Source organism: Agrococcus sp. TSP3-2-1 (genome assembly GCF_049897585.1).
In the GTDB taxonomy this organism is placed as follows: Bacteria; Actinomycetota; Actinomycetes; order Actinomycetales; family Microbacteriaceae; genus Agrococcus.
Map to the genome: position 1 here is coordinate 221,641 of NZ_JAFCWN010000004.1, position 55,916 is coordinate 277,556.

Here is a 55,916-nt window from a genome sequence, read left to right on the forward strand (position 1 = left end):
GCACGGGCGTGACGGATGCGTCGGCGGGCGTCGAGGCCGCGCAGCGCGCGCTCGACCGCTTCCTCGCCGAGCCGCGGCCGATCCTCGACGCGTCGGCGCGCGACGGCGTGCTCGCGGAGCTCGAGGCAGCGCGCCAGGCGGAGACCGACCTGCGGATCGAGCTCGAGACCGCGCGCGAGCGCGTGCGGGCCGAGCTCGCTCGCGCCGAGTCGCTCGCGCGCGACGTCGAGGCGCAGCGGGCGCGCGCCGAGGAGGCCGCTCGCCGCGCGGTGCTGCGCGAGCGGCAGCGCGAGCAGGCCTCGCGCGTGCTCGACGCGATCCCGCCCGTGCTCGGCGTCGCCGAGCGCTCGGTCGCCGAGGCGCGCGGCGTGCTCGCCGAGCGCGAGGCCGCGCGTCGCGAGCGCAACGAGGAGCTCGGGAAGCTGCGCCGCGGCGAAGGGGCGCTCCGCGAGCGGCTGCAGGAGCTCACCGAGCACGTGCACGTCGCCGAGATGGAGGCGTACGAGCAGAAGCTGCACCTCTCGAACCTGCTCGAGCGCGCCGGGAGCGAGCTCGGCCTCGAGGAGGCGGTGCTCGTCGCCGAGTACGCGCCGGGGGAGGGCTGGGACCGCAAGGCCGAGCAGGCGCGGCTCAAGCAGGCGGAGGGCAAGCTCGCGCGGCTCGGCCGCGTCAACCCGCTCGCGCTCGAGGAGTTCGCGGCGCTCGAGCAGCGCCACACCTTCCTCACCGAGCAGCTCGCCGACCTCGCGAAGACCCGCAAGGACCTCGAGCAGATCATCGCCGACCTCGACGTCACGATGGAGACGATCTTCGCCGCGGCGTTCGAGGACACGAAGGCCGCCTTCACCGAGGTCTTCCCCATCCTCTTCCCGGGCGGCTCCGGCGCGCTGACGCTCACCGATCCCGAGAACATGCTCGAGACGGGCGTCGAGGTGACGGTGCGGCCGGCGGGCAAGAAGATCGACCGCATCTCGCTGCTCTCGGGCGGCGAGCGATCGCTCGCGGCGGTCGCGCTCATGGTCGCGATCTTCAAGGCGCGCCCGAGCCCGTTCTACATCATGGACGAGGTGGAGGCGGCGCTCGACGACGCGAACCTCGGCCGGCTGCTGACCGTGTTCGAGCAGCTGCGCGAGAGCTCGCAGCTCATCATCATCACGCACCAGAAGCGCACGATGGAGATCGCGGATGCGCTCTATGGCGTCTCGATGCGGCAGGACGGGGTCTCGGCGGTCGTCGGGCAGCGGACGACGCGCGAGCGGGAGCCCGTCGACGCCTGAGCGGCGCGCAATCGGTCACTCAAGGAGTCGAATCAGGCTTCCGCGTGCGGCAGGGCGTCGAATCTCGACTCCCTGCGTGACATCGACTCCCGCTGTGACGCGGACCTGGCCGCGAGCGGCGGTGGAATGGCGATTCGGTCGCGAGGAGCGGCGGATCTGACCGAGCGGACGTGGATAACCACCCCTCGCGACCGCACGGCGGTGGATGAGCCGCCTCAGCGCAGCGCCGACTCGACGAACACGACGCCGTCGCCGTAGATCTCGTCGAGCGCCGCCTGCATCGAGCCGTCGTCGAAGGTGACCGAGAGCACGACGACGCCGTCCATGCCGACGTGCCCCAGCACATCCGCCCGCTCGAGCGAGTCGAGATCCGCCTGCACCGCCGCGATCGTCGCCTCGTCGAGGTCGCCCGTCGGGTACTCGATCGCCGGCATCGTGATCGCCGCGAGGTCGAGCAGCTCCCCGGCCTGCGTGACGGTGTGCGACGCGGCGTCGTAGGTGACCTGCATCGCGACCTGCGCCCAGCGCACGCCCTCCATCTCGACGGGCTCGAGCTGCGCCCAGTCGAAGCCCGCGAGCGCGGGGCCGGAGCACTGCGGGGGTGCCGACTCCATGACCGGCCCGAGGCACAGGATCGGCTCGCCGTCGTCGAGCGCGAGCCCGATCGCCATCACGGGCTCCGTGGCGCTCGGCATCGGCAGGCCGGCCAGCTGGGCCTGCGCATCGGCGCCCGTCGCGACCGGCTGAGCCGGCGCGGCGGGGGCGGACGTCGCAGACGGGGCCGGCCCGCCGGAGGTGCCTGGACCAGCCGTCGCGCAGCCCGCGACGGCGAGGAGGACGACGGTGGCGGCGAGGCCGCCCAACAGGATCGGGCGGCGGGCGATGCTGCTCATGGCCTCACGGTAGGTCGGCGCCGTGCGAAGCACAGCCCAACGTTCGCGACGATTCGATCGTCACGCCCCGATCGAGGCGGCGTCAGCGCGGCAGCCGCCCCTCGTGCAGCACGCCGTCGGGGTCGGCCGCATCGCGGATCGCGCGCAGCCGCGCGATGTCGTCGGCCGGCGCGCACTTCTCGAGCGTCTCGCCCGGGCCGAGGAACGTCGGCGCCATGCGCTCGGCGACGTGCGGGCGCAGCAGCGCGTCGAGGCCGGCGAGCGACTCGAGGCCGGGCTCGACCGGTGTGCCGGGGAACTGCGGCACGAGCGAGTGCGAGATCCACGCCGCCCCGGCGAGCGTCGCGAACGCCGGCCTTGACGGCTCGTCGAGCGCGCCGCCGAGCATGCGGAGCGTGAAGCCGACGAGCGGCCACTGCTCCTCGCCCGATCGCCACGCGAAGAAGTCGTCGATGGCCGCGTCGGGGAGCTCGGCGAGCGCGTGGGAGCTGCCGCCGCCGGGCGAGGGCTCCTCCGGTTCCATCGACAGCGCGGCCATGCCGGCCTGGGTGATCGGCCCGAGCCGCTCCTCGGTCGGCGTCGCGGCGGCTCGCAGCCCCTCGAGCAGCCCGAGGTCGCTCTCCGAGCGCGCGAGCACCTCGACGGTGACGAAGCTCTGCCCGCGGATGTGCTCGGGGAGCATCGGCGCGTCGGGCATGCGCATCGACGAGACGAACGCGCCCAGGCCCTCGGGCGCATCCGCCGCCGCATCGCGCACCGCGCGGAAGACCGCGGGCCCGGCGGCCGCCTCGAACGACAGCACGCCGCCGACCATGCTCGGCGCCTCGAGCAGGTCGACCTCGAGCTGCGTGACGATGCCGACGAGGCCGCCCGCGCCGCGGAGCGCCCACATCGTGTCGGGGTCGGATGCGTCGTCGACGCGCTCGTGCGTGCCGTCCGGTCGGAGGATCCACGCGGCACGCAGCGACTGGGCGCCGAGCCCGGCCCAGCGGCTGAGCCACGAGTGACCGCCGCCCGTGAGGTAGCCGGCTGGCGTCACGACGCGGCTCGTGCCGGAGGGGATGACGAGGCACGTGCCGTCGAGCGCGTCGATCACGGGGCCCCACGTGACGCCCGCGCCGATCGACGCGACGCGCGCATCGGCGTCGATGTCGAAGCGGTCGAAGGCGGCGGTGCGGACGAGGATCGATCCCTCGAGCGCGCTCGATGCGCCGTGGCCGCTCGGCTGGACGGCGACCGTGACGCGCGCATCTCGCGCGGCCGCGAGGATCGCGCGCAGGTCGTCGAGGCGGTCGGGATGGGCGACCGCGAGCGGCCGCTGGTCGATCGAGAGGTTCCAGGGGGAGCGCTCGGCTTCGAACGCGGGGTCGTCCGGCAAGGTGAGGCGGCCGGAGAGGGAGGAGGCGAGCGAGGAGAGATCGGGCGCGGCCATCTCAGATGCGGAGCCCTGCCGCTGTGCAGTCACGCGCGGGACGCTACTCGCGGCCGCCGACACGCGCCAGGGGGCTCCTGCGCGGCGGTCGGGCGCCTGGTGCACGCGCACCGATGTGGCTACACTGGACCCATGGCAAGCGCCACAAGCGAGCGTCGCGTCGGCATCCGGGCGCTCCGCGACGGACTCAGCGCCGAGCTGCAGCGAGTCAAGCGAGGCGACACGATCCAGGTGACCGAGCATGGGCGCGTGATCGCCCTGATCGTCCCGGCGCGGCATGAGAGCAGCATCGAGCGGCTCGTCGCCGAGGGCGTGATCGAGCTGCCGACCGACCCGAGTCGCGACCTGCCCGAACGCATCCCGGCGCGCGGGACAGTGAGCGATCTGGTCACCGACCAGCGGCGATGATCGCGTGCTTCGACACCTCGGCGATCGTCCCGCTGCTCGTCGAGGAGCCGACGTCGGCGCGCTGCGAGCTGGCGTGGCGAAGCGCGGCACGCGTGCACGTCGCTGCGGTCACGATCACCGAGACCGCAGCGGCGCTCGCCCATGCCATGCGCATGGGCCGCATCGATGCCCGCGGGCTCGACGACGCCGTGCGCGGCGCCGAGCAGCTGTGGGCGCGCTGCTCCGTCAGTCCGGTCTCCGCTGCACTCGCGCGCCGCGCCGCCGTGCTCACCGTGGAGCACGGCCTGCGCGGCTTCGACGCGGTGCACTGCGCCTCGGGGCTGGTCATGCGTGACGTCGGCGGCGTCGGCGTGGCCGGCGATCGCGCACTGCTCGACGCCTGGCGGGCGGCCGGCATGCCCGTGATCGACGTCACCCGCTGACGCTCAGATGGGAGGATCGAGCGGTGATCGACCGCGACGCCCTCTTCGCCGGCCTCCGCCGCTGGCCCGACGTCGAGGACCCGACGCTGCAGGCCCACGACGCCTCGGACGAGCTCATCCTCGACGAGGCCGCGAAGCTCGGCCCGCTCGGCGAGGTCGTCGTCATCGGCGACCGGCACGGCGCCCTCACGCTCGGCGCGCTCGCGGCCGGCGCGACCCGGGTGCGCGTGCACCAGGACTCGATCGTCGGCGAGCGAGCGCTCGACGCGAACGCCGAGCGCACGGGGCTCACCGACTTCGCGCACCACGGCCTCGACGCATCCCTCGTCGACGGCGCGCGCCTCGTGCTGCTGCAGCTCCCGCGCGCGCTCGACGCCCTCGACGAGATCGCCGAGCTCGTCGCGACGCACGCGGCCGACGAGGTCGTGCTCATCGCGGGTGGCCGGGTCAAGCACATGTCGATGAGCATGAACGCGCTGCTCGGCCGCAGCTTCAAGCACGTGCGCGCGAGCCTCGGCCGCCGCAAGTCGCGCGTGCTGCACGCCGAGCGGCCGCTGCGGCCGGGCATCAGCTGGCCGCGCAGCCGCACGCACCGCCTCGATCGCGGTCCGCTCACGGTCGTCGCGCACGGCGCCGCGTTCGCGGGCACGTCGATCGACATCGGCGCGCAGACGCTGCTCGCGCACCTGGGGGAGATGCCGGATGCGTCGCACGCGATCGACCTCGCGTGCGGCACGGGGGTGCTCGGCGTCGCGCTCGCGCTCGGCCGCCCCGACGTGCGGGTGCTCGCGACCGACGCCTCCGCAGCCGCGATCGCCTCGACCCGCGCGACCGCGGCGGCCAACGGCGTCGCCGACCGCATCGAGGCGCGCCAGGCCGACGGGCTCGAGGGCGTGCCCGACGGCAGCGCCGGCCTCATCCTGCTCAACCCGCCGTTCCACATCGGCGCCGCCGTGCACACGGGCATCGCGGAGCGGCTCATCGCCGACGCGGGCCGCGCGCTCGCGCCGGGCGGCGAGCTCTGGTGCGTGTGGAACAGCCACCTCGGCTACCGCGCGGCGCTCGACGCGGTCGGCCCCACGCGGCAGGTGAGCCGCAACCCGAAGTTCACGGTCACCGCGACGCGGCGCTGACGCGCTGCGCGGTCGGGGGAGCAGCCGGCGCCGACGCCGCCCAGCACCGCAGCATGAGGGCCGAGCGATGCTCCGCGCAGTCCGCGGCGAAGCCGGCGAGGTCGTCGATGCCGAGCAGCCGCGCGCCCTTCCGCACCGCGACGTCGCCGAGCAGCAGCACGTCGGGGTCGCCGAGCCGCAGCGAGAGGTAGCCGACCGTCCACGGGCCGATGCCCTTGAGCTCGAGGAGCTGCGCGCGCATGACCTCGAGGTCGGCTGCGGGGGAGACGTCGATCGCGCCGGTCGCGACCGCCTCGGCGGCCCGGCGCACGGCGGCGGTCTTCGCGGCGGGGCCGCGCAGCACGTCGGCGCCGTCCGCGACCTGCGCCATCGTCGGGAAGCACCGCTCGACCCCGTCGGCAACGAGTGCGGCGGGCAGGGCATCGCCGAGCGCGGCCAGGAGCGCGAGCTGCTGCGTCGCCGCCACCACGGAGATCTGCTGCCCGACGATCGCGCGCACGAGCATCTCGTGCGCGTCCGCGCAGCCCGGTTGGGCGAGCGCGGGCGATGCGGCGACCGCCTCGGCGAGCGCGGGCACGCCGTGCCGAGCAGCCGCCCACGTGAGCCGCGCGTCTGCCTCGCGCCGCGCATCCGCCCCGTGGATGTCGAAGACGCGCGCCAGGTCAGGGTCGGCGGTCGTGGCGACCTCGCCCTCGACCGTCGCGGTCGCGACGCGCGGACCGGGGAGCGCCCGCCGGTAGCCGTCGGGCTCGACGACCTCGACGCCGGGCACCGCGCGCGGCCGCAGCCACGCGAGGATGCCCGGCGCCCCGGTCATGCGTCAGACCTGGCGGTCGTCGCGCTCGTCGAACTCGCGGCCCTCGCGGATGCGACGGCGCAGCTCCTCGAGATCCTCCTCCGGCATGTCCTCGCGAGCGGCCTCGCGCACGACGTCGGCGGAGAAGTCGGCGACCGGCGCCCCCTTGCCGTGCGCGTCGATGACCGTGAGCGTGCCCGTCTCGCTGTGCTCGACGCGCAGCGGCCGGTGGAAGGTCGTGCCCATCGCGTCGACGATGTGGTAGTGGCCGTCGGCGCCGAGCTCGGCCTCCGAGGGGCCGATGTGGAGCGACGTGTCGCCCGTCTCCTTGCCCTTGACGCGGATGCGGATGAGCGAGGCGACGGTCGCGATGACCATCGACGCGAGGATGACGATGAGCGAGTGCCACGTCTCGATGTGGGGCACCCACGTGATGGGCTCGCCGCCGTTGACGAACGGCAGGTCGTTCTTCTCCATCGCGTGGAAGACGAGCTTGACGCCGATGAAGCCGAGGATCGCCGCGATGCCGTAGTGCAGGTAGACGAGCCGGTCGAGCAGGCCGCCGAGCAGGAAGTAGAGCTGGCGGAGGCCCATGAGCGCGAAGATGTTGCACGCGAAGACGAGGAACGGATCCGTCGTCACCGAGAAGATGGCGGGGATCGAGTCGATCGCGAACAGCAGGTCGGTCGTGCCGAGCGCGATGATCACCATCAGGAACGGCGTGAAGTAGGTCACGCCCTCCGACTTCAAGCGGATCTTGCCGCCGTTCCAGGTGTCGGTGAAGTTGAAGCGCTTCTTGAGCAGGCGGACGGCGAAGTTGTCCTTCTCGCCCGCGTCGTCGTCGTGACCGAACGCCTGCTGCCACGCGACGTAGACGAGGTAGGCGCCGAAGATGTAGAAGAGCCACGAGAACGACTCGATGAGCTGCACGCCGACGAGGATGAAGATGCCGCGCAGCACGATCGCGATGAGGATGCCGATCATCAGCACCCGCTGCTGCATCTCCTTCGGCACCGCGAACCGGCTGAGGATGATGATGAAGACGAAGAGGTTGTCGATCGAGAGCGAGTACTCGAGCAGCCAGCCGGTGACGAACTCGCCCGCCTTCTGCTGCTCACCGGAGACGAACAGCACGCCGGCGAACACGAGCGCGAGCGAGACGTACAGCGCGACCCAGGCGGTCGCCTCCTTCATCGACGGCACGTGCGGTCGCTTCACGACGATCAGCAGGTCGAAGATGAGGATCGCGACGAGCACCGCCATGGAGGCGATCTCGAAGATCTGATACGGGGTCAAGGGCTGCGCCTCTCAATGGGTACGGGAATCGCGCGAACGTCTCTCCCGCGCGGAACGCGCCTCCGCGACCGGGAGCCCCGGGGCTCCGTGATGACGATCGCGGTGTGACGGGATACTCCCCTTCGCCAGGGGACGAGTGTAGCGGGCGGCCGCCTAGCATGGACCCATGGCAGCGAAGTGGTCTCTCACCGGCGCCCTCAAGGGCATGTTCCAGCGCGAGACGATCACCGAGGAGACGTGGGACGACCTCGAGACGGCACTCATCACCGCCGACTTCGGCCCCGACATCACCGAGCAGCTGATCGAGGCGCTGCGCGCCGACGTCGAGCGGCTCATGGTCGACGACCCGAAGGACCTGCGGCGCATGCTGCGGGAGCGGCTCGAGGAGCGCTTCGCCGAGTTCGACCCGACGCTCTCGCTCAAGGAGCGGCCCGCCGTCATCCTCGTCGTCGGCGTCAACGGCGTCGGCAAGACCACCACGATCGGCAAGCTCGCCCGCTTCCTCGTCCGCAACGGCCAGTCGGTCGTCGTCGGCGCGGCCGACACCTTCCGCGCCGCGGCGGTCGAGCAGCTCGGCACGTGGGCGCAGCGCGCGGGGAGCGCGATCGTGCGGCCCGAGCGCGAGGGCCAGGATCCCGCATCCGTCGCCTTCCAGACCGTCGAGGCCGCGAAGGCGCACGGGCACGCGATGTGCATCATCGACACCGCAGGCCGCCTGCACACGAAGGGCGGGCTCATGGATGAGCTCGGCAAGATCAAGCGGGTGATCGAGAAGCAGTCGCCGATCGCGGAGGTGCTGCTCGTGCTCGACGCGACGACGGGGCAGAACGGCGTGAACCAGGCGATGGCGTTCATCGAGTCAGCCGGCATCACGGGGCTCGTCGTCACGAAGCTCGACGGCAGCGCGAAGGGCGGGTTCATCCTCGCGGTGCAGGAGCGCACGGGCATCCCGATCAAGCTCATCGGGCAGGGCGAGGGCATCGACGACCTGACGGGGTTCACGCCGCACGTCTTCGTCGAGCAGCTCGTCGGGTAGGACCAGCCGCCGCCACCGGTCAGCGCGGAGGTCCACTGGACCTCCGCGTCGAGCAGCTCGTCGGGTAGGAGCAGCCGCCGCCACCGGTCAGCGCGGAGGTCCACTGGACCTCCGCGTCGAGCAGCTCGTCGGGTGACCCACTCCGCTCGTCGAGTAGGCCCGCAGGGCCGTATCGAGGCGGGAGCGCCCCCGTCTCGATACGCCGGCTTCGCCAGCTACTCGACCAACGGGGCGGGAAGGCTCCTCGACGAACCGGGTCGGGAAGGCTGCTCGACCAACGGGGGCGGGAAGGCACTCGACCAGCGGGACGGTCACTCCGCCGTGTCGGGATGCTGCAGCGGCCCGGTGATCGTGAGCCTGCCGCCCTCGATGCGCGCCTGGTCCTCCGTGATGACCGTCGCGTGCGCGCCGCGCACCCAGAGCAAGCCGCTCGCATCCCCTCGCCCCTTGTGCCCGACGATGCCGAACTCGCTGCCCGGCAGCGGCATCCCGACGGTCCCCGGGTGCTTCGAGAGCAGCTCGGGCGTCGCCATCGCGACCGTGCCGGTCTGCACCGTGCCGTAGGCGGCCAGCACGATCGGCCCCCACGTCGCGTGCACGCGGCGCACGAGGTCGGCGTCGAGGTCCTGCCCCGCGAGCAGGATGCGCCGCAGCCGCGGCGGCGCATGGCCGGTGCGGTCGAGCTCGTCGAGGATGCCGTCGAGCTGGCCGGGGGAGGCGGAGAGCACCGAGACGAAGCGCTCCTCGATGATGCGGATGCGGTCGGCCGCCGGCGTGTGCGCGGCACTCACGAGCGTCGCGCCCGTGAGCAGCGACATGCCGAGCAGCTGCAGCCCCTTGCCGCGATGCAGCGGCGCGCACGCGAGGATGACGTCGGTGCCCTCGACGCCGAGCCGGTCGTGCAGCCCCGCGAGCTGGCGGAGGCCCTGGATGCCGAGCGCGCCCTGCACGTGCGTCGTCACGGTGCCCGCGGACGAGAGGGCGGGGAGCGCGATGCGCACCCGGCGCCGGGTCGACGCGAGCCCGGAGCCGTCGGTCCTCGACCACTCGAGGATGCTCGCGGCACCCACGGACGGCCCGGCGTGCCAGGCCGGCGCCTCGCCGTCGTGGATGAGGAGGGCGTCGGCGGGCACCGCGTCGCGCAGCTCGTCGAGCAGCGTCGGACGGATGGGCATGACGTCGAGGCCGAGCCGCGAGCCCGCGAGGAGCGCGATCACCATCGCCGGCCCGTCGCACGCGATCACGACCGGCCGGGGCTTCCGCTCGAGCGGCTCGCGGAAGAGCACCGCGGCGGCGCCCTCAGCCGCTTCCCACAGCTCGCCGAAGGTCGCGCTCCAGCCGTCGATCACGAGCGCGAGGTGGTCGCGGCGCACGCGCGCGGAGTGGCGCGCGAGCGCGGTGATCGTGAAGCCGTGCTCGCGCACGCTGCGCCCGAGCGAGCGCGCGTGGCTCGGCGACATCCCTCGAAGGCGCATCCGATCCCCTCCCGTGTCGACGCGAGCGCAGCACCAGCATGGCAGGCCCGCCCGCACAGCACCCCGCCGACGCCGGATGCGCCCGGGCCGGTAGACTCTGCGGAACCATGGCGACCTTCGGCTCTCTCTCCACTCGGCTCACCGAGACCCTCGCGAAGCTCCGCACCAAGGGCAAGCTCTCGGCGGCCGATGTCGACGGCACCGTCCGCGAGATCCGCCGCGCGCTCCTCGACGCGGACGTCGCGCTCGACGTCGTCAAGTCGTTCACCGCCGCGGTGCGCGAGCGGGCGCTCGGCGCCGAGGTCTCGGAGGCGCTCAACCCCGCCCAGCAGGTCGTGAAGATCGTCAACGACGAGCTCATCGCGATCCTCGGCGGCGACAGCCGCAGGCTCGAGCTCGCGAAGACCCCGCCGACCGTCATCATGCTCGCCGGCCTCCAGGGCGCCGGCAAGACGACGCTCGCGGGCAAGCTCGCGAAGCACCTGCGCGGTCAGGGGCACCAGCCCCTGCTCGTGGCGAGCGACCTCCAGCGCCCCAACGCCGTCACGCAGCTCCAGGTGGTCGGCAGCCAGGCGGGCGTGCAGGTCTTCGCGCCCGAGCCCGGCAACGGCATCGGCGACCCGGTCAAGGTCGCGCGCGACGGCGTGGCCGAGGCGAAGCGCCGCCAGTACGACATCGTCATCGTCGACACCGCTGGCCGCCTCGGCGTCGACGCCGAGATGATGAAGCAGGCCGCGAACATCCGGAAGGCCGTGCAGCCCGACGAGGTGCTGTTCGTCATCGACGCGATGATCGGCCAGGACGCCGTCGCGACCGCGAAGGCCTTCCAGGAGGGCGTCGACTTCACGGGCGTCGTGCTGACGAAGCTCGACGGCGATGCCCGCGGCGGTGCCGCGCTCTCGATCCGCGGCCTCACGGGCAAGCCCATCCTCTTCGCCTCGACGGGTGAGACGCTCGACGACTTCGAGCCGTTCCACCCCGACCGCATGGCGAGCCGCATCCTCGACCTCGGCGACATCCTCACGCTCATCGAGCAGGCGCAGAAGGCGTTCGACGAGGACGAGGCGCACCGCCTCGCCGAGGCGATCACGACCGACGGCTTCACGCTCGAGGACTTCCTGAAGCAGATGCAGCAGCTGCGGAAGGCCGGCAACTTCAAGCAGATGCTCGGCATGCTGCCGGGCGCGAAGGGCATGCGCGAGGCGATCGACTCCTTCGACGAGAAGGAGCTCGTGCGCACCGAGGCGATCATCCAGTCGATGACGCCCCAGGAGCGCAAGCAGTCGAAGATCCTGAACGGCTCCCGCCGCCTCCGCATCGCGAAGGGCGCGGGCGTCACCGTCACCGACGTCAACCAGCTCATCGCCCGCTTCGACCAGGCGGCGAAGATGATGAAGACCGTCGCGAAGGGCGGGATGCCGAACATGCCGGGCATGGGGCCGATGCCTCCCGGCATGCGCGCGCCGAAGAAGGGCGGCAAGCCCCAGGGCAAGCAGCTCAAGCGCTCGGGCAACCCCGCGAAGCGCACCGAGGAGCCGGCGGCCGCGCCCCAGGGGAGCGCGTTCGGCAAGCCGAAGCCCGAGGGCGCGTTCGGCGAGCTCTCGGGCGCGTAGCAGGAGACGCTCCAGCGCATGCTCGGCAACCGGTAGCGCGCGCCGGGGGTCGTCGCGTTGCAGGTGCGCGTGCGGCAAGGTTAGGCTTGCCTTACTCACGCATCGACGCGGCGAGATCCCCACCTCTTCCGAAACGGAGTACCTCCATGTCCCGTGCCATCCGCACGACGATCGCGGCCGCCGCCGCGATCGCGCTCCTGGCCGGCTGCAGCGCGAACGCCGCGCCCGCCGAGACCGACGCCGCCGCCGAGACGGTCACCGTCCCGTCGAACCTCGGCGAGGTGCAGGTCGAGGTGCTGCCCGAGCGCGTCGCGGTGCTCGACAACACGGCCATGGAGACGCTGCTGGAGTGGGGCATCACGCCGGTCGCGCTGCCCGTGCAGCTCGTCGCGCCCGAGCGCTTCGCCGAGTGGGTCGAGGACGAGTCGATCGCCGACGTCGGCACGCACCGCGAGCCCGACTTCGAGGCGCTCGCCGAGGCCGAGCCCGACCTCATCATCGGCGGCTACCGCTTCCGCGAGTACACGGAGGACCTCGCGGCGATCGCCCCGACGATCGACATCGCCGCGAACGACGAGCACGAGGGCGGCTACGTCGAGGCGCTGCGCCAGCAGACGACCTCGCTCGGCGCGATCTTCGAGCGCGAGGACGAGGCGGCCGCGCTCATCGAGGAGCTCGACACGTCTGTCGCGGCGGCCACCGAGGCGGCAGCCGGGCAGAGCGTCTTCCTCGGCATCGTCAACGGCGGCAAGCTCGACAACGGCGCGGAGCGCATCTCGCGCCTCTCCGACGCGATCGACATGACCGACGTCTTCGCGGGCGACGCGGGCGACATCCACCAGGACTCGGGCCTCGCGCCCGAGACGATCGCGCAGGCCGACCCCGACTGGGCGATCGTGCTCGACCGCGACGCCGGCACCGGCACCGAGGACGCGCAGCCCGCGAAGCAGGTCATCGAGGGCAACCCCGCCCTCGCGGGCACGCGCTTCGTGCGGGAGGGCCACGTCGTCTACCTCGAGGACGACTTCTACCGCACCGAGGGCGTGCAGGCCTACACGCGCGCGTTCGACCAGGTCGCCCAGGCGATGGCCGACTGACCTCCTTGTGACCGTCAGGACCGCTCGCGAGCGCCGGCTGCTGCCGGCGCTCGCTGGCGTGACTGCGCTGCTCGTCGTCGCGTCGCTGCTCGTCGGCGGCTACGGCATCTCGCTCACCGGGCTCTTCACCGATCCCGCCCAGCTCGAGATGTTCCTCATCTCGCGCGTGCCCCGCACGCTCGCGCTCATCTTCGCGGGCGTCGCGATGAGCGTGTCGGGCGTCGTCATGCAGCTCATCACGCAGAACCGCTTCGTCGAGCCGACGACGGCCGGCACGTCGCAGTGGGCGGGGCTCGGCATGCTGCTCATCCTCATCCTGTGGCCGGACGCCCCGATCATGGTGCGGATGGTCTTCGCGACCGCCGCGGCCTTCGTCGGCACGCTCGTCTTCCTCGCGATCCTGCGCCGCGTCCGGACACGCGGCCCGCTCATCGTGCCGCTCGTCGGCATCATGCTCGGCGCGATCATCGGCGGCGTCACGCAGTTCCTCGCCGCTCGCGCCGACCTGCTGCAGTCGATGGCCGCGTGGAGCTCGGGCGGCTTCAGCGGCATCGTGCAGGGCTTCTACGAGCCGCTCTGGGCGGCGGCGCTCGTCGCGCTCGTCGTGTGGATCATGGCCGATCGCTTCACGATCGCGGGCCTCGGCGAGGGCATCGCGACGAACCTCGGCATCGACTACCGCGTGATCACGCTCATCGGCGTCGCGGGCGTCGCGCTGTGCTCGGGCGTCACGAGCGTCGTCGTCGGCTTCATCCCGTTCCTCGGGCTCGTCGTGCCCAACGTCATGCGCCTGCTGCTCGGCGACGACCTGCGCCGCAGCCTCCCGTGGATCGCGATCGCGGGCGTCGCGCTGCTGCTCGCGTGCGACCTCATCGGCCGCACGGTCGTCGCGCCCATGGAGATCCCCGCATCCGTCATCATGGGCGCCGTCGGCGCGGTCGCGTTCCTCGCCTTCCTGCTGCGGGGGAGGCAGCGTGCCTGACGCCCCGCTCGCGCTGACGGGTCGCGCGCCGAGCGCTCCGACCGGCACCCGCCCGGCGCTGCGGCTCGCGATCGTCTGGTCGCTCGCGCTCGCCGCGCTCGTCGCGGTGCTGCTCGTCGATGTCCGCGGTCCGCTCGAGCTCGCGATGCCGCGCCGCGCCACGCTCGTCGGCGGCATCCTCGTCGCCTCGTTCGCACACGCGATCGCGACCGTCATCTTCCACACCGTCACGTCGAACCGCATCCTCACGCCGTCGATCATCGGGTTCGACTCGATGTACACGCTCATGCAGACGCTCACCGTCTTCGTCTTCGGCGGCTCGGCGATCGCGGCGACCGACGGACTGCCGAAGCTGCTCGCGCAGACGGCGCTCATGGTGATCGCCGCGACCGCGCTCTACACGTGGCTGCTCGACCGCTCCGGCGGCGGAGTGCTGACGCTGCTGCTCGTCGGCGTCGTCTTCGGGCTCGCGTTCGACTCCGTCTCGTCGTTCCTGCAGCGCATCCTCTCGCCGACCGACTACGACCTGCTGAGCCTCGAGCTGTTCGGGAGGCTCTCATCGGTGCAGCCGGACCACCTGCCGCTCGCGCTCGCGGTCTGCGGCGCGGTCGGGGCAGTGGTGTGGATGCGTCGGCGCCGTCTCGACGTCGTCCTCCTCGGGCGCGACGGGGCCACGGCCCTCGGCGTCGACCACCGCCGCGAGCTCGTCGTCGCGCTCATCTGCGTGTCGGTGCTCGTCGCGTTCGCGACCGCGCTCGCGGGCCCGATGACCTTCTTCGGGTTCCTGGTCGCGACGCTCGCCTACCGCCTCGCCGGCTCGCACAAGCACGCCCATGTGCTGCCGATGGCCGTCGGGCTCGGCGTGCTCGCACTCGCGGGTGCGCAGCTCGTCATGCGCCACGTGTTCGACGCCGCGGGGCTCGTCACCGTCATCATCGAAGTCGTCGGCGGCATCGTGTTCCTCGCGCTGCTGCTGGGCCGGAGGAGGCCGAAGTGATCGCCATCGAGCAGGTCTCGAAGCGCTACGCCGAGCACGTCGTGCTCGGCCCCGTCTCGAGCGAGGTGCCCGCGGGCGGCATCACGGCGCTCGTGGGCCCGAACGGCGCGGGCAAGTCGACGCTCCTGTCGATCATCGGCCGGTTGCTCGACCCCTCGGAGGGCTCGGTGCGCGTCATGGGCCACGACGTGCAGTCGACGAAGTCAGCCGACCTCGCCCGCATCGTCTCGATCCTGCGGCAGGAGAACCGCCTCGAGGCGCGGCTGACGGTGCGCGAGCTCGTCGCCTTCGGCCGCTTCCCGTGGTCGGGCGGCCGCCTCACCTTCGGCGACCAGCAGCACATCGACCGCGCCATCCGCTTCCTCCACCTCGAGGACCTCGCCGACCGCCAGCTCGACGCGCTCTCGGGCGGCCAGCGGCAGCGCGCGTTCGTCGCGATGGTGCTCGCGCAGGACACCGAGGTCGTGCTGCTCGACGAGCCGCTCGCGAGCCTCGACCCCAAGCACGCGGTCGCGATGATGCGCGAGCTGCGCGCCGCCGCTGACGACCTCGGGCGCACGATCGTCATCGTGCTCCACGACCTCAACATGGCCGCGGCGTTCGCCGACCGGATCGTCGCCCTCAAGGACGGCGAGATCTGCGTCGAGGGCACCGTCGACGAGGTCATGCAGGATGCCGTGCTCGAGCGCGTCTTCGACACACCCGTGCGCGTGCACCGCATCGACGACCGCCCCTTCGCGGTGTTCACGCCCTGACTCCGTCCAGGACGCGCGCGTAGCGTGTCGGCATGGCAGACATCCTCATCCTCGGCGGTCACGGCAAGGTCGCGCTCCTCGCGGAGCCGATGCTCATCGAGGCCGGACACAACGTCCACGCCGTCATCCGCAACCCCGATCACGTCGCCGACGTCGAGCAGACGGGCGCGCAGGCGATCGTCGCCGACCTCGAGTCGCTCGACCGAGCGGGCGTCGATGCGCTGCTCGAGGGCTTCGACGTCGTCGTCTGGTCGGCGGGCGCGGGCGGCGGCAGCCCCGAGCGCACGTGGGCGGTCGACCGCGACGCGGCGATGAAGGTCGTGGATGCGGTGGCCCGCTCGGGCGCGCGGCTCGTGATGGTCTCGTACTTCGGCGCGAGCCTCGACCACGGCGTCTCGCCGGACGAGCCGTTCTACGCGTACGCCGAGGCGAAGGCGCTCGTCGACGAGGCGATCCGCGAGCGCGTCGCCGACTTCGTCATCCTGCAGCCGTCGAGCCTCACGCTCGACGACGAGACGGGCATCGAGCTCGACGAGCCGGCCGGCTCGATCGAGTCGGGCGAGATCCCGCGCGCGACGGTCGCGCGGCTCATCGCCGAGACCGTCGCCCACCCGGCCGTCTCGCGCGTGTCGATCCGCTGCAACAGCGGCGACACCCCGGTGCGCGACGCCCTCGCCTCGCTCGCGGGCTGACCCCCGCCCGCCCACCGAGCGGTCACTTCCGCCTGTGAGCGGTCAGTTGCGCCCGTGAGCGGTCACTTCCGCCGGTGAGCGGTCAGTTCCGCCCGTGAGTGGTCAGTTCCGCCTGTGAGCGGTCACTTCCGCCTGTGAGCGGTCAGTTGCGCCCGTGAGCGGTCAAATCCGCTTGCGAGCGGTCGGCGCGACCGGACATGACCGCTCGGGCGCGGAAGTGACCGCTCGGGCGCGGAGGTGACCGCTCGGGCGCGGAAGTGACCGCTCGGGGTTACAGCTCGATGCTGTACATGCGGGAGCTGTGCTCCTTGACGTAGCCGAGGCTCGCGTAGAGGCCGTGCGCGCCGCTCGGGTTCTCGGTGTCGACGTCGAGCACCGCCGCCTCCATGCCGGCGTCCTCGAACGAGCGCATGCTCGCGGCGAGCGCCGCGATCGCGGCCTTCCTGCCGCGGTACGCGCGGCGCGTGCCGAGCAGGCCCGTGTAGCCGAACGAGTACCCCCGCACCTCGAAGTCGGCCTCGAACCTGCTGTTGTACGCGTACGCGACCACGAGCGGCGCGCCGGCGCGCAGCGCGTCGGCCGTCGACGCATCCGTCCGCTCGTCCGCGAGCAGGGCCTCCACGTCCGGCGCGTCGTCGACGACGACGTGCGACCACTCGGGCGCGAACTCGCTGCGACCGCTCTGCCACTGCTCCGGCGTCTGCGGCTCGCTGCCCCAGTGGTCGCGGAACGCGTCGTTGTGCGCGAGCCGGGTCGCGTCGTCGAGCTCGGGGGAGAAGTCCGCGAGCCGCAGGGACCCGGCGAGCTCGACCTCGGGGATGGGCGGCGCGCCCTCGCCGAGCGGGCGCTTGAGATCGGCGAAGAAGCGGCGCGCGACGAATCCCGCGTGCTCGAAGATGCGGTGGCGCGCGGTGTCGGTGTCCTCCGCGTACGCGGCGATGCGGCCGGGCAGCTCCTTGCCGGAGGCCGCGAGCAGCTGCCGGGCGCGCGCGACCTGCCACGCGAGCAGCTCGCGGCCGATGCCCTCGCCCCGCCGCTCGGGATGCACGCCGCCGGAGACGAAGGCGCGCACCGTGCGGACGTCGCCGGGCGTCGTCATGACGAAGCCGGCCGCGCGCAGCCGCGCCTCGGCGTCGAAGCCGAGCATCGATTGCGTCGAGAGGTCGACCCACGGCGCCTCGAGCTCCTCGCGCACCTCGTCGACCGTCTCGCGGAACGGCAGCTCGTCGGCCTCGCCCATCGCGTTGTTGAAGTCGGCGACGAGCTGCGCGTCGGCGACCGTCGCGGCGCGCCACGACAGGTCGCCGGCGGTGATCTCGGGCAGGGTCTCGGGCGCGGCGGCGCGCTCGGCGATGGGGGAGAGGTCAGGCACCCGCCAAGGGTAGGGTGCGACGACCCGTAGGGTCGAGTCCATGATGGATCGGCCCACGAGGATCGGCGTGCAGCTCTCGCCGCAGCACGTCACGATGCAGCAGACGATCGACGCGGCTCGCCGGCTCGAGGAGATGGGCGTCGACGCCGTCTTCGGCTGGGACCACTTCTTCCCGCTCACGGGCGACCCCGACGGCCCGCACTTCGAGGCGACGGCGCAGCTCGCGGCGTGGGCGGCGACCACTGAGCGCGTGCAGCTCGGCCCGCTCGTGTTCTGCAACTCCTACCGCAACCCCGACCTGCTCGCCGACGTCGCCCGCACGATCGACCACATCTCGAACGGCCGCTTCATCTTCGGCATCGGCAGCGGATGGTTCGAGCGCGACTACCTGGAGTACGGCTACGACTTCGGCACGGTGGGCTCGCGGCTGAACGACCTCGCGGCGTCGCTCCCGCGCATCCGTGCGCGCTGGGAGAAGCTCAACCCGCCGCCCGTCGGCCCGATGCCGATCCTCATCGGGGGCAAGGGCGAGCAGAAGACGCTCCCGATGGTCGCCGAGCACGCCGACATCTGGCACTCCTTCGTCGGCCCCGACGAGCTGCCGCACAAGCTCGACGTGCTCCGTCGCGCGTGCGAGGAGCGCGGCCGCGACATCGCCGAGATCGAGATCTCGAACGGCGCGAGCGTGCGGGGCGGGGTCGGCGGCGTCGCCCTCGAGCGCCTCGAGGCGCTGCACGGCGCGGGTACTCGGCTGTTCACGATCCCGCTCTCGGGCGACGACACGCCTGACGGCTACGACCTCGATCGCGTCGAGTCGTTCCTGCGCTGGCGCGACGGCAAGAGCAGCTAGCGGGGCTACGAGCGCATCGCCCCCGCGAGCTCTGCCATGACGGCCGCGTGGCCGCCGCGCTCGAACGCGGCGCGCTGCCGTGCGGGCCAGCCGCCGCTCGCGAGCACGCGCTCGACGGCGCCGAGGGAGCGCGTGGCGCCGAGGTCGGCAGCGATCGGCGCGAGCCGGTCGGCCGCTTCGGCGATCGCGTCGGAGGCGCGCTGCAGCGTGCCCTGCTCGTCGACGATCACCGTCGCCTCGAGGCCGTCGCGCGCCGCGCGCCACTTGTTCTCCTTCACGAGCCAGTAGGGCAGGTGCAGCTGCGCCTTGCCCTCGTCGAGGTCGCGCGACGCCTCCTCGATGAGGCAGTGGGTGAGCGCGGTGACGGCGGCGAGGTCGTCGATCGACGGGGCGCCGTCGGCGACCCGCACCTCGATCGTGCCGATCTCGGGGGAGGGCCGCACGTCCCAGCGCAGCTCGCCGAGCTCGTCGATCACGCCCGCGCGCAGCATGTCCTCGAGGGTGCGCTCGTACTCGGGCCAGTCGACGAGCATCGGGGGCAGGCCGCCGGTCGGGAGCTGCTGGAAGAGCATCGTGCGGTGCGACGCGAAGCCCGTGTCGACGCCCTGCCAGAACGGGCTCGAGGCGGAGAGCGCGAGGATGAGGGGCAGCTTGTCGAGCATCGTGCGCAGCAGCGGCACGGCCTTCGCGCGATCCTCGATGCCGACGTGGTTGTGGACGCCGAAGATGATGAGCCGGCGCCCCCAGTCGCCCGCCTTCTCGACGACGCGCCGGTAGCGAGGGTCATCCGCTTGCTCCTGCTGCCGCCACCGGCTCGTGGGGTGCGTGCCCGTGCCGACGAGCGCGAGCCCCATGCGGTCCGCCTCGTCGACCGCGCGGTCGCGCATGCCGCGCAGCTCGTCGACCGCCGCATCCGTCGTCTCGTGCACGCCCGTGATGAGCTCGATCATGCCCCGCAGGAACTCCTTGTCGAAGCGCGGGTCGTCGATCGCCGCGAGCAGCTCCTTGGCGTGCGGCGCGATGTCGCCCGTCGAGGGGTCGATGAGCGCGAGCTCCCACTCGACGCCGAGCGTCGAGCGCTTGGAGGAGGCGAAGTCCATGCCGGAAGCGTAGGACCGCGAACCTGAGTGGCGCGCGGAGCGAGCGGGGATGTGACAGAATGGGGGGTCGAGCGCGCGCCCCGACCCTCTACTCCGGCGTGCGTCGCTCACCCTGGCTCTACGGGTCGCGCATCTCCCACGTGCGCAGGCCGCGGTGCAATCACGAGAACACAAAGCAGGAGAACTGTGGCAGTCAAGATCCGTCTGAAGCGCTTCGGCAAGATCCGCGCGCCCTACTACCGCGTCGTCGTGGCCGATTCGCGCACCAAGCGCGACGGTCGCGTCATCGAGGAGATCGGCAAGTACCACCCGACCGAGAACCCCTCGTTCATCGAGATCGACAGCGAGCGCGCGCAGTACTGGCTCGGCGTCGGCGCGCAGCCGACCGAGCAGGTCGCCGCGCTCCTGAAGCTCACGGGCGACTGGGGCAAGCACACGGGCGAGGGCTCGACCGAGAACCAGGTCAAGCAGCCGGAGGGCAAGAAGGTCTTCTCGGTCGACGAGGCCAAGAAGCCGGTCCTCAAGCCCAAGGCCGACAAGCCCGCCGCGGCCCCCGCGGCCGAGGCCTCCGCGGCTGACGCCTCGGCCGAGTCGACCGAGTCCTGAGATGCTGCGCGACGCTCTCGAGCACCTGGTCAAGGGGATCGTCGATCGCCCTGACGACGTGCGCGTCGGCGCGCGCGAATCGCAGCGCGGCGAGGTCCTCGAGGTGCGCGTGCACCCCGAGGACCTCGGCCGCGTCATCGGGCGCGGCGGTCGCACCGCCGGCGCCCTGCGCACCGTGATCGGTGCGCTCCCCGGAGGGCGCCGCGTCCGCGTTGACGTGGTGGACACCGATCGCTAGGCCCGCCGTCCCGGCCCGCACCCAGCTGCGCGTCGGACGGATCGCGAGGGCCCACGGGCTCAAGGGCGCGCTGAAGATCGAGCTCTACACCGACGACCCCGGTCGCCGCTTCGTGCCCGGCGCGCGCTTCGCGCTGCAGGTGCCGACGTCGTCGAAGTGGCACGGCAAGTCGATCGAGCTCCTCGAGCTGCGCGTCTACAACGGCAGCCCCGTCGGCTTCTTCAAGGGCATCGTCGACCGCACCGAGGCCGAGAGCCTCGTGAAGGCGGTGCTGTGGGTCGAGCAGGACGCGACCGAGCTGCCGACCGAGCCCGACGCCTGGTACGTGCACCAGCTCGCTGGCCTCGAGGTGCACCGCGACGGCGAGCGCGTCGGCCGCGTCGTGCGCGTCGACGCGATGCCCGCGCAGGACATGCTGATCGTCGAGATCGCCGGCGACGAGGTGATGATCCCCTTCGTCAAGGCGATCGTGCCCGAGGTCGACCTGCGCGCCGGCCGCATCGTCATCACGCCGCCGCCTGGCCTGCTCGAGGAGCTCGAGGAACCGGCGCCCGCCGAGGCCGAGGCGCCCGCCGCCGACGCCTCGCCCGACGCGACCGACGCAGAGCCGCCCGCGCCCGCGGAGCCCGCCGACGCATCCGACCCCGAGACCTCGGAGACCGCCGACGACGAGCGGGCGTAGCCCGTGCGCGTCGACATCGTCACGATCTTCCCCGAGTTCTTCGGCGTGCTCGACGTCTCGCTGCTCGGCCGCGCGCGCCGCGAGCAGCTGCTCGAGCTGCACGTGCACGATCTGCGCGACCACACGCACGACCGGCACCGCACCGTCGACGACACGCCCTACGGCGGCGGCGCCGGCATGGTCATGCGGCCCGAGCCGTGGGGCGAGGCGTTCGACGAGCTGCTCGGGGAGGGCGAGACGGATGCCGTGGTCGTCTTCCCGACGCCCGCGGGCGTGCCGTTCACGCAGTCGCTCGCGCGCGAGCTCGCCGACGAGCCGCGGCTGATCTTCGCGTGCGGGCGCTACGAGGGCATCGACGCGCGCGTCGCGGAGCACGTCGCGACCCGAGCGCGCGTCATCGAGGTGAGCCTCGGCGACTACGTGCTCAACGGCGGCGAGGTCGCCGCGATGGCGATGATCGAGGCGATCGGCCGGCTCGTGCCGGGCGTCGTCGGCAATCCCGCCTCGCTCGTCGAGGAGAGCCACGAGGACGGCCTGCTCGAGCACCCCTCGTACACGAAGCCCGCCACCTGGCGCGGCCTCGACGTGCCAGAGGTGCTGCGCGGCGGCAACCACGGTGCGATCGCCGCTTGGCGGCGCGAGCAGGCGCTCGAGCGCACGCGGCGGGTGCGGCCGGACCTGCTGCCCGACGCGCTGCCGACCGACGGCGCGGGCGCGTAGCCCTCAGCGAACACGCGAGCGACGCCCGGGCGCGGTCGGTAGATTCGACCCATGGCCACCACCGCCCCCTCGACGCAGCGTCACGGTCCGCAGCGCCACTGGGCGCTGCGCGCGTTCTTCTGGATGATGATCGGCTCGATCGTCGTGCTGCCGGTGTGGATCATGTTCGGCCGCGCGCTCGCGGGCGCGCCGCTCGGCGACGCGCTGCTGCTGCAGGCGTTCCTCGGCCCGGGCCTCGCGATCCTCATCGGCGCGGTCGTCGGCATCACGATCGCGCGCAAGCAGGTGCGGAAGCCCCGCGCGGCGCAGTGGCGCGACGTGCGGCTGCTCGGCCCGTGGCTGCTCGTCATCGCGCTGCTCGGCGTCACGGTCGTCGACACCGCGGGCGACCGCACTGGGAGCGCGCTCACCGCGTGGTTCGGGGGCGGCTGGCTCACCGCCTCGCAGTCGTTCACCGCGATCGGCATCATGGCGACGATCATCGGCGCCGCCGTGCTGGTCTGGCTGCAGGCGCTCGAGCTCGGCCGCGAGACGCGGGCACGGGTCGAGCGCGCCGTCAACGACCTGCAGGCGCCGCTGCTCGAGCAGCAGGCGCGGCAGGCGGATGCGTCGTTCGAGCGCATCGAGGGACCGCAGTCCGGGCGCGTCATCAGCCCCGAGGGCGACGAGCTGCGCTGAGCGCGACGTTCGCGTTGGCGCGCGGGCGTCGGGTGTGGCAGGATTGATCGTTGGTGCCTCGCACCGCTTCCGCCCGAGCGCGGCCTCTGCCACAGGGGAGAGAGCGGGCACCAGAACCCCGAACCAATGACGCGGCCGACCTGTGGCGGCTGCAGAGAGCGATACCGCCATGCACATCCTCGACAAGGTCGACGCAGCCAGCCTCCGCACCGACGTCCCTGACTTCCGCCCCGGCGACAACGTCAAGGTGCACGTCAACATCATCGAAGGCTCGCGCTCGCGCGTGCAGGTCTTCCAGGGCGTCGTCATCGGCCGCCAGGGCCACGGCGTGCGCGAGACGTTCACCGTCCGCAAGGTCTCGTTCCAGGTCGGCGTCGAGCGCACCTTCCCGGTGCACTCGCCGGTCATCGACAAGATCGAGATCGTCAGCCGCGGCGACGTCCGTCGCGCCAAGCTCTACTACCTCCGCGGCCTGCGTGGCAAGGCCGCGAAGATCCGCGAGAAGCGCGACTTCTCCTGATCGAAGCGTGAAGCGGGGCCGGCTCGTCGGCCCCGCTTCCGCGTTCGCGGGCTCCGGTTCGTCACGGAATCGTGACCTCGCGCGACGCGTCCAACGGCTGGCGGCACCCCCCGCTCGCCTAGACTTGCCGAGGCGAAAGGGCGCGCGATGACGGACACGGTCGACACGGGCGAGACCCGTGCCGCGGGCCCGTCCCGACGGCGCGGCGTGCTGCTGTTCCTGCGCGACATCGTCGTCATCTTCCTCGTCGCGCTGCTCGTCTCGTTCCTCGTCAAGACGTTCCTCATCCGGCCCTTCTGGATCCCGTCCGAGTCGATGAACGACACGCTCCAGGTCGACGACCGCATCATCGTGAGCCTCCTCACGCCGACGCTCGTGCCCGTCGACCGCGGCGAGATCGTCGTCTTCGAGGACCCGGGCGGCTGGCTCCCCGAGCCCGCGCCGCAGCACGAGGAAGGCGGCATCGTCGGCGCGATCGACTGGTTCCTCACCTTCGTCGGGCTCGCCCCCGAGGACGACCACGGCTACCTCATCAAGCGCGTCATCGGCCTCCCGGGCGACCGGGTGCAGTGCTGCAACGACTTCGGCCAGCTCACCGTCGACGGCGTGCCGCTCGACGAGCCCTACCTGCACCTGGACCTCGCGGGTCAGCCGGCGAGCGCGCAGGGCTTCGACGTCACGGTGCCCGAGGGCCACGTCTGGGTGATGGGCGACAACCGCAACCACTCGGGCGACTCGCGCGCGCACATCGACGCGCCGGGCGGCGGCTTCGTGCCGATGCAGTCGCTCGTCGGCCGCGCGATCCTCGTCTCGTGGCCGCTCGAGCGCTGGGCGTGGCTCGACGACTACGAGTCGACCTTCGTCGGCATCGAGCCGCAAGGCGCTGCGCTCGGGCCGGTGAGCGCCGAGGCGGTGCCGTCGGCATGACCGTCGTGTCGCCGACGCTCGACCACGAGCGCGAGCTGTGGGCGGAGGCGCCCGTCGTCATCGGCATGGATGAGGTGGGTCGCGGTGCGCTCGCGGGTCCCGTGAGCGTCGGTGCGCTCGCGCTCCGCGACGGCTGCGGGCCGCACCCGGAGCACCTCCGCGACTCGAAGGCCATGACGGTGCTCCGCCGCACGGCGACGGCGCCGCTGGTGCGCGAGTGGGGCGTGAGCGCGGTCGGGCACGCCTCGAACGACGAGATCGACCGCTTCGGCATCCAGGTCGCGCTCGGCCTCGCGGGGCGGCGCGCGCTCGTCGCGCTCCACGCGCTCGGCGTGCATGTGCCGAGCGCCGCGATCCTGCTCGACGGCACGCACGACTGGCTCGCGCCGGCGCTCCGGGTGCCCGTGCGCACGGTGCTGCGCGCGAAGGCCGACCGCGACTGCGCATCCGTCTCGGGCGCCGCGCTCGTCGCGAAGGTCGAGCGCGACGAGCGGATGGTCGAGGCCGACGCCGTGCACGCCGGCTACGCGTGGGCGTCGAACAAGGGCTACGGCTCCGCCGCGCACCTCGCGGCCATCTCCGAGCTCGGGCCGACAGCCCTGCACCGGCGCACCTGGCTGCACCGCTGACGCGGCGAGGCCGTCCGGCCGGGGCGGCATAGGATGGATGCGTGGAACCCGAGGACATCGAGGACTACGACCGCGAGGTCGAGCTGGCCCTCTTCAAGGAGTACCGCGACGTCGTCGGCATGTTCAAGCACGTCGTCGAGACCGAGCGACGATTCTACCTCGCGAACGACGTCAAGGTCACGCGGCACGACGCCGGCACCGATTTCTACTTCGAGCTCGAGCTCACCGACGTCTGGGTGTGGGACATCTACCGCTCCGACCGGTTCATCAAGTCGGCGCGCATCCTGACCTTCAAGGACGTCAACGTCGAGGAGCTCGCCTCCCGCGACCTCGAGCTGCCGAAGGATCTCGCGATCGAGGAGTGACCCGCCGGGGCTGACCCGGCGTTCTCCACAGCCCGGCTCCCGCCCCGCACGGTCGGGGCGCCGCATCCGCTTTCCTCTCGCCCATGCGGGCGAAGGATGAGCTGGGGCTCGACGGCGAGGCCGCCGCGAGCGTGCACCTCGAGCGCGCGGGCATGCGCATCGTCGACCGGCGCTGGCGCTGCCCGCACGGCGAGATCGACATCATCGCCCTCGACGGCGAGACGCTCGTCTTCGTCGAGGTGAAGACGCGCCGCGGCACCGAGTTCGGGCATCCCTTCGAGGCGATCACGCCCGACAAGGTGCGGCGGCTGCGCACCCTCGTGGGCGTGTGGCTCGGCGAGCACCGCCACCGCGGGCCGATCCGCATGGACGCGGTCGCGGTGATCGCGCCGCGATCGGGGCGCTGGCGCGTCGAGCACCTGCGGGGCATCGAGTGAGCGGCTTCGGCCGCGCGGCGTGCGTCGCGCTGCAGGGGCTCGCGGGCGTCGGCGTGCAGATCGAGGTGCACGCCTCGAGCGGGCTGCCGCGCGTGCACATCGTGGGGCTGCCCGATCGCGCCGTGCAGCAGGCGCAGCACCGCACGTGGAGCGCGATCGCGCGCGCCGGCCTCACCGCGCCGCACGGCAAGACGGTCATCAACCTCACGCCCGCGTCGCTGCCCAAGGCCGGCACCCACTTCGACCTCGCGATGGGCATCGCGGTGCTGCGCGCGATGCGCGTCGTGCCGCCCGACGACGGCGAGACGGCGCTGCTCGGCGAGCTCGGGCTCGACGGCCGGCTGCGGCCGGTCGCCGGCACGCTGCCGCTCGCCCGGGCTGCGGCCGAGGCGGGCATGACGCGCGTGGTGGTGCCGACCGCGTCGGTCGACGAGGCCTCGCTCGTCGCCGGCGTCCGCGTGCTCGGCGCGCCGAGCCTCGCGCACGCCGCTGCGCTGCTCGGCGCCGAGCTCGACCCGGAGCCCGTCGAGCCCGTGCCGGCGGCCGCGCCCGTGCCGCGCACGCACGCGGACCTCGACCTCGCCGACGTCGTCGGCAACCGCGACGCCGTCGAGGCGCTCGAGATCGCGGCCGCCGGCTCCCACCATCTGCTCATGGTCGGGCCGCCCGGCGCCGGGAAGACGATGCTCGCGATGCGGCTGCCGGGGATCCTGCCGCCGCTCACCGAGCAGGAGGCGCTCGAGGTCGCATCGCTGCGCTCGCTCGCGGGCGAGCCGCCGCCATCGACGCTCGACGTGCTGCCGCCGTTCGAGCATCCGCATCACTCGGCCACCGCGGTCTCGCTCGTGGGCGGCGGATCGGGCACCATCCGGCCCGGCGCCGCCGCGCGCGCGACGCACGGCGTGCTCTTCCTCGACGAGGCGCCGGAGTTCCCGCGCACCGTGCTCGACATGCTGCGCCAGCCGCTCGAGTCGGGCACGATCACGATCCACCGCGCGGCGGGCGTCGCCACGTTCCCGGCCCGCTTCCAGCTGCTGCTCGCAGCCAACCCGTGCCCGTGCGGCCTCTTCGGCAGCGGCGACTGCACGTGCCCGCCGCAGCAGCGCCGCCGCTACTTCAGCCGGCTCTCTGGCCCCCTCCTCGATCGCGTCGACCTGCAGGTGCGCGTCGACCGGGTGCTGCCCGGCGCCGACGGCGCGCGACGATCGAGCGCGGAGGCGGCTGCCCGGGTGGCCGACGCGAGAGCGCGCGCCGCTCGTCGGCTCGCGGGCACCCCGTGGCGGGCGATGGGCCACGTGCCCGGGCCGTGGCTGCGGCGCAACCTGCCGCTCGGGCGGGAGCTGCTGCAGCCGCTCGAGCAAGCCGTCGAGCGCGGCGCCCTCACGATGCGCGGGCTCGACCGCGCCGTGCGCGTGGCGTGGACCATGGCCGACCTCGACGGCGACGACGGGCCGTCGCGCACGCACGTCGGGCGCGCGCTCGCGCTCAGGAAGGGGATCCCCGCATGAAGCCGTACCGCATCCAGCTCGAGCGGCTCAGGGCGGCCGTGGTGCCGACCATGCCGTCTGGCGTCGAGCCGACCGACGCGGAGGTCGTGGCCCGCTTCGCGGCCGGGGCGTGGACGGTGCTGCCCGAGCCCGGCGACGGCGCGGTCGGCGTTGCTCGCGAGCTCGTCGGCGATGTACGCGCGCTCGAGCTGCTCGTCGAGGGTGCTGCCGCGGCGACGTGGGCCGACGAGCTCGCCGACGCCGAGGCGGCGCGAGCGGTCGCGGCGGGCGTCGAGCGCTGGCGGTCGCGGCTCGAGGCCGAGCGGATCCTCGCCGCCTTCACGCAGGGCGCCGCCTTCGGGCAGGTGCTGCTCACGCGCGCCGATCCCAGTTGGCCGGCGAGCATCGACGACCTCGGGCCGCATGCTCCCGCCGGACTGTGGGTGCGCGGCGATCCGGCGATGCTCGAGCGCTGTGAGCGCTCGGCCGCGCTCGTCGGCTCGCGCGCATCGTCGGGCTACGGCGAGCTCGTGACCGGGCAGCTGGCCGCAGGGCTCGTCGATCGCGGGTTCGCGGTCGTCTCGGGCGGCGCCTACGGCATCGACGGCACGGCGCACCGCGCCGCGATGGCGGCGGGCGGCACGACCGTCGCGGTGCTCGCGGGCGGACTCGACCGCTTCTACCCCGCGGGCCACGACGAGCTGCTCCACCGCGTCGCCGCGGCGGGCTGCGTCATCGCGGAGGCGCCGAGCGGCGTGCCGCCCACGCGATGGCGGTTCCTCGCCCGCAACCGACTCATCGCGGCGCTCGCGAGCGCGACCGTCGTCGTCGAGGCGGGGAGCCGCTCGGGGTCCATCAACACCGCCGGGCACGCCGCGGCGCTCGGGCGGCCGCTCGGCGCGGTGCCCGGGCCAGTGACCTCCGGCGCGAGCACCGGCTGCCACCGGCTGCTGCGCGACTACGGAGCGACGGTGATCGAGCGAGCCGAGCACATCGTCGAGCTCGTCGACGGCCCCGGTGACGAGCAGCTCGCGATCGGCGGACTCTCGAGCGACGAGCTGCGCGTGCTCGACGCGCTGAGCGCGAGGGCGGCGCGCGACATCGACGAGCTCGCGGTGCGCACCGGCATGGCGCGGAGCGAGGTCGTCGCGTGCGTCTCGCTGCTCGAGCTCGGCGGCCGGGCGATCGAGCGCGGCCACGGGTGGGTGAAGGTCGCGACCTGAACGATCGGAGGCCGCTCCGGCGCGCTCGGGAAGCAGGGTCCGGGGGCATGGCTAGCCTGAGCGCGTGACCTACGGCATGCATCCGGACGCGGCGGTCGTGATCGCCCACCTCAGCGACACGCACCTGCTCGCGGGCGGCGCGCCGCTCGCAGGGCTGGTCGACACCGAGGCCCACCTCCGCGATACCGCGGCGCGACTGCGCGTCGCGGCCGCCGATGCCGACGTCGTCGTCGTCTCGGGCGACGTGGCCGACCTGGGGGAGCCGGGCGCCTACGCGCTCGCGCGCGAGATCCTCGAACCGGTCGCGGTGGAGCTCGGCGCGCGGATCGTCTGGACGGCCGGTAACCACGACGAGCGGCCCGCGATGCGCGAGGCGCTCGGCCTCGGCGGCGCGACGCTCGACCCGATCGACTCGATCATGGAGGTGGGCCGGCTGCGCATCGTCGCGCTCGACTCGAGCCTGCCCGGTTGGCACCACGGCGGCTTCGACGAGGGGCAGGCGGAGTGGCTCGCCGACGCGCTCGAGGACCCGCCCGCGCTCGGCTCCGTGCTCGTCATGCACCATCCGCCGCTGCCGTACCGCACCCGGCTCATGCGGCTGCTCGAATTCCGCGACGAGCAGCGGCTCCGCGAGGTCGTCGACGGCGCCGACGTGCGCGCGATCCTCTCGGGCCACCTCCACATCGGCGGCTCAGGGACCTTCGCCGAGGTGCCGGTCGTGCTCGCGAGCGCGACGAGCTACGCCGACGATCTCGCAGGCCCGCCTCCCGCGATGCACGGGATCGACGCGACGCAGTCGTTCAACCTCATCGAGGTCTACGCCGATGCGATCGCGCACTCCGTCGTGCCGGCGCTGGCGCACGAGTCGCGCGAGACGGTGCCCGCCGAGCTCGCGCGCGCAGTCGACGCGCTCGACCCCGCCGAGCGGCTCGACCGCTTCAGCCGCAAGCCTGCTCCGGCGGACGGCGCCTGAATGGACCTCGCCGAGGCGATCGAAGGCTTCCTCGCCCACCTCGAGCGCGAGCGCGGCTACGCCGCGAACACCGTGCGGGGCTACCGCGGCGACCTCCGGAGCCTCGAGGAGCACTGCGAGCGCGCCGGCATCCGCGATGCCGCTGACGTCGACCTCGACGCGCTCCGCGACTGGCTCTACGCGAGCGCCCAGGCGGGCATGGGCAAGTCGACCATCGCGCGGCGATCGGCCGCGGCGCGCGGGTTCAGCCGCTGGATCGCCGCGCACGGCGGAGACGACGTCGCGGCGCGGCTGCGCACGCCGAAGCGCGACCGCCACTTGCCGCGCGTGCTCTCGCGGCAGGCGATCGACGCGGTGCTCGGCTCGCTGCACGAGGCGGCCGCGGACGGCGATGCGGCGGCGCTCCGCGACGTCGCCGTCGTAGAGCTGCTCTACGCGAGCGCGCTGCGGGTGAGCGAGCTCGTCGGGCTCGACGTCGACGACGTCGACCTCGAGCGGCTCACCGTGCGCGTCACGGGCAAGGGCTCGAAGGAGCGGGTCGTCCCGTTCGGCCGACCCGCGCTCGACGCGGTCGTCGACTGGCTCCGCAGCGGCCGCCCGCAGCTCGTCTGCGCCGCGCGCTCGCAGCCCGCGCTCTTCCTCGGCGCGCGGGGTGGCCGGCTCGGGCAGCGACGCGTGCACGAGCTCGTGACGTCGCTCCTCGAGGCGACGCCGGGCTCGGGGCCCCACGGGCCGCACACCCTCCGCCACACCGCGGCGACGCATCTCCTCGACGGCGGCGCCGACCTCCGTGCGGTGCAGGAGATGCTCGGCCACTCGAGCCTCGGCAGCACGCAGATCTACACGCACGTCTCGCTCGAGCGCCTCGCCGAGGCGTACCGCACCGCCCACCCTCGCGCTTGAGGGCACCCGCGCGCCCGAGCGCATCCGCGTCCCAGCGTGCGCTTGCCGCCTCGCATGGGCAGCAGCACCGGCCGCTCGACGCCGAGCAGCGGCAGCGGGTCGACGTACTGCCCGGCGAGCCGCGCCCCGAGGTGCAGCCTCGTCGAGCCCGGCACGTGACCGGCGAGGAGGGTGCCGATCCGGTCGCCTCGACGGACGACGTCGCCGCGCGCGACGGAGGGCTCGACCGGCTCGAAGCTCGACACGAGGCCGCCCGCGTGCTCGATCGAGACGACCGGCCTGCCGGCGACCTGGCCCGCGAAGCGCACCGTGCCGTCGTCGGGCGCGACGACCGCCGAGCCCGGCGCCGCCTCGAGGTCGATGCCGCGATGCCCGGGCCCGTAGGGGCCAGCGGCCATGTCGAACGCGCGCGCGACGGTCGCGGGCTCGACGGGCCACGCCCACGGCGCGACCGCGAGCGCGAGCAGGATCGCGAGCGCACGCATGCCGACAGGGTGGCGCGAAGGCCCACCAGGCGGGGCGGATGCGCTCGGCACCGGTGGAGAACGGGGCTGCGACGGCGGGCCCCGCGGCGTGTAGCATGGGAGGGCGTCGCCTCTCGGCGATGACTACGCGCGCCCGTCGCGACGACACCTCCGTTGGTCCAGCTCTCGAGCACAGAGCCTGCAAGTCCCGTGCCCGAGCGCCTGGTGGTGGTGCGTCAGGGCGCCAGGGGCTCGGCCGACCGGTCGAGCTGGCAACCAGAACAGAAGAAGGAGGCGGCCATGGCCGTCGTCACGACTCGCCAGCTGCTCGACAGCGGCGTGCACTTCGGGCACCAGACCCGACGCTGGAACCCCAAGATGAAGCGATTCATCTTCACCGAGCGCTCCGGCATCTACATCATCGACCTGCAGCAGTCGCTCGCCCACATCGACAAGGCGTACGACTTCGTCAAGGAGACGGTCGCCCACGGCGGCAGCGTGCTCTTCGTCGGCACGAAGAAGCAGGCGCAGGAGTCGATCGCCGAGCAGGCGACGCGCGTGGGCCAGCCCTACGTGAACCAGCGCTGGCTCGGTGGTCTGCTCACGAACTTCAACACGGTCTCCAAGCGCCTCAGCCGCATGAAGGAGCTCGAGGAGCTCGACTTCGACGACACGACGCAGGGCTACACGAAGAAGGAGCTGCTGCTCAAGAAGCGCGAGCTCCTCAAGCTGCAGAAGTCGCTCGGCGGCATCCGCAACCTGCAGCGCACGCCGTCCGCGCTGTGGATCGTCGACACGAACAAGGAGCACCTCGCGGTCGACGAGGCGAAGAAGCTCGGCATCCCGATCATCGCCATCCTCGACACGAACTGCGACCCCGACGACGTCACGTACCCGATCCCGGGCAACGACGACGCGATCCGCTCGGTCGCGCTGCTGACGAAGATCGTGGCCGACGCGGCTGCCGAGGGGCTCATGCAGCGCCACGGCGGCGGTGCGGACGCCGAGGTCGAGCCGATGGCCGAGTGGGAGCGCGAGCTCCTGGAGCAGGCCAACGCCGAGCAGGCCAACGCCGAGCAGGCCGACGCCGAGCAGGCCGCTGCGCCCGCCGCTGACGAGGCCGCCGCCGAGGCGCCCCTCGCCGAGGAGGCCCCCGCCGTGGAGGCTCCCGCCGCCGAGACCACCGAGGACGCCACCGCGTCCGAGTCGAACTAAGGAGCAGCGCATGGCCAACATCAGCATCGCCGACCTCAAGATGCTGCGCGAGCAGCTCGGCACCGGCATGAGCGACACGAAGGCGGCCCTCGAGGAGGCCGGCGGCGACGTCGAGAAGGCGACCGAGATCCTCCGCCTCAAGGGCGCGAAGGGCAACGCGAAGCGCGCCGACCGCTCCACGAGCGAGGGCCTCGTCGCCGTCGCCGAGGGCGAGGGCGCCGTGACGATGATCGCGCTCGGCTGCGAGACGGACTTCGTCGCGAAGAACGAGAAGTTCATCGCGCTCTCCGAGCGCGTCGTCGCGGCCGTCGCCGCGGCAGGCGCCGCCGACCTCGAGTCGGCGCTCGCCGCTCCGGCCGAGTCGGGCACCGTCAAGTCGATCATCGAGGAGCAGGCCGCCACCATCGGCGAGAAGGTCGAGCTCACGAAGGTCACGCGCGTCGAGGGCGACCAGCACGCCGTCTACCTGCACCGCACGTCGAAGGACCTGCCCCCGCAGGTCGGCGTCGTGGTCGCCTACTCGGGCGACGACGCGGAGACGGCGCGCGCCGTCGCGCAGCACATCGCGATGTTCGACCCGACCTTCGTCTCGCGCGACGAGGTGCCGGCCGAGCAGGTCGAGAAGGAGCGCGAGCTCGTCTCGGAGATCGCTCGCGGCGAGGGCAAGCCCGAGGGTGCCCTGCCGAAGATCATTGAGGGCCGCCTCACCGGGTTCTTCAAGCAGATCGTCCTGCTCGACCAGGACTACGCCCGCGACAGCAAGCAGACCGTCGGCAAGGTCCTCGAGGCCGCCGGCCTGACGGTCACCGGCTTCGCGCGCTTCAAGGTCGGCGCGTAGCAGCACGCAGCACGCAGCACTGGAGGGCCGGGGGAGACCCCGGCCCTCTGGCGTTCCCGTCTTCGCGGTTCCCGGGTCGCGGTAGGCTTCTCAGGGCCCGCCGGGGGTCACGATCCAGGAGGAGTCCATGCCAGCACAGTCGCGCCGCCGAGTCCTCCTGAAGCTCTCGGGCGAGTCGTTCGGCGGCGGCAGCCTCGGCGTGAACCCCGACGTGGTCTCCGCGATCGCGAAGCAGATCGCCGAGGCGGCCGAGACCGTCGAGATCGCGATCGTCGTCGGCGGCGGCAACTTCTTCCGCGGCGCAGAGCTGAGCCAGCGCGGCATGGACCGAGGCCGCGCCGACTACATGGGCATGCTCGGCACGGTCATGAACTCCCTCGCGCTGCAGGACTTCCTCGAGCAGGCGGGCGCCGAGACGCGCGTGCAGTCGGCCATCCAGATGACGCAGGTCGCCGAGCCGTACATCCCGCGTCGCGCCGAGCGCCACCTCGAGAAGGGCCGCGTCGTCATCTTCGGCGCCGGCGCCGGCCTGCCCTACTTCTCGACCGACACGGTCGCGGCGCAGCGCGCGCTCGAGATCGACGCCGACCAGGTGCTCGTCGCCAAGAACGGCGTCGACGGCGTCTACAGCGCCGACCCGAAGCTCGACGCAACCGCCACCCGCTTCGACGAGATCACCTACCAGGACGCGCTCGTGCGCGGCCTCAAGGTCGTCGACTCCACGGCGTTCAGCCTGTGCATGGACAACCGGATGCCGATGCGCGTCTTCGGCATGGACGGCGACGGCGCGCTCGCCAAGGCGATCCTCGGCGAGCCGGTCGGCACGCTCGTCCGCGCCTGATCCCGCGATCCGCGCACTAGAATCCACAGCAACGGAAGGAACCACGTGATCAGCGACGTTCTGGCTTCGGCCAAGGAGAAGATGGCCCAGTCGATCGAGGTCGCGAAGGACGACTTCCAGACGGTGAGCGCCGGGCGCGCCAACGCGGCGCTGTTCCAGCGCCTCAACGTCGAGTACTACGGCACGCCGACGCCGCTCGTGCAGCTCGCGTCGTTCCAGCAGCCCGAGGCTCGCACGCTCGTCATCACGCCGTTCGACAAGTCGGCGCTCAAGGAGATCGAGCGCGCGATCGTCAACGCCCCGCACCTCGGCGTGACGCCGTCGAACGACGGCCAGATCGTGCGCATCACCATGCCCGAGCTCACGGCCGAGCGCCGCAAGGACTACGTCAAGATCGTCAAGGACAAGGCCGAGCAGGCCCGCGTCGCGATCCGCAACGTGCGCCGCCAGGCGATGACCGACCTCGACAAGCTCACCGGCGAGGTCGGGGACGACGAGATCGCGCGCGCCGAGAAGGAGCTCGAGCAGGTCACGAAGCAGGCGATCGAGGGCGTCGACGAGGCGCTCAAGAAGAAGGAGGCCGAGCTCCTCGAGGTCTGATCGAGGGCTCGGGAGGCGACGGATGCGCAAGGAGCACCGCAGCGCCGCCGAGATCGACGCCCAGATCCAGGCGCAGATCCACGCGGCCAGGGATCAGATCGAGGCGACTCGCGCGCGCGTGAACAAGCGCACCGGCCGCGATCTCGCCGCCGCGATCGGCATCGGCCTGCTGCTCGGCGCGCTCCTGCTCGCGAGCATGCTGTGGGTCAAGGAGCTCTTCATGCTCTTCGGCACGGTCATGGTCGGGTTCGCGCTCTACGAGCTCGCGAGCGCGCTGCGGTTCGCCGGCCGCGACGTGCCCCGCATCCCGCTCGTGCTGCTCGGCAGCGCGATCGTGCCGATCACGTGGTACTTCGGCGCCGCGGGACTGTGGTGGTCGACGCTCGGGGCGATCGCGCTCGTCGCGCTCGTGCGCGTGCTCGAGCTCGCCGACGTGCGCACCCGCACCGGCGCATCCGCCGTCTTCGCCGACGTCACGGGCGGTGCGCTCTGCATCGCCTACATCGCGGTGCTCGGCAGCTTCGCCGTGCTGCTCACGGCGCAGGAGGGCGGCCAGTGGTGGACGCTCGCGATGATCGCCATGACGACCGTCATCGATACCGGAGCGCTCGCCGCCGGCGTGCTGCTCGGCAAGCACAAGCTCGCGCCGCGCATCAGCCCTGGCAAGACGTGGGAGGGCCTCGCGGGCGGCGCGCTGCTCGCGACGCTCACGGGCATCGCGCTCTCGGTGTGGCTGCTCGACCAGGAGTGGTGGTTCGGCTTCATCCTCGCCGCGCTGCTCGTCGTCACCGCGACGGTCGGCGACCTCGCCGAGTCGATCATCAAGCGCGACCTCGGCATCAAAGACATCGGATCGTTCCTGCCGGGCCACGGCGGCTTCCTCGACCGGCTCGACTCCGTGCTGCCGAGCGCGGTCGTGATGATGGCGCTCTTCCAGGTGGTGCACGCCTGAGGCGAGCCGCCCCTGACATGATGGTGACGATGAGCACGTTCCCGAGGGCGAAGAGGTCGCAGCCCGGCTACGACATCGAGCAGGTCGAGGACTTCCTCGAGGATGCTCGACGGGCCTACGCGACCGATGCCCGCGCCGCGACGGCGATCGACTCGTCGAGCATCCGGCGCACGAGCTTCCCGATGCAGAAGGGCGGCTACTCGCCCGCGCACGTCGACGCCGCGCTCGAGCGGCTCGAGGAGGCGTTCGCGCGGCGCGAGCACGAGCGCGGGATCGCCGAGCACGGGGAAGAGGCGTGGTACGCGCAGATCCGCGAGCGCGCCGTGCAGGTGCTCGCGCAGCTGCGCCAGGGCGACGGCGAGCGCTTCCGGCGCGTGAGCCGCATCTCGCGCGGCTACCGGGTCGCCGAGGTCGACGCGTTCGCCGCCCGCATCGCCGACTACCTCGAGGACGGACCCGACATGTCGGCTCGCGAGGTGCGCACGGCCCAGTTCGACGCGCAGTTCGGGGGCTACGACGAGGACGAGGTGGATGCGCTCCTCGACACCGTCGTGGGCCTCATGCTGGCGGTGCGCTGACCCTCGCACCCTCGGCTTCGTTACCATTCCGTGATAACGTCGACCCTCGTGTTCACCCGATCTGCCACCGCTTCCGCGCGCTCGACGCGCACTCGCGGCGTGCTCTCGGGCGTCTCGCTCGTCGCCGCTGCGGGCTTCGTGCTCGTCTCCGTCGCCGCGAGCCCGGGCGCGCAGGTCGCTGCCGAGCCGGCCACGCTGCTGAGCGAGCCGCGACCCGGGCAGGCGCTCGGCGAGGTCACCGGCGAGCAGGCGTCGCTCATCCGCGACACGATCGTCGTGCACACGCCCACGCCGACGCCCACGCCCACGCCTGAGCCCGCGCGCGCCGCAGCGGCTCCCGCGGCAGGCAGCGGCGGCACGGCAGCGCGCGCGGCGGTGCCGATCCCCGCGGTCGCCGCGCCCGACCCCGGCTCCGCCCAGGCGATCGCGCGCCAGATGGTGCTGAACCGCGGCTGGGGAGAGGACCAGTACTCCTGCCTCTACTCGCTGTGGCAGAAGGAGTCGAACTGGAACGTCTACGCGCAGAACCGCTCGAGCGGCGCGTACGGCATCCCGCAGTCCCTGCCCGGCTCCAAGATGGCCTCGGCCGGAGCCGACTGGCAGACGAACCCCGTGACGCAGATCACGTGGGGCCTCGGCTACATCTCGGGCCGCTACGGCACCCCGTGCGGCGCCTGGGCGCACTCGCAGCGGGTCGGCTGGTACTGATGCCGTCGCGGCGGCCGTCCCGTCGCCGCACCACCGAGCACGTGCCGCTCGACGTCGAGCGGCTCATGCAGGGCGTGCGGCGCGTCGAGCGGCGCGCGGGCGGCGAGTGGCACGTGCAGCCGATGGCGGCGCACGCGGCGCTCAAGGACTACACGTGCCCGGGCTGCGGCCAGGTCGTCGCGACCGGCACCGCGCACGTCGTCGTCTGGCGCGCCGACTCGATCTTCGGCGAGCGGGCGATCGAGGACCGCCGCCACTGGCACACCGGCTGCTGGCGCGCCGCCTGAGCTACTTCAGATCCTGCTTCGGGATCACGACTTCCTTCAGGATCAGCTGGATCGCTGCCGCGACCGGGATCGCGACGAGCGCCCCGAGGATGCCGAGCAGGGTGCCGCCCGTGAGGGCCGCGAGCACGACCACGACGCCCGGCACCTTCACCGCGCGGTTCATGACCTGCGGGCTGATGACGTACGCCTCGAGCTGCATGTAGACGAGGTACCAGATCGCGACCGGCAGGGCTGTCTGCGGTCCGTCGAGCAGCAGCACGAGCAGTGAGATGACGACGGATGCGGTGATGGTGCCGACGAGCGGGATGGTCGAGGCGATGAGCGCGATGAAGGCGTAGACGCCCGCGAGCTCGGAGCCGACGATCGAGAGCACGATGAGGGAGAGCGTGCCGTTGAGCAGGCCGAGCGCGCCCTGGCCGAGCACGAAGCGGCCGACCGACTTCATGATCTGCTCGGCGATCTCGATGAACTTGGGTCGTGACGACGCCGGCACGAGCCGGTACATGCCCGACTTGATCGCCGGCAGCGAGCCCGTGAAGTAGAGCATCAGCACGACGACGATGAGCGCGCCGCCGATCGCGAACGCGACCTGCCCGACGCTCGCGACGATCGACCCGAGCACCTCCGCCATCCACGGCGGCAGCGACGACCAGGTGTTGAAGTCGGTGAGCGCGCCGCCGAGCTGGTCGAGCGTGCCGTCGACGTCGAAGGCCGGGAACGTCTCGCGCACCCAGTCGAGCACGCTGTCGAGCAGGCCGCTCTCGACCTCCTGCGCGATCGCCTGCACGAGGAGCGAGAACTGCGCCACGATCGTCGGCACGATGAGCCAGCCGGCGCCCACGAGCGCCGCGACGATCACGATGAAGATCAGCAGCACCGCGGCCCAGCGCGGCACGCGGCGGCGGATGAGGAACTGGATGACCGGCTCGAGGCCGAGCGCGAGGAAGATGCCGGCGAACGCCCACACGAGCACGGTGCCGATCTGCTGCACCGCCGCGCCGATGGCGATGGCCAGGAGCACGCCCAGGCCGCCGAGCAGGCCGAGCACGAAGGCGTTGCGGATCTTCACAACCCGCATCCTAGGCTCACGCCGCACGCCGCTCCCTGCACGCCGCGCGGCCGAGCGGAGCCCGCTATCACCGGGCGCTTGGCAGCACCCAGGGATCGTCGGTACCCTGGAGGCTTGCCCGCTCTGCGTCGTCCGGCCGGACGGCCCGCCGCAACCCGCGGCGAGCGTGAAAGGACCTCTGACCCGTGCGATACATCCTCGCGGCCGTGAGCCTCGCGATCTCGCTCGTGCTGCTCGGCCTCGGCATCGGGCAGCGCACGATCTGGGCGCCGCCGGAGACGATCGTCGCCCAGGTCCAAGAGCCCGCCGAGTCCCAGGTCGTCATCATCCCGGGTGAGGCGATGAACGCGCACGACGGCGTGCAGACGCTCACCGTCGAGGGCGACGGCCCCGTCACCGCGGTCGTCGGCCGCGCCCACGACGTCGCCGGCTGGGTCGGTGAGAGCGCGCACGCGATCGCGAGCGTCGACGAGACCGACGCCCTCGTGCTCGACGAGCAGCGCGGCGACGAGGACCCCCTGCCCCAGATCGCCGGCAGCGACATGTGGATCGAGGAGACGCAGGGTGAGGGATCGATCGAGCTGACGATCGACCTGCCGATCGGCTACTCGGTCGCCATCACGGGCGCGCCCGGCGAGGCCGCCCCGGCGGCGATCGGCGTCGCGTGGCCGTTCGATGCGAAGACGCCGCTCTTCGGCCCGCTCATCACCGCCGGCCTCGTCTTCCTCGCGCTCGCGCTGCTGTTCCTGCTGCTCGCGCTGCGCCACCACCGTCGCCGCCGCGGCCCGCAGCGCCGCAGCCACCGCGAGCTCTCGCGCACCGAGCGCCGCGCGCTGCGCCGCGAGGCGCAGGAGGGCCTGCCGCTGCCCGCGAAGCCCATCTCGCCCGCGCCGCCCGCCGGCGAGCAGGGCGCGGTCGAGGCGGATGGGTCGACGCCGTCGAGCGCGGAGCCCGCGTCGGAGACGGCTTCGGCGTCGTCGGCCGAGCAGGGTGCCGACGGCGCGCCCGCCGCGGCGTCCGCGCCCGAGCCCGGGACGGCATCCGCCCCCGACACCCCCGAGCGCGAGTCGGGCACGCGCGAGCGGCGCGCGACGCGCTCGCGCCGCAGCCGCTTCGGGCTCATCGCCCTGCCCGTCGTCGCGATCGTCGGCCTCACCGGCTGCGGGCCCCAGTACTGGCCCGGTGGCGAGACGGAGGCGGCCCCGACCGACGCGCCCACGCCCTCGACGCTCGAGGAGACCCTGCCGCCGGTCGCGCTCACCGAGAACCAGTTCGACCGCGTGCTCGAGTCGACGCGCGAGACGGTCGCCGAGGCCGACGAGGCGCTGAACGCCGAGGTCGCCGCGAGCCGCCTCGCGGGCCCGATGCTCGAGGCCCGCACGACGAACTACCAGGTGCGCTCGCAGAACGCCGAGCTCGCGCCGGCGCCCGGGATCCCCGACGGCGAGGTCGAGCTGCTGCTCCCGCAGCAGACGGAGGTGTGGCCCCGCTCGGTCATGGCCGTCGTCGGGTGGCAGGACGGCGCGCAGGCCCAGTCGGCGCTCATGTTCCAGCAGCCCGACGCGCGCTCCAACTACCGGCTCGCCTACATGATGACGCTCGCCTCTGGCGTGCAGCTGCCGGCCGTCGCCAGCCCGACGATCGGCGCCGCGAGCCTGCCGGGCGACACCCCGCTGCTGCTGCACCGGCCGAACGAGATCACCGCCGCGTACGCCGACGTGATCCTGAACGGCGCCGAGTCGCAGTACAACTCGTGGTTCCGCGAGGAGGGGGATGCGCTGCGCGCCGAGATCGGACGTCCCGCGAAGGACGCGATGCGCGCGCTGCCCGAGTTCGAGCTCTCGAACCTCGAGTGGAGCGTCGCCGAGGACGAGCAGGCGCCGATGCTGCTCGTCACGAACGAGGGCGGCGCGCTGCTGGCGACGTCGTTCCTCGAGACGCAGCGCACCACCCCGACGGAGAGCGGCGTCGAGATCGAGGCGCAGGCCGGCGCGGGCATCCTCGCCGGCGTCCAGCAGTCGGACACCGGGATTGAGACGACCTACCAGATCCAGGTGCTCTTCTCGGTGCCGCCGGCGGATGCGCCGGAGGGCACGCAGATCCAGGTCGTCGGCTACAGCCAGTCGCTCGTGAGCGCAAGGGAGGTCCAGTGATGTCGGAGGCTCGACTGCCAGCGTCGATGGGGGGAGCGGTCGACCTGTCGGCCCTCGCCGCCCGCCACGAGCAGCCCGCGCCCTCGCCCGCGGGGGACGGCGCGCCCGGCGGCATGCCGAGCGCGATCATCGACGTCACCGACGCCGACTTCGCGCAGGTCGTCGAGCTCTCGAACCGCGTGCCGGTCATCATCGACATCTGGGCCGAGTGGTGCGGGCCGTGCAAGCAGCTCTCGCCGGTGCTCGAGCGCCTCATCCAGGGCCACGGCGGCCGGCTCGTGCTCGCGAAGGTCGACGCCGACACGAACCCGCAGCTCGTGCAGGCGTTCAACGCGCAGTCGATCCCGACGGTCGCGGCTGTCATCGGGGGCCGCCCGGCGCCGCTCTTCACCGGCGCCCTGCCGGAGGAGCAGGTGAAGGACGTCCTCGAGCAGGTGCTCGCGTTCGCCGAGCAGCAGGGCATCACCGGTCGCGTGCCGGTCGGCGACGCCGACGAGGCGCCCGCCGAGCCCGCGCCCGAGCCGGTGCCGCCGCTGCACCAGGAGGCGTACGACGCGCTCGAGACGGGCGACCTGCCCGCAGCGATCGCGGCGTTCGAGAAGGCGATCGCGCAGAACCCGCGCGACGCCGACGCGATCGCCGGGCTCGCGCAGGTGCGGCTGCTCTCGCGGCTGCAGGGCAAGACGACCGACGAGGTGCGCGCTGCTGCGGCCGCGGCGCCGCGCGACATCGAAGCGCAGATGCTCGCGGCAGACCTCGACGTCTCGGGCGGGCACGTCGAGGATGCGTTCCTGCGGCTGCTCGAGCTCATGGCGACGCTGCCGGGCGACGAGAAGCAGGACGTTCGCCTGCGGCTGCTCGACCACTTCGAGATCGTCGGTCTCGAGGACCCGCGCGTGATCGCGGCGCGCAAGCGCCTGACCGCGCTCCTCTACTAGCCACGCCGGCGCTCCGCCCGCAGCGGCGGCGCCGAGTGGCGCCTCCGGCGGGTGAGCGGTCAGTTCGGCGTCCGAACGGTCAGTTCCGCGCGTGAACGGTCAGTCCCGCGCGTGAACGGTCAGTCCGGGATGTGAGCGGTCAGTCGCGCTTGTGAGCGGTCAGTTCGGGGAGAGAGGTGTCGGTCTCGGATGCGTCCGGCCGCTTGAGCGGGTTGGCACTGCTCACGCGTGGCAGTGACCGCTCGCGTGCTGGAGTGACCGCTCGCGCGCGGAACTGACCGCTCGGGCGCGGAAGTGACCGCTCGGGCGCGGAAGTGACCGCTCGGGCGCGGAAGTGACCGCTCGCGCGCGGAAGTGACCGCTCGCGCGCCGAACTGACCACTCGAGAGCGGGAGGCGCCGCTCAGGTGCGGGAGGCGCCGCTCAGGTGCGGGAGGCGCCGCTCAGGTCTGGGAGGCGCCGCTCAGGTGCGGGAGGCGCCAGTCAGGTGCGGGAGGCGCCACTCACTTCGCGGGCGGGGCGGTCACCTCGCTCGCGGTCGCGGCTGCCGGAGCGGGGGAAGGCGCTGCCTTCGGCTTCAGGAGCAGGCCCGCGAGCGGCGGGATCGTGATCGTCGCCGACGCCGGGCGGCCGCCCCACGGCTCGTCGACCGCGTGGACGATGCCGAGGTTGCCGACACCTGAGCCGCCGAACTCGACGGCGTCGGAGTTCACGACCTCCTCCCACGCGCCCGCGAACGGCAGCCCCATCCGGTAGCCCTCGATCGGGCGCCCGGAGAAGTTGACGATCCCCGCGACCGGATCGCGATCGGCGCCCCAGCGCAGGAACGCCACGACGTTGTCGGAGGAGTTGCCCCCGTCGATCCACTCGAAGCCGCCCGGCTCGTTGTCGCGCAGCCAGAGCGCCTCGGTCTCGCGGTAGACGCGGTTGAGCTGGCCGACGAGCGACATGAGGCCGCGGTGCACCGGCTGGTCGAGGATCCACCAGTCGAGGCCGCGCGCCTCGCTCCACTCGCTCGGCTGCCCGAACTCCTGTCCCATGAACAGCAGCTGCTTGCCGGGGTGCGCCCACATGAACGTCAGGTAGGCGCGCACCGAGGCGAGCTTCTGCCACTGGTCGCCGGGCATCTTGTTCAGCAGCGAGCCCTTGCCGTGCACGACCTCGTCGTGGCTGATCGGCAGCACGAACTGCTCCGAGAACGCGTACAGGAACGAGAACGTGATGTCGCCGTGGTGGTGCGAGCGGTACATCGGATCGACCGCCATGTACTGGAGCGTGTCGTGCATCCAGCCCATGTTCCACTTGAGCCCGAAGCCGAGCCCGTCGACGTCCGTCGGCTTCGTGACGCCCGGCCACGAGGTCGACTCCTCGGCGATCATGACGATGCCGGGGCACCTGCGGTAGACCGTCGCGTTGACCTCCTGCAGGAGCGCGATCGCCTCGAGGTGCTCCCGCCCGCCGTGCACGTTCGGTAGCCACTCGCCGTCGTTGCGCGAGTAGTCGAGGTAGAGCATCGAGGCGACCGCGTCGACGCGCAGGCCGTCGATGTGGAACTCCTCCATCCAGTAGACGGCGTTCGCGACGAGGAAGTTCTTCACCTCCGGCCGGCCGAAGTCGAACACGTGCGTGCCCCAGTCGGGCTGGTCGCCGCGGCGCGGGTCGGGGTGCTCGTAGAGCGGCCGGCCGTCGAAGCGCGCGAGCGCCCACTCGTCCTTCGGGAAGTGGCCGGGCACCCAGTCCATGATCACGCCGTAGCCGGCGCGGTGCAGCCTGTCGATGAGGTAGCGCAGGTCGTCGGGGTGGCCGAAGCGGCTCGTGGGCGCGTAGTAGCCGGTGACCTGGTAGCCCCACGAGCCGCCGAAGGGGTGCTCGGCGAGCGGCATGAACTCGACGTGCGTGAAGCCCGTCAGCTCGAGGTGCTCGATGAGCGCATCGGCCATCTCGCGGTAGTCGAGGCCCGGCCGCCACGAGCCGAAGTGCAGCTCGTAGACCGACATGGGGGTGTTGTGGGGGTCCCTCGCGGCCCGGGACCGCATCCACTCGTCATCGCTCCACGCGAAGCGGCTCGTGCCGATCTTCGACGCGGTCGCTGGCGGCACCTCGGTATAGCGCGCCATCGGATCGGCGCGCGTCACCCAGCCGTGGTCGGTGAGGATCTCGTACTTGTAGGCGGCGTGCTCGAGCTCGCCCGGCACGAACAGCTCCCAGACGCCGCTCGCCCCCATCGAGCGCATCGCGTGGCCGCGCCCGACCCAGTCGTTGAAGTCGCCGATGATGCGCACCGCGTGCGCGTTCGGCGCCCAGACGGCGAACGTCGCACCCCGCACGCCCTCGTGCTCGCGCAGCCGCGAGCCGAGCACCTTCCACGCCTGCTCGTGGCGGCCCTCGCGCCACAGGTGCAGGTCGAGCTCGCCGAGCGTCGGCGTGAAGCGGTACGGGTCCTCCGCTTCCCACGAGCCGCCGTCGCCGTAGGTCGTGCGCAAGCGATAGGGGCGGATGGGGCCGGTCACCGTGGCTTCCCACACCCCGTGCCCGAGGTGCTCCATCGGCGTCTCCGCCTCGCCCACGACCGCGACGCCGTCGGCGAGGTGCCGCACGGCCCGCACGAGGTGCGTCGCGCTGTCGATCGGGTGCGCGCCCAGCAGGTCGTGGGGCAGCGGATGCGCTCCCTCGGCGAGGCGGCGGAGGGTTGCGTCGTCGAGCATCATGCCTCCGATCGTCGTACGTGGATGATGTGCGCGGGCTCGACGAAGGCGTCGAGCCGCACGAAGTTGTGGTCGCTCCACGTCCAGGTCTCGCCGCTGATGAGGTCGTGGGCCTCGAACCGGTCGCCGGGCCGCAGGCCGAGCTTCGTCAGGTCGAGGTGCACGGTCGTCTGGCGCGCCGAGTGCGGGTCGACGTTCGCGATCACGATGATCGTGTCGTCCTCGCCGGTCTCGGTGAAGCGGCCCTCGACGCGCTTCGAGTAGACGAGGACCGCGTCGTCGTCCGACCAGTGCACGTCGAGCGCCCACAGCTGGCGGATCGCCGGGTGCTCCGCACGGATCTCGTTGAGCCGGGTGATGTACGGGGCGATCGTCGTGCCGTTGCGCTCGGCCTGCTCCCAGTCGCGCGGCTTGTACTCGTACTTCTCGTTGTCGATCGCCTCTTCCGCGCCGGGGCGCGCGACCGCCTCGATGAGCTCGTAGCCGGCGTACATGCCCCACGTCGGCACCGCGGTCGCGGCGATGGCCGCGCGCACCTTGAACGCGGGCACGCCGCCGAACTGCAGGTACTCGGTGAGGATGTCGGGGGTGTTGACCCAGAACGCGGGCTTGAACCACGCGGCCTGCTCGCCGGAGACCTCCTGCAGGTACTCCTCGAGCTCGGCCTTCGTGTTGCGCCAGGCGAAGTACGTGTACGACTGCTGGAAGCCGACCTTGCCGAGCGCCTGCATCACCGCGGGCCGGGTGAAGGCCTCGGCGAGGAAGACGATGTCGCCGTGCTCCTCGTTCACCTCGCGGATGGTGCGCTCCCAGAACCACAGCGGCTTCGTGTGCGGGTTGTCGACGCGGAAGATGCGCACGCCGCACGCGATCCACTGGTCGATGATGCGGCGCACCTCGGCGACGATCCCCTCGGGGTCGTTGTCGAAGTTGATGGGGTAGATGTCCTGGTACTTCTTCGGCGGGTTCTCGGCGAAGGCGATCGAGCCGTCGGGGAGGGTCGTGAACCACTCCGGATGCTCGGTGACCCACGGGTGGTCGGGCGCGGCCTGGAGGGCGAGGTCCATCGCGACCTCGAGCCCGGCATCCGCCGCCTTCGCCACGAACGCGCGGAAGTCGTCGATCGTGCCGAGGTCGGGGTGGATCGCGTCGTGACCGCCGTGCTTCGAGCCGATCGCCCACGGGCTGCCCGGATCGCCCGGCTGCGGCGTGAGGGTGTTGTTGCGGCCCTTGCGGTTGACCTCGCCGATGGGGTGCACGGGCGGCAGGTAGAGCACGTCGAAGCCCATGGCCTTGACGGCCGGCAGCCGCTTGGCGGCCGTCTCGAACGTGCCGGAGCGCCAGGTGCCGTCGCTGCGCCGCACGGCGCCCTCGGAGCGCGGGAAGAACTCGTACCAGGCGCCGACGGCCGCGCGCGTGCGCTCGACGCGCAGCTCGAGCTCGGCGGATGCGGTCTCGAGCGACCGCGGGCGGTGGCGGTCGACCGCGTCGAGGATGGCGGGGTCGTTGACGGACGCCCAGCGCTGCAGGATCGGGGCGCGCGAGTCGCCGAGCGCCTTCGCCGCGCCCGCGAGGAGCGTCGCGTCGGCGCCGGTCGCGCTCTTCGCCGCGCGGCTCAGCAGCTGCGCGCCGATCGTGGCCATGAGCTCGGTGTCGATGTCGGCCGGGATCTTGATCTCGGCGTTGTGGTGCCACGTCGCCCACTCGTCGGCCCAGGCCTCGACGTGCCATCGCCACGTGCCGCGGTCGTCGACCTGCGCGAGCGCCCGCCAGCGGTCGAAGCCGTCGCCGAGCGGCTCCATCGGCACGCGCCGCTCGCGCCCGGAGGGGGAGCGCAGCACGAGCGTCACGCCGATGCGGTCGTGACCCTCGCGGAACGCGACCGCGCGGAACGGGATCACGTCGCCCTCCACCGCCTTCGCCGGGAACGTGTTCCCGGGCTGCTGCGGGTACAGGTCGAGCACCGGGATCCGGCCGGACAGGACATCCATCTGCTTCGCCACGACCACAACCTACCCACCGCTCCTGCGAGCGCGCGGACAGTCGCCGACTAGGCTCTGGACCCGTGAGAGCGATTCGCAAGTTCACCGTCCGCACGTCCCTCCCCGAGCGCCTGCGCCGCCTCGAGCAGCTGGCCTCGAACCTGCGCTGGTCGTGGCACGAGCCGACCCGCGAGCTCTTCCGCGAGATCTCGCTCGAGGGCTGGCGCGCGACCGGGCACGACCCGCTGCAGCTGCTGGGCTGGGTCGGCACCGAGCGGCTGGGGCAGCTCGCCGCCGACGACGCCTTCGTCGCCCGCGTCGACGCGCTCGCCGACGAGCTCGACGACTACTTGTCGCAAGCGCGCTGGTACCAGTCGCTCGAGGACGTGCCCGAGTCGATCGCCTACTTCTCGCCCGAGTTCGGCATCACGAGCGCGCTGCCGCAGTACTCCGGCGGCCTCGGCATCCTCGCGGGCGACCACCTCAAGGCCGCGAGCGACCTCGGCGTGCCGATCGTGGGCGTCGGGCTCTTCTACCAGGCCGGCTACTTCAAGCAGGCGATCTCGCGCGAGGGCTGGCAGCAGGAGGCCTACCCGGTGCTCGACCCCGACGGCCTGCCGCTCACGATCCTGCGGCGCCCCGACGGCGAGCACGCGACGGTCTCGATCGCCCTGCCGGGCGCCCGCACGCTCCACGCGCGCATCTGGCAGGCCACGATCGGCCGCGTGCCGCTCCTCCTGCTCGACACGAACATCCACGAGAACGACGACGACCTGCGCGGCGTCGCCGACCGGCTCTACGGCGGCGGCGGCGAGCACCGGCTGCAGCAGGAGCTGCTGCTCGGCATCGGCGGCGTGCGTGCCCTCGACGTCTACAGCGAGCTCACGGGCGCGCCGCGGCCGGGGGTCTTCCACTCGAACGAGGGCCACGCCGGCTTCCTCGGCGTCGAGCGCATGTCGCAGCTCATCTCGCGCGAGGGCCTCGGCTTCGACGAGGCGCTCGCGGTCGTGCGCGCCGGCACGGTCTTCACGACCCACACGCCCGTGCCCGCGGGCATCGACCGCTTCGACGTCGAGCTCGTGCGCAGCCACCTGACGGGCGAGCTCGTGCCGGGCATCGACGTCGACCGCGTGCTCGCGCTCGGCCGCGAGAGCGACCCGAACATCTTCAACATGGCGCAGCTCGGCTTCTCGATCGCGCAGCGCGCGAACGGCGTCTCGAAGCTCCACGGCGCCGTGAGCCGCTCGATGTTCCAGGACCGCTGGCCCGGCTTCGACACCGATGAGCTGCCGATCACGTCCGTGACCAACGGCGTGCACGCATCCACCTGGACCTCGCCCGTGCTCAAGCACCTCGCCGAGCGCGAGCTCGGCACGCTCGACACGACGCGCTGCGACTGGGCCTCCGACGCCGTCTCGGACGAGACGATCTGGACGGCGCGCAACGAGATGCGCCGGCAGACGATCGAGGATGCGCGCGCCCGCACGCGCGTCAAGCACGAGCGCAACGAGGGCGTGGCCCCGCGCTGGATCGACGAGATGCTCGACCCCGACGTGCTGACGATCGGGTTCGCGCGTCGCGTGCCGACGTACAAGCGGCTCACGCTCATGCTGCACGACCGCGACCGGCTGCGGGCGCTGCTCACGCACCCCGAGCGCCCCGTGCAGCTCATCATCGCGGGCAAGTCGCACCCGGCCGACGAGGCCGGCAAGGGCCTCATCCAGGAGCTCGTGCGCTTCTCGCAGGAGCCGGAGGTGCGCGGCCGCATCGTCTTCCTCGAGAACTACGACATCTCGATGGCGAAGTCGCTCTACCCGGGCTGCGACGTGTGGCTCAACAATCCGCTGCGGCCGCTCGAGGCGTGCGGCACGTCGGGCATGAAGGCTGCGCTCAACGGCTCGCTCAACCTGTCGATCCTCGACGGCTGGTGGGACGAGTACTTCGACGGCAAGAACGGCTGGGCGATCCCGTCGGCGCACGAGCAGATGGATGCGGCGCAGCGCGACGCGTTCGAGGCCAACGCGCTCTACGAGATCATCGAGCACCAGGTCGCGCCGCGCTTCTACGAGCGCGACGAGCGCGGCCTGCCGACCGCGTGGATCGAGTCGATCCGGCACACGCTCGCGACCTTGAGCCCCGAGCTCTCGGCCGAGCGGATGCTCGCCGAGTACGTCTCGCGGCTCTACGCGCCCGCGGCGCGCGCCTCGGCGATCGCGACGGCCGACGGCTACCGGGCGGGGCGCGAGCTCGCGGCGTTCACGGGGCGGATGCGGGAGTCGTTCGGGCGCATCGAGGTGCGCCACGTCGAGGTCGAGGGGGTCGACACGCCCCCGGTCATCGGCGACACCGTGCTCGTGCGCGCCTACGTCGCGCTCGACGGCATCCCGGAGTCGGACGTCAAGGTCGAGGTCGTCGCCGGCAGGATGACCGAGGAGGGGGAGCTGCGCGGCACGCGCCGCTACGCGCTCGAGCCCGTCGCGGTCGAGGGCGACGCGCACCGCTTCGAGGTGCAGGTGCAGCTCCCGGTCGCCGGCACCTTCGGCTACACCGTGCGCGTCGTGCCGCAGCACCCGATGCTCGACTCCGAGGTCGAGCTCGGCCTCGTCGCCTACGCGAAGGGCTGACCGCTCGGGGAGCCCTGCTCGGTCGTCGGGGCCGACGGCGGCGTGCGGTAGCGCGCGACCGTCGGCTCCGGCACTCCGGCCGCGGGCATCCCGTGCACGGCGTAGACGCGCAGGCTCATGGGCGTGATCGAGATCTCGCCGCCCGGCGCGACGAGCTCGTCGCCCGCGCCGTCGAGCGCCGAGTCCCACAGCAGCTCGAAGCCGGTCGCGCCGTCGGCCTCCGGCACCACGACGATCCGCTCGCGCGGCGAGCCGTGGAAGACGACGAGCACGCGCGAGTAGGGCTCGTCGACCGACGTCGACTCGGCGAGCATCTGCATCGTGCGGTCGTGGGAGTGGTCCCAGTCGTCGATCGTCATGTGCAGGCCGTCGGCGTTGTACCAGTCGAGCCGCGAGGCCCCCGCGACGCGCTGGCCGCCCTGGCCGTACTCGCGGGGCCGCAGCGCCGGGTGCGCGCGCCGCAGCCGCAGCAGGCGCTTCGTCTGCTCGAGGAACGCGACCTGCCAGCCCTCCCGCTCCCACCGCATCCACGTGAGGGCCGAGTCCTGGTTGTAGGCGTTGTTGTTGCCGCGCTGGGAGCGCCCGATCTCGTCGCCCATCGTGAGCATCGGGAGGCCGGCCGAGACGAGCAGCGTGCCGAGCAGGTTGCGCATCGACTTCCGGCGGTCGAGCTCGATGCCGATGTCGTCGCTCGGCCCCTCGACGCCGTGGTTGAAGGAGCGGTTGTCGCCGGCGCCGTCGCGGCCGTCCTCGCCGTTGGCCTCGTTGTGCTTGCGGTCGTAGCGCACGAGGTCGGCGAGCGTGAACCCGTCGTGCGCGGTGATGAAGCTCACGCTCTCGACGGGCCCGCGCTCGGAGGCGAACAGGCCCTCCGAGCCCGAGACGGCGTGCGCGAGCGGGCCGACGCCCGTCGCGCCGTCGCCGCCCTGCCGAAAGGAGCGGTAGTCGCTGAGCCAGAACTGCCGGGCGGTGTCGCGGAAGCGGTCGTTCCACTCCGAGAAGCCGGTGGGGAAGCGGCCGGTCTGCCAGCCGTCGGGACCGATGTCCCACGGCTCGGCGATCATCGTCGCCTCGGAGAGTGCGGGGTCGGCGAGGATGCGCTGCAGCAGCGGGTGCCGAGGGTTGAAGGCGCCGTGGGCGCCCCGCCCGAGCGTGACGGCGAGGTCGAAGCGGAAGCCGTCGATCTGCATCTCGCGGTGCCAGTAGCGCAGCGAGTCGAGCACGAGCTCCTGCGCCGCGGGCTCGGAGGCGTCGAGGGTGTTGCCGCAGCCGGTCCAGTCGATGGGCCGTCCCTCGTCGTCGAGGCGGTAGTACGACGCGTTGTCGATGAGCCGCAGGCTCGACGGCGGGCCGTCGGCGCCCTCCTCCGACGTGTGGTTGTAGACGACGTCGAGGAAGACCTGCAGCCCCGCCTCGTGCAGCAGGCGCACCATGCCCTTGACCTCGCGCAGCACGCCGCCCGTGCCGTCGAACTGCGCTTGCCGCGAGGCGTAGGCGCTGTGCGGCGCGAACCAGCTGAGCGAGTTGTAGCCCCAGTGGTTGACCCTGCCCTGGCGGATCAGGCGCTGCTCGGAGACGAACAGGTGGATCGGCAGCAGCTGCACGGTCGTGACGCCGAGCTCCTGCAGGTACCGGATGGTCGACGGATGCGCGAGGCCCGCGTAGGTGCCGCGGAGCTCGGGCGGCATGTGGGGGCTCAGCTTCGTCATGCCCTTGACGTGCGCCTCGTAGATCACCTGCCGGTCGCGGCGGACGCGCGGCCGCAGGGCGTCGCCCCAGTCGAAGGCGTCGTCGGTGACCGTCGCGCGGTGCTGGCCGTGGGGCGTGCGCACGATGCCGCGCGCGTGCGGCGGGATGGCGTTCCGCGCCGGATCGAAGGCGTGCCCGGGCCCCACCGGCCCCTCCACGCCGATCGCGTACGGGGTGCCGACCTGCAGCAGCTCGGTGTCGATCGTGAACTCGTCGCCGACGCGCTCCATCGGGAGCGCGTGCAGCAGCCAGTCGGGGTCGCCCGCGTCGAACACCCGCAGCTCCATCGCCGTCGCGTGGCGCGACCAGACGGTGAGCCGGTGGCCGATCGCGGTGGGCGCGATGCCCCGCACCCGCTCGTCGCCCGCACTCACGCGCTCTAGGGTAGGGGAGCGTGCACCAGTTCGATCACGCCGCCTCGACGCCGATGCGCGAGTCGGTGCGGCAGGCGCTCGCGACGGCGGAGCCGCTCGCGAACCCCGCGTCGACGCACCGCGAGGGCCAGCGCGCCCGGGCGGTGCTCGAGGAGGCGCGCGAGCGCCTCGCGATCGCCCTCGGGTGCCACCCGACCGAGGTCGTGCTCACCTCCGGCGGCACCGAGTCGATCAACCTCGCGCTCAAGGGCGCGTGGTGGGCGGCTCGCGACGCCGGCGCTGCGGGCGCGATCGTCGTGCCCGTCGCCGAGCACCACGCGACGCTCGACGCCGTCGCGTGGCTCGAGGCGCACGGCGCCCCCGTGCGCTGGGTGGGCGTCGACGAGCAGGCGGTGACCGACCTCGAGGCCTTCCGCGCGGCGCTCGAGCAGGGCGGCGCCGCGGTCGCGACGATGCTCGTCGCGAGCAACGAGGTCGGCTCGCTCCAGCCCGTGCGCGAGGCGTCGGATGCGTCGGCGCGCGCGGGCGTGCCCCTCCACCTCGACGCCGTGGGCGCCTTCGGGCACGTGCCGCTGCGGTTCGACGACTCGGGCGCGTCGCTCATGAGCGTCGCGAGCCACAAGATCGGCGGCCCGCACGGCGTCGGCGCGCTCGTCGTCGGCCGCGACGTGCGGATCGAGGCGCTCCACCACGGCGGCGGGCAGCAGCGCGGCCTCCGCTCCGGCACGCAGGACGCGCTCGGGGCCTCGCTCTTCGCGCTCGCTGCGGAGGAGGCGCGCGCCGAGCTCGACGCCGAGGCCACGCGCCTCGTGGCCCTCACCGACCGCATCCGCTCGCTCGCCTCGTCGCTGCCGGCCGTGCGGATCCTCACGGCCGACGAGCGGCTGCCGCACATCGCGCACCTCGTGGTCGAGGGCGCGAGCGGCGAGGCGCTGCAGTTCCTGCTCGACGAGGCGGGCTTCGCGGTCTCGAACGGCTCGGCGTGCTCCGCCGGCGTCGCTCGCGAGTCGCACGTCGTGCGCGCGTGCGGCGTCGAGGGCGCCGCGCCGCTGCGGCTCTCGCTCGGTCGCACGACGACCGAGGCAGAGGTCGAGGCGCTGCTCGCAGCCCTGCCGAGCGCCGTCGAGCGCGCGCGCTCGCTCGGCTGAGCGCGCGCCCGCCGGGGCGCTTCAGCGCTCGCGCTCGCGCAGCTCCGCTGCCGGATCGTCCGCTGCCGTGCCGGTCGTCGCGGCATCGGCGGCCGCCCGGCCGCGCTCCCGCCGCTCGCCGGACTCGACCGCGACCGCGGCGATGAGCGCGCCGATCGCGTCGGCGACGAGGTCGGTGAGCGTGTCCTCGTAGCCGACGCCGATGTCGGGCGTGATGAACGCGTGGCCCGCCCACTCGCCGAGCTCCCACAGCAGGCCCAGCATCGCGACCGCCGTCGTCACGTGCAGCACGCGGGCCGCGCGGCCGCCCGGCTCCGCCGGCAGCAGTCCCGAGCGCAGCAGGATCGTGCGGGTCAGCAGCGCGAGCACCGCGCCGCTCGCGAGGTGCGACGCGAGGTCGAGGCCCGGCACGGCCTGGTACGCGCCGATCGCCGCGAACCAGGCGGAGCCGCCGAGCACCGCTTGCCCGACGATGTCGGCGGGCACGCTCATGCGGGCGAAGCGCAGCGCCATCGTGCCGCCGAGCGCGAGCAGCATCGCCGCGGCCGCCGGGCCGCCCGCGACGAGGTAGGCCGCAGGCACCGAGACGGCGATCGCGACGCGCAGCCAATCGGTCGGCAGCCAGCGGTCCTGCCCCTCGAGCCAGCTCACGGCCGCCCCTCCCGCTCGAGCAGGCCGCGGCCCGAGACCCGGTGCAGCCAGCGGCGGCCGGCTGAGCCGTCGATCGCCCAGTTGCGACGGAAGGTGCGCATCGCCATCGCGACGCGGCCCCGCGCGGCGGCTCGGCTGTGGAACATGCGCCCCTCGGCGCCGACCTGCAGCCGCGGCTCGAAGCGCAGCCGGGCGCGCGGGCCGAGCCGCATCGTCAGGTCGAGGTCGTCGTGCACGCTCGCGTCGAGCCGCTCGACGTCGGCCGAGACCGCCGCCCACGCGGTGCGGCGCAGCGCCATGTTCGAGCCCCACAGCGGCACGTTCGCGATCGCCGCGCCGCTCGCGCCGAACGTGCCGGCGGCGTAGGCGAGGCTCGCGATCCCGCGCCACGCTCGCGGCAGGTCGACGAACCGGCCGGGGCCGGTGAGCCCCTCGAGCGCCGGGTCGGCGGCGAAGGCGTCCCGGATGCGCTCGATCCAGTCGGTCGGGACGATCGAGTCGGCGTCGCAGCGCGCGATGACGTCGCCGATCGCCGCGTCGTAGCCCGCGGCCGCCGCCGCCGGGATGCCGCGCACCGGCTCCTCCACGACGCGCGCGCCGGCGGCGCGCGCGACGTCGGCCGAGCCGTCGGCGCTGCCGTTGTCGACCACGACCACCTCGAGCGGCGCGACCGACTGCGCGGCGAGCCGCTCGAGGCAGCGCGCGAGCGCGCGCTCGTCGTCGAGCACGGGGATCACGACCGAGATCGTGAGCGGCGCAGCGGTCACGCTGACAGACTGGCACCTCCGGCTACGAGATGGCTGGCGCTCGATAGCCTTGTCGGCATGAAGGTGCTGGCCGCGATGTCCGGCGGGGTCGACTCCGCCGTCGCCGCCGCGCGTGCCGTCGACGCCGGGCACGAGGTCGTGGGCGTCCACCTCGCGCTCAGCCGCATGCCCGGCACGCTCCGCACCGGCAGCCGCGGCTGCTGCACCGTCGAGGACGCGATGGATGCGCGTCGCGTCGCCGACCGGCTCGGCATCCCGTTCTACGTGTGGGACTTCTCCGAGCGCTTCGCCGACGCCGTCGTGCAGGACTTCGTCGACGAGTACGCCGCGGGCCGGACGCCGAACCCGTGCCTGAGGTGCAACGAGAAGATCAAGTTCGAGGCGCTCCTCGATCGCGCGATCGGGCTCGGGTTCGACCGCGTCGTCACCGGGCACTACGCGCGCGTCGAGCGCACCGAGCGCGGTGCCGAGCTGCACCGCGCCGCCGACTGGGCGAAGGATCAGTCGTACGTGCTCGGCGTGCTCACCGCCGCGCAGCTCGAGCACTGCTGGTTCCCGCTCGCCGAGACCCCGACGAAGGCCGAGGTGCGCGCCGAGGCCGCCGAGCGCGGGTTCCTGCTCGCGCAGAAGCCCGACAGCCACGACATCTGCTTCATCCCCGACGGCGACACCCGCGGCTTCCTCGCCGATCGGCTCGGCGCCGAGCCGGGCGAGATCGTCGACCGCGACGGCCGCGTCGTCGGCTCGCACGAGGGCGTGCACGGCTACACCGTCGGCCAGCGCCGCGGCATGTCGCTCGGCGTCCCCTCGCCCGACGGCCGGCCGCGCTTCGTGCTCGAGGTCAAGCCGCAGTCCCGGCAGCTCGTCGTCGGCCCCAAGGAGGCCCTCGCGGTCGTGCGCGTGGCCGGCACCCGCATCTCCCACGCCGGCGCACCGCATCCGCAGCTCGCCGACGGCCTGGACGTCGAGGTGCAGATCCGCGCGCACGCCGACCCCGTGCCGGCCTTCGCGCGCATGGTCGGCGACGAGCTCGTCATCGACCCGGCCGAGCCCCTGTCGGGCGTCGCGACCGGGCAGTCGGCCGTGCTCTACGACGGCACGCGCGTGCTCGGGCAAGTCACGATCGACCGGACCGTGGCCGCTGATGCTGCAGGGCACCTCGCCGAGGCGGGCGCTGCGTGACCGCGCTCGACGAGCTGCTCGCGCTCGAGCGAGCGGGCTGGCGCTCGCTGTGCGAGTCGACCGGCGACGACTTCTACGGTCGGCTCATGACCGACGACGGCCTGATGGTGCTCGTCGACGGATCGGTGCTCGACCGCGCAGCGGTCGTCGCCTCGCTCGGGCAGGCGCCGCCGTGGGCGACGTTCGAGATCCGAGAGCCGCGCATCGTCACGCTCGGCGCGGAGTCGGCTGCGCTCGTCTACACCGGCGTCGCGCGGCGCGACGGCACCGACTTCGTCGCCCGCATGTCGAGCGCGTACGTGCGGGTCGACGACGCGTGGCGGCTCGCGCTCTACCAGCAGACGCTCGCCGGCCCCGACGGAGGCTGAGCGAGGCCCCGGCTAGTGCCCGACGTGCTCGTCGACATCGAGCACGACGCCGTGCTCGCCGTGCGGCTGCGCGAAGGCGCCCGCGTGCGTGCCGGTGAGCGCGATGGTCGCGACGGGCGCGACGACGACCGCGGCGCCGACGAGCACGAGCAGTGACGCGATCGGTGCCGGAGCCCCCGTCGCGCGCGACCGGCGCCCGAGCAGGCCGGCGGCGGTGAGCGCGAGCGCCGACTCGGCGAGCATCGGCCCGAGCGGCAGGGATGCGGCTGGGTCGCGAACCACGAGCAGCGTCGCGAGCCACGCGAGGGTCGGGAGCAGCAGCGGTGTCGCGACGGCCGCGACCGTGAGCTTCGCGCCGCGCAGCGCGAGCACCGAGACGATCGCCTGGCCGACGCCGGCTGCGAGGAGCGGCACGGCGAGCCACAGCGGAGCGGTGGCGCCCACCGCGAGTGCGATGAGCGCCGCCCCCAGCGCGGCGATGGCGCCGCCGAGCTGCGCCAGTGACGCCACCGGCTCGCCTAGACGGCCGCGCGGCGCGACGTCGTGTCGCGGTCGAGCGCGAGGCCGACGCCGAGCAGCACGATCGCCGACCCGAGGTGCAGGAAGTGGTCGGGCGTGTTGAGGGCGAGGATGTTCGCCGCCGTGTCGACGATGAAGAAGCCCACGATGCCGACGAGCAGGTAGACCGCGCCGACGATGACGTTCACGCGCTTGGCCGCTGCGGTGCTGCGCAGACCCGCGAGCAGGAGCGCCGCGCCGATCGCGAGGTGGACGATGTTGTGCAGGTGGTTGACCTGGAAGACGCCGAGCAGCAGGCCACCCTCCTCGCCGACGATGTTCGTGCCGGCGACGAAGAGGCCCATGAGGCCGACGAGCAGGTAGACGGCGCCGAAGATGGTGGCGACGAGGCGATTCGGTGAGCGGGACATTGCTTCCTCCTTGAGGTCCGGCCGGCGGTGAGGTGCCCGTCTCGGTGACGTGCGCCGGTCGTGCTGGGTTCGGAGCCCGGGCACCGCCGGATTGCCCGGACGCCGCCAGCCTCCCTGTGGGTCGCTGTGTGCAGAATGAACGCATGGTGGGAATCGGTGCAGAGGGCTCGCTCAGCGACGCGAACGAGCGGGCGCAGGAGCTGCGAGCGCGGATCGAGGAGGCGAGCGCCGCCTACTACGACCGCGACGCATCGATCATGTCCGACGCCGAGTACGACGCGCTCGTGCGCGAGCTCGACGCGCTCGAGCGGGAGCACCCCGAGCTGCAGAGCCAGGACTCGCCCACGCAGTCGGTGCAGGGCGGCACGACGAGCGGGCTGCCCACGACCCCGCACCGCGAGCGCATGCTGAGCCTCGACAACGTCTTCTCCATCGAGGAGCTGCGCGAGTGGTGCGCGAAGACCGAGGCGGCTGCCGGGCGCGAGGTCGCGTGGCTCACCGAGCTCAAGATCGACGGCCTCGCGATCGCGCTGCGCTACGAGCGCGGCGTGCTCACCTCGGCCGCGACGCGCGGCGATGGCCGGGTCGGCGAGGTCGTCACGACCAACGCGCTGCGGGTCGCCGGCATCCCTGAGCGGCTCGCGGGCGACGGTCACCCCGAGCTCGTCGAGGTGCGCGGCGAGGTCTTCATCCCGGTCGCCGCCTTCGAGCGGCTCAACGCCCTGCAGGCCGAGCTGCGCGAGCGCTCCATCGCCGAGGACCGCGCGAAGTGGGAGAAGCG

The 55,916-nt window shown here is 72.8% G+C and carries 57 protein-coding genes (2 of these 57 only partly in view); 41 read left to right on the forward strand and 16 right to left on the reverse strand.

Going from position 1 to position 55,916, the window contains the following annotated elements; genetic code table 11:
• Positions 1-1,277: the 3' portion of a chromosome segregation protein SMC gene (gene smc, locus ACP7BI_RS07855; RefSeq protein WP_425844869.1), read on the forward strand. It extends 2,206 nt beyond the left edge of the window; the window shows 1,277 of its 3,483 coding nt (coding positions 2,207-3,483); its start codon lies beyond the left edge, outside the window; it ends in the stop codon at positions 1,275-1,277.
• Positions 1,278-1,492: 215 nt separating this feature from the next.
• Here the strand turns inward: smc and ACP7BI_RS07860 are convergent, their stop codons facing one another.
• Positions 1,493-2,170 (reverse strand): hypothetical protein, encoded by a 678-nt coding sequence (locus ACP7BI_RS07860; protein ID WP_425844870.1) that lies wholly within the window; start codon positions 2,168-2,170, stop codon positions 1,493-1,495.
• A gap of 82 nt (positions 2,171-2,252) precedes the next feature.
• Positions 2,253-3,635: an FAD-binding oxidoreductase gene (locus ACP7BI_RS07865; RefSeq protein ID WP_425844872.1), complete on the reverse strand. Its 1,383-nt coding sequence runs from the start codon at positions 3,633-3,635 to the stop codon at positions 2,253-2,255.
• Between the two features lie 216 nt (positions 3,636-3,851).
• Here ACP7BI_RS07865 and ACP7BI_RS07870 point away from each other — a divergent pair, with 216 nt between their 5' ends.
• The 3 genes from ACP7BI_RS07870 to ACP7BI_RS07880 are packed head-to-tail and all read left to right on the forward strand — an operon-like array spanning position 3,852 to position 5,565.
• Positions 3,852-4,010 (forward strand): hypothetical protein, encoded by a 159-nt coding sequence (locus tag ACP7BI_RS07870; RefSeq protein ID WP_425844874.1) that lies wholly within the window; start codon positions 3,852-3,854, stop codon positions 4,008-4,010.
• Positions 4,007-4,432, forward strand: coding sequence for a type II toxin-antitoxin system VapC family toxin (locus tag ACP7BI_RS07875; RefSeq protein ID WP_425844875.1), 426 nt, complete (start codon positions 4,007-4,009; stop codon positions 4,430-4,432). Before ACP7BI_RS07870 ends, ACP7BI_RS07875 begins: the two co-directional genes overlap by 4 nt.
• 23 nt (positions 4,433-4,455) lie before the next feature.
• Complete coding sequence (locus ACP7BI_RS07880) at positions 4,456-5,565, forward strand: class I SAM-dependent methyltransferase (RefSeq protein ID WP_425844876.1); 1,110 nt, start codon at positions 4,456-4,458, stop codon at positions 5,563-5,565.
• Here ACP7BI_RS07880 and ACP7BI_RS07885 read toward each other — a convergent pair.
• Complete coding sequence (locus tag ACP7BI_RS07885; protein WP_425844877.1) at positions 5,546-6,382, reverse strand: hypothetical protein; 837 nt, start codon at positions 6,380-6,382, stop codon at positions 5,546-5,548. The genes ACP7BI_RS07880 and ACP7BI_RS07885 overlap by 20 nt on opposite strands.
• 3 nt (positions 6,383-6,385) lie before the next feature.
• Positions 6,386-7,657, reverse strand: a complete 1,272-nt coding sequence (locus tag ACP7BI_RS07890; RefSeq protein ID WP_425844878.1) for a TerC family protein — start codon at positions 7,655-7,657, stop codon at positions 6,386-6,388.
• 166 nt (positions 7,658-7,823) lie between these two features.
• Here ACP7BI_RS07890 and ftsY point away from each other — a divergent pair, with 166 nt between their 5' ends.
• Positions 7,824-8,693 carry a signal recognition particle-docking protein FtsY gene (ftsY, locus tag ACP7BI_RS07895; RefSeq protein WP_425844879.1) on the forward strand — a complete coding sequence of 290 codons (870 nt, stop codon included), beginning with the start codon at positions 7,824-7,826 and terminating at the stop codon, positions 8,691-8,693.
• Between the two features lie 311 nt (positions 8,694-9,004).
• On the opposite strand, the gene ACP7BI_RS07900 is transcribed toward ftsY, so the two are convergent.
• Positions 9,005-10,153 carry an AMP-binding protein gene (locus ACP7BI_RS07900; RefSeq protein WP_425844880.1) on the reverse strand — a complete coding sequence of 383 codons (1,149 nt, stop codon included), beginning with the start codon at positions 10,151-10,153 and terminating at the stop codon, positions 9,005-9,007.
• Between the two features lie 122 nt (positions 10,154-10,275).
• Here ACP7BI_RS07900 and ffh point away from each other — a divergent pair, with 122 nt between their 5' ends.
• From ffh to ACP7BI_RS07930, 6 genes are all read left to right on the forward strand, one after another.
• Complete coding sequence (gene ffh, locus ACP7BI_RS07905; RefSeq protein ID WP_425844881.1) at positions 10,276-11,781, forward strand: signal recognition particle protein; 1,506 nt, start codon at positions 10,276-10,278, stop codon at positions 11,779-11,781.
• A gap of 146 nt (positions 11,782-11,927) precedes the next feature.
• A complete protein-coding gene (locus ACP7BI_RS07910) occupies positions 11,928-12,878 on the forward strand; it encodes a siderophore ABC transporter substrate-binding protein (protein WP_425844882.1) in 951 nt (316 codons plus the stop codon).
• Positions 12,879-12,885: 7 nt separating this feature from the next.
• On the forward strand, positions 12,886-13,860 hold the full coding sequence (locus tag ACP7BI_RS07915; RefSeq protein WP_425844883.1) for an ABC transporter permease: 975 nt from the start codon (positions 12,886-12,888) through the stop codon (positions 13,858-13,860).
• Positions 13,853-14,857, forward strand: coding sequence for an iron chelate uptake ABC transporter family permease subunit (locus ACP7BI_RS07920; RefSeq protein ID WP_425844885.1), 1,005 nt, complete (start codon positions 13,853-13,855; stop codon positions 14,855-14,857). Before ACP7BI_RS07915 ends, ACP7BI_RS07920 begins: the two co-directional genes overlap by 8 nt.
• On the forward strand, positions 14,854-15,612 hold the full coding sequence (locus tag ACP7BI_RS07925; RefSeq protein ID WP_425844886.1) for an ABC transporter ATP-binding protein: 759 nt from the start codon (positions 14,854-14,856) through the stop codon (positions 15,610-15,612). The genes ACP7BI_RS07920 and ACP7BI_RS07925 overlap by 4 nt, the downstream gene beginning before the upstream one ends.
• Positions 15,613-15,644: 32 nt before the next feature.
• A complete protein-coding gene (locus ACP7BI_RS07930; RefSeq protein WP_425844887.1) occupies positions 15,645-16,304 on the forward strand; it encodes an NAD(P)-binding oxidoreductase in 660 nt (219 codons plus the stop codon).
• Between the two features lie 271 nt (positions 16,305-16,575).
• Here the strand turns inward: ACP7BI_RS07930 and ACP7BI_RS07935 are convergent, their stop codons facing one another.
• Positions 16,576-17,676, reverse strand: coding sequence for a GNAT family N-acetyltransferase (locus tag ACP7BI_RS07935; protein ID WP_425844888.1), 1,101 nt, complete (start codon positions 17,674-17,676; stop codon positions 16,576-16,578).
• A gap of 40 nt (positions 17,677-17,716) precedes the next feature.
• Here ACP7BI_RS07935 and ACP7BI_RS07940 point away from each other — a divergent pair, with 40 nt between their 5' ends.
• Complete coding sequence (locus ACP7BI_RS07940; protein WP_425844889.1) at positions 17,717-18,526, forward strand: LLM class F420-dependent oxidoreductase; 810 nt, start codon at positions 17,717-17,719, stop codon at positions 18,524-18,526.
• A gap of 5 nt (positions 18,527-18,531) precedes the next feature.
• On the opposite strand, the gene ACP7BI_RS07945 is transcribed toward ACP7BI_RS07940, so the two are convergent.
• Positions 18,532-19,626: a carboxylate-amine ligase gene (locus ACP7BI_RS07945; protein ID WP_425844892.1), complete on the reverse strand. Its 1,095-nt coding sequence runs from the start codon at positions 19,624-19,626 to the stop codon at positions 18,532-18,534.
• 186 nt (positions 19,627-19,812) lie between these two features.
• On the opposite strand from ACP7BI_RS07945, the gene rpsP reads away from it, so the two are divergent.
• The 14 genes from rpsP to ACP7BI_RS08015 all read left to right on the forward strand — a co-directional run bounded on the left by rpsP (position 19,813) and on the right by ACP7BI_RS08015 (position 30,014).
• Positions 19,813-20,232: a 30S ribosomal protein S16 gene (gene rpsP, locus ACP7BI_RS07950; protein WP_425844894.1), complete on the forward strand. Its 420-nt coding sequence runs from the start codon at positions 19,813-19,815 to the stop codon at positions 20,230-20,232.
• Between the two features lies 1 nt (position 20,233).
• Complete coding sequence (locus tag ACP7BI_RS07955) at positions 20,234-20,470, forward strand: RNA-binding protein (RefSeq protein WP_211448687.1); 237 nt, start codon at positions 20,234-20,236, stop codon at positions 20,468-20,470.
• Positions 20,445-21,152, forward strand: a complete 708-nt coding sequence (rimM, locus tag ACP7BI_RS07960) for a ribosome maturation factor RimM (RefSeq protein WP_425844896.1) — start codon at positions 20,445-20,447, stop codon at positions 21,150-21,152. Before ACP7BI_RS07955 ends, rimM begins: the two co-directional genes overlap by 26 nt.
• A 3-nt stretch (positions 21,153-21,155) precedes the next feature.
• Positions 21,156-21,872: a tRNA (guanosine(37)-N1)-methyltransferase TrmD gene (trmD, locus tag ACP7BI_RS07965; RefSeq protein ID WP_425844899.1), complete on the forward strand. Its 717-nt coding sequence runs from the start codon at positions 21,156-21,158 to the stop codon at positions 21,870-21,872.
• Between the two features lie 51 nt (positions 21,873-21,923).
• On the forward strand, positions 21,924-22,550 hold the full coding sequence (locus ACP7BI_RS07970; protein WP_425844901.1) for a hypothetical protein: 627 nt from the start codon (positions 21,924-21,926) through the stop codon (positions 22,548-22,550).
• A gap of 169 nt (positions 22,551-22,719) precedes the next feature.
• Entirely contained in the window at positions 22,720-23,070 is a 351-nt protein-coding gene (rplS, locus tag ACP7BI_RS07975; RefSeq protein ID WP_425844903.1) for a 50S ribosomal protein L19, read from the forward strand.
• A gap of 147 nt (positions 23,071-23,217) precedes the next feature.
• Positions 23,218-23,997, forward strand: coding sequence for a signal peptidase I (lepB, locus tag ACP7BI_RS07980; protein WP_425844905.1), 780 nt, complete (start codon positions 23,218-23,220; stop codon positions 23,995-23,997).
• The gene (locus tag ACP7BI_RS07985) at positions 23,994-24,626 is read left to right on the forward strand and encodes a ribonuclease HII (RefSeq protein ID WP_425844907.1); all 633 of its coding nucleotides are present in this window, start codon (positions 23,994-23,996) and stop codon (positions 24,624-24,626) included. The genes lepB and ACP7BI_RS07985 overlap by 4 nt, the downstream gene beginning before the upstream one ends.
• A 41-nt stretch (positions 24,627-24,667) precedes the next feature.
• A complete protein-coding gene (locus tag ACP7BI_RS07990) occupies positions 24,668-24,991 on the forward strand; it encodes a DUF2469 domain-containing protein (RefSeq protein WP_021011424.1) in 324 nt (107 codons plus the stop codon).
• An 83-nt stretch (positions 24,992-25,074) separates the two neighbouring features.
• The gene (locus ACP7BI_RS07995) at positions 25,075-25,428 is read left to right on the forward strand and encodes a YraN family protein (RefSeq protein WP_026373339.1); all 354 of its coding nucleotides are present in this window, start codon (positions 25,075-25,077) and stop codon (positions 25,426-25,428) included.
• Positions 25,425-26,936, forward strand: a complete 1,512-nt coding sequence (locus ACP7BI_RS08000; protein WP_425844909.1) for a YifB family Mg chelatase-like AAA ATPase — start codon at positions 25,425-25,427, stop codon at positions 26,934-26,936. Before ACP7BI_RS07995 ends, ACP7BI_RS08000 begins: the two co-directional genes overlap by 4 nt.
• Positions 26,933-28,138, forward strand: a complete 1,206-nt coding sequence (gene dprA, locus ACP7BI_RS08005) for a DNA-processing protein DprA (protein ID WP_425844912.1) — start codon at positions 26,933-26,935, stop codon at positions 28,136-28,138. The genes ACP7BI_RS08000 and dprA overlap by 4 nt, the downstream gene beginning before the upstream one ends.
• Before the next feature lie 64 nt (positions 28,139-28,202).
• On the forward strand, positions 28,203-29,111 hold the full coding sequence (locus ACP7BI_RS08010; RefSeq protein ID WP_425844914.1) for a metallophosphoesterase: 909 nt from the start codon (positions 28,203-28,205) through the stop codon (positions 29,109-29,111).
• Positions 29,112-30,014, forward strand: a complete 903-nt coding sequence (locus ACP7BI_RS08015) for a tyrosine recombinase XerC (protein ID WP_425844916.1) — start codon at positions 29,112-29,114, stop codon at positions 30,012-30,014. It abuts the gene before it with no gap.
• Here ACP7BI_RS08015 and ACP7BI_RS08020 read toward each other — a convergent pair.
• Complete coding sequence (locus ACP7BI_RS08020; protein WP_425844918.1) at positions 29,951-30,499, reverse strand: murein hydrolase activator EnvC family protein; 549 nt, start codon at positions 30,497-30,499, stop codon at positions 29,951-29,953. The genes ACP7BI_RS08015 and ACP7BI_RS08020 overlap by 64 nt on opposite strands.
• A gap of 279 nt (positions 30,500-30,778) precedes the next feature.
• On the opposite strand from ACP7BI_RS08020, the gene rpsB reads away from it, so the two are divergent.
• The 8 genes from rpsB (at position 30,779) to ACP7BI_RS08060 (ending at position 36,497) form a co-directional block, all read left to right on the forward strand.
• Positions 30,779-31,693, forward strand: a complete 915-nt coding sequence (gene rpsB, locus ACP7BI_RS08025) for a 30S ribosomal protein S2 (protein WP_425844920.1) — start codon at positions 30,779-30,781, stop codon at positions 31,691-31,693.
• 10 nt (positions 31,694-31,703) lie between these two features.
• A complete protein-coding gene (gene tsf / locus ACP7BI_RS08030; protein WP_425844922.1) occupies positions 31,704-32,531 on the forward strand; it encodes a translation elongation factor Ts in 828 nt (275 codons plus the stop codon).
• Between the two features lie 127 nt (positions 32,532-32,658).
• On the forward strand, positions 32,659-33,372 hold the full coding sequence (pyrH, locus tag ACP7BI_RS08035; protein ID WP_211448706.1) for a UMP kinase: 714 nt from the start codon (positions 32,659-32,661) through the stop codon (positions 33,370-33,372).
• Positions 33,373-33,417: 45 nt separating this feature from the next.
• Positions 33,418-33,972 carry a ribosome recycling factor gene (frr, locus tag ACP7BI_RS08040; RefSeq protein ID WP_425844924.1) on the forward strand — a complete coding sequence of 185 codons (555 nt, stop codon included), beginning with the start codon at positions 33,418-33,420 and terminating at the stop codon, positions 33,970-33,972.
• A gap of 22 nt (positions 33,973-33,994) precedes the next feature.
• Positions 33,995-34,924 carry a phosphatidate cytidylyltransferase gene (locus ACP7BI_RS08045; protein WP_425844926.1) on the forward strand — a complete coding sequence of 310 codons (930 nt, stop codon included), beginning with the start codon at positions 33,995-33,997 and terminating at the stop codon, positions 34,922-34,924.
• Between the two features lie 29 nt (positions 34,925-34,953).
• Positions 34,954-35,502 carry a DivIVA domain-containing protein gene (locus ACP7BI_RS08050; RefSeq protein ID WP_211448712.1) on the forward strand — a complete coding sequence of 183 codons (549 nt, stop codon included), beginning with the start codon at positions 34,954-34,956 and terminating at the stop codon, positions 35,500-35,502.
• Between the two features lie 30 nt (positions 35,503-35,532).
• Positions 35,533-36,210, forward strand: coding sequence for a transglycosylase SLT domain-containing protein (locus ACP7BI_RS08055; protein WP_425844928.1), 678 nt, complete (start codon positions 35,533-35,535; stop codon positions 36,208-36,210).
• The gene (locus tag ACP7BI_RS08060) at positions 36,210-36,497 is read left to right on the forward strand and encodes a hypothetical protein (RefSeq protein ID WP_211448714.1); all 288 of its coding nucleotides are present in this window, start codon (positions 36,210-36,212) and stop codon (positions 36,495-36,497) included. Before ACP7BI_RS08055 ends, ACP7BI_RS08060 begins: the two co-directional genes overlap by 1 nt.
• Position 36,498: 1 nt before the next feature.
• On the opposite strand, the gene ACP7BI_RS08065 is transcribed toward ACP7BI_RS08060, so the two are convergent.
• Positions 36,499-37,566, reverse strand: coding sequence for an AI-2E family transporter (locus ACP7BI_RS08065; protein WP_425844930.1), 1,068 nt, complete (start codon positions 37,564-37,566; stop codon positions 36,499-36,501).
• Between the two features lie 206 nt (positions 37,567-37,772).
• On the opposite strand from ACP7BI_RS08065, the gene ACP7BI_RS08070 reads away from it, so the two are divergent.
• On the forward strand, positions 37,773-39,719 hold the full coding sequence (locus ACP7BI_RS08070; RefSeq protein ID WP_425844932.1) for a hypothetical protein: 1,947 nt from the start codon (positions 37,773-37,775) through the stop codon (positions 39,717-39,719).
• Positions 39,719-40,657: a tetratricopeptide repeat protein gene (locus ACP7BI_RS08075; RefSeq protein ID WP_425844934.1), complete on the forward strand. Its 939-nt coding sequence runs from the start codon at positions 39,719-39,721 to the stop codon at positions 40,655-40,657. The genes ACP7BI_RS08070 and ACP7BI_RS08075 overlap by 1 nt, the downstream gene beginning before the upstream one ends.
• Positions 40,658-41,159: 502 nt before the next feature.
• Here ACP7BI_RS08075 and glgB read toward each other — a convergent pair.
• Positions 41,160-43,364: a 1,4-alpha-glucan branching protein GlgB gene (gene glgB, locus ACP7BI_RS08080; protein WP_425844937.1), complete on the reverse strand. Its 2,205-nt coding sequence runs from the start codon at positions 43,362-43,364 to the stop codon at positions 41,160-41,162.
• The gene (locus ACP7BI_RS08085; protein WP_425845001.1) at positions 43,361-45,352 is read right to left on the reverse strand and encodes an alpha-1,4-glucan--maltose-1-phosphate maltosyltransferase; all 1,992 of its coding nucleotides are present in this window, start codon (positions 45,350-45,352) and stop codon (positions 43,361-43,363) included. The genes glgB and ACP7BI_RS08085 overlap by 4 nt, the downstream gene beginning before the upstream one ends.
• A 74-nt stretch (positions 45,353-45,426) precedes the next feature.
• On the opposite strand from ACP7BI_RS08085, the gene glgP reads away from it, so the two are divergent.
• Positions 45,427-47,967, forward strand: a complete 2,541-nt coding sequence (gene glgP, locus ACP7BI_RS08090; protein ID WP_425844939.1) for an alpha-glucan family phosphorylase — start codon at positions 45,427-45,429, stop codon at positions 47,965-47,967.
• On the opposite strand, the gene ACP7BI_RS08095 is transcribed toward glgP, so the two are convergent.
• A complete protein-coding gene (locus tag ACP7BI_RS08095) occupies positions 47,952-50,090 on the reverse strand; it encodes a glycogen debranching protein (protein WP_425844942.1) in 2,139 nt (712 codons plus the stop codon). The two genes, glgP and ACP7BI_RS08095, sit on opposite strands and share 16 nt — an antisense overlap.
• Positions 50,091-50,110: 20 nt before the next feature.
• Between ACP7BI_RS08095 and ACP7BI_RS08100 the strand changes: the two genes are divergently transcribed.
• Positions 50,111-51,238 (forward strand): cysteine desulfurase family protein, encoded by a 1,128-nt coding sequence (locus tag ACP7BI_RS08100; protein ID WP_425844944.1) that lies wholly within the window; start codon positions 50,111-50,113, stop codon positions 51,236-51,238.
• 21 nt (positions 51,239-51,259) lie between these two features.
• Here ACP7BI_RS08100 and ACP7BI_RS08105 read toward each other — a convergent pair whose 3' ends face one another.
• Both ACP7BI_RS08105 and ACP7BI_RS08110 read right to left on the reverse strand, forming a co-directional pair.
• Complete coding sequence (locus ACP7BI_RS08105; RefSeq protein ID WP_425844947.1) at positions 51,260-51,889, reverse strand: hypothetical protein; 630 nt, start codon at positions 51,887-51,889, stop codon at positions 51,260-51,262.
• Positions 51,886-52,656, reverse strand: a complete 771-nt coding sequence (locus ACP7BI_RS08110) for a glycosyltransferase family 2 protein (RefSeq protein ID WP_425844949.1) — start codon at positions 52,654-52,656, stop codon at positions 51,886-51,888. Before ACP7BI_RS08110 ends, ACP7BI_RS08105 begins: the two co-directional genes overlap by 4 nt.
• Before the next feature lie 57 nt (positions 52,657-52,713).
• Between ACP7BI_RS08110 and mnmA the strand changes: the two genes are divergently transcribed.
• Positions 52,714-53,838 carry a tRNA 2-thiouridine(34) synthase MnmA gene (gene mnmA, locus ACP7BI_RS08115; RefSeq protein ID WP_425844952.1) on the forward strand — a complete coding sequence of 375 codons (1,125 nt, stop codon included), beginning with the start codon at positions 52,714-52,716 and terminating at the stop codon, positions 53,836-53,838.
• Complete coding sequence (locus ACP7BI_RS08120; RefSeq protein ID WP_425844954.1) at positions 53,835-54,206, forward strand: nuclear transport factor 2 family protein; 372 nt, start codon at positions 53,835-53,837, stop codon at positions 54,204-54,206. Before mnmA ends, ACP7BI_RS08120 begins: the two co-directional genes overlap by 4 nt.
• Positions 54,207-54,218: 12 nt before the next feature.
• On the opposite strand, the gene ACP7BI_RS08125 is transcribed toward ACP7BI_RS08120, so the two are convergent.
• A complete protein-coding gene (locus ACP7BI_RS08125) occupies positions 54,219-54,716 on the reverse strand; it encodes a hypothetical protein (protein WP_425844957.1) in 498 nt (165 codons plus the stop codon).
• Positions 54,717-54,724: 8 nt separating this feature from the next.
• Positions 54,725-55,135, reverse strand: a complete 411-nt coding sequence (locus ACP7BI_RS08130; protein ID WP_211448732.1) for a DUF4383 domain-containing protein — start codon at positions 55,133-55,135, stop codon at positions 54,725-54,727.
• 143 nt (positions 55,136-55,278) lie between these two features.
• Here ACP7BI_RS08130 and ligA point away from each other — a divergent pair, with 143 nt between their 5' ends.
• On the forward strand, positions 55,279-55,916 hold the 5' end (the start) of the coding sequence (ligA, locus tag ACP7BI_RS08135) for an NAD-dependent DNA ligase LigA (RefSeq protein ID WP_425844959.1). The gene runs 1,735 nt beyond the window's last position; the window shows 638 of its 2,373 coding nt (coding positions 1-638); the start codon lies at positions 55,279-55,281; its stop codon lies off the right edge, out of view.

Bases quoted from the DNA above. Each gene is read 5' to 3' on its own strand.
- ACP7BI_RS07860 (WP_425844870.1), bottom strand. From the start codon at position 2,170: ATGAGCAGCATCGCCCGCCGCCCGATCCTGTTGGGCGGCCTCGCCGCC.
- ACP7BI_RS07875 (WP_425844875.1), top strand. From the start codon at position 4,007: ATGATCGCGTGCTTCGACACCTCGGCGATCGTCCCGCTGCTCGTCGAG.
- ACP7BI_RS07885 (WP_425844877.1), bottom strand. From the start codon at position 6,382: ATGACCGGGGCGCCGGGCATCCTCGCGTGGCTGCGGCCGCGCGCGGTG.
- ftsY (WP_425844879.1), top strand. From the start codon at position 7,824: ATGGCAGCGAAGTGGTCTCTCACCGGCGCCCTCAAGGGCATGTTCCAG.
- ACP7BI_RS07900 (WP_425844880.1), bottom strand. From the start codon at position 10,153: ATGTCGCCGAGCCACGCGCGCTCGCTCGGGCGCAGCGTGCGCGAGCAC.
- ffh (WP_425844881.1), top strand. From the start codon at position 10,276: ATGGCGACCTTCGGCTCTCTCTCCACTCGGCTCACCGAGACCCTCGCG.
- ACP7BI_RS07910 (WP_425844882.1), top strand. From the start codon at position 11,928: ATGTCCCGTGCCATCCGCACGACGATCGCGGCCGCCGCCGCGATCGCG.
- ACP7BI_RS07930 (WP_425844887.1), top strand. From the start codon at position 15,645: ATGGCAGACATCCTCATCCTCGGCGGTCACGGCAAGGTCGCGCTCCTC.
- ACP7BI_RS07940 (WP_425844889.1), top strand. From the start codon at position 17,717: ATGATGGATCGGCCCACGAGGATCGGCGTGCAGCTCTCGCCGCAGCAC.
- ACP7BI_RS07945 (WP_425844892.1), bottom strand. From the start codon at position 19,626: ATGGACTTCGCCTCCTCCAAGCGCTCGACGCTCGGCGTCGAGTGGGAG.
- ACP7BI_RS07955 (WP_211448687.1), top strand. From the start codon at position 20,234: ATGCTGCGCGACGCTCTCGAGCACCTGGTCAAGGGGATCGTCGATCGC.
- ACP7BI_RS07970 (WP_425844901.1), top strand. From the start codon at position 21,924: ATGGCCACCACCGCCCCCTCGACGCAGCGTCACGGTCCGCAGCGCCAC.
- rplS (WP_425844903.1), top strand. From the start codon at position 22,720: ATGCACATCCTCGACAAGGTCGACGCAGCCAGCCTCCGCACCGACGTC.
- lepB (WP_425844905.1), top strand. From the start codon at position 23,218: ATGACGGACACGGTCGACACGGGCGAGACCCGTGCCGCGGGCCCGTCC.
- ACP7BI_RS07985 (WP_425844907.1), top strand. From the start codon at position 23,994: ATGACCGTCGTGTCGCCGACGCTCGACCACGAGCGCGAGCTGTGGGCG.
- ACP7BI_RS07995 (WP_026373339.1), top strand. From the start codon at position 25,075: ATGCGGGCGAAGGATGAGCTGGGGCTCGACGGCGAGGCCGCCGCGAGC.
- dprA (WP_425844912.1), top strand. From the start codon at position 26,933: ATGAAGCCGTACCGCATCCAGCTCGAGCGGCTCAGGGCGGCCGTGGTG.
- ACP7BI_RS08015 (WP_425844916.1), top strand. From the start codon at position 29,112: ATGGACCTCGCCGAGGCGATCGAAGGCTTCCTCGCCCACCTCGAGCGC.
- ACP7BI_RS08020 (WP_425844918.1), bottom strand. From the start codon at position 30,499: ATGCGTGCGCTCGCGATCCTGCTCGCGCTCGCGGTCGCGCCGTGGGCG.
- rpsB (WP_425844920.1), top strand. From the start codon at position 30,779: ATGGCCGTCGTCACGACTCGCCAGCTGCTCGACAGCGGCGTGCACTTC.
- tsf (WP_425844922.1), top strand. From the start codon at position 31,704: ATGGCCAACATCAGCATCGCCGACCTCAAGATGCTGCGCGAGCAGCTC.
- pyrH (WP_211448706.1), top strand. From the start codon at position 32,659: ATGCCAGCACAGTCGCGCCGCCGAGTCCTCCTGAAGCTCTCGGGCGAG.
- ACP7BI_RS08045 (WP_425844926.1), top strand. From the start codon at position 33,995: ATGCGCAAGGAGCACCGCAGCGCCGCCGAGATCGACGCCCAGATCCAG.
- ACP7BI_RS08050 (WP_211448712.1), top strand. From the start codon at position 34,954: ATGAGCACGTTCCCGAGGGCGAAGAGGTCGCAGCCCGGCTACGACATC.
- ACP7BI_RS08060 (WP_211448714.1), top strand. From the start codon at position 36,210: ATGCCGTCGCGGCGGCCGTCCCGTCGCCGCACCACCGAGCACGTGCCG.
- ACP7BI_RS08075 (WP_425844934.1), top strand. From the start codon at position 39,719: ATGTCGGAGGCTCGACTGCCAGCGTCGATGGGGGGAGCGGTCGACCTG.
- glgB (WP_425844937.1), bottom strand. From the start codon at position 43,364: ATGATGCTCGACGACGCAACCCTCCGCCGCCTCGCCGAGGGAGCGCAT.
- ACP7BI_RS08085 (WP_425845001.1), bottom strand. From the start codon at position 45,352: ATGGATGTCCTGTCCGGCCGGATCCCGGTGCTCGACCTGTACCCGCAG.
- mnmA (WP_425844952.1), top strand. From the start codon at position 52,714: ATGAAGGTGCTGGCCGCGATGTCCGGCGGGGTCGACTCCGCCGTCGCC.
- ACP7BI_RS08130 (WP_211448732.1), bottom strand. From the start codon at position 55,135: ATGTCCCGCTCACCGAATCGCCTCGTCGCCACCATCTTCGGCGCCGTC.